The 57,671-nt window shown below is 38.5% G+C and carries 43 protein-coding genes, 2 tRNA genes and 2 riboswitches (1 of these 47 cut by a window edge); of the genes, 32 read left to right on the top strand and 13 right to left on the bottom strand.

The genetic code is table 11. The features are described from left to right. The first annotated feature begins 9 nt into the window (after positions 1-9). The 3 genes from HXT25_RS06015 (at position 10) to HXT25_RS06025 (ending at position 5,386) form a co-directional block, all read left to right on the top strand. Positions 10-837 carry an ABC transporter ATP-binding protein gene (locus HXT25_RS06015; RefSeq protein ID WP_004111879.1) on the top strand — a complete coding sequence of 276 codons (828 nt, stop codon included), beginning with the start codon at positions 10-12 and terminating at the stop codon, positions 835-837. Between the two features lie 17 nt (positions 838-854). Next, positions 855-3,548 (top strand): ABC transporter permease, encoded by a 2,694-nt coding sequence (locus HXT25_RS06020; RefSeq protein ID WP_422118806.1) that lies wholly within the window; start codon positions 855-857, stop codon positions 3,546-3,548. A 371-nt stretch (positions 3,549-3,919) separates the two neighbouring features. Next, positions 3,920-5,386: a conjugal transfer protein gene (locus tag HXT25_RS06025; RefSeq protein WP_422118807.1), complete on the top strand. Its 1,467-nt coding sequence runs from the start codon at positions 3,920-3,922 to the stop codon at positions 5,384-5,386. A gap of 157 nt (positions 5,387-5,543) precedes the next feature. Here the strand turns inward: HXT25_RS06025 and HXT25_RS06030 are convergent, their stop codons facing one another. After that, the gene (locus HXT25_RS06030) at positions 5,544-6,263 is read right to left on the bottom strand and encodes a response regulator (RefSeq protein ID WP_422118808.1); all 720 of its coding nucleotides are present in this window, start codon (positions 6,261-6,263) and stop codon (positions 5,544-5,546) included. Positions 6,264-6,272: 9 nt separating this feature from the next. Further along, positions 6,273-8,807 (bottom strand): DUF7134 domain-containing protein, encoded by a 2,535-nt coding sequence (locus HXT25_RS06035; protein WP_422118809.1) that lies wholly within the window; start codon positions 8,805-8,807, stop codon positions 6,273-6,275. 129 nt (positions 8,808-8,936) lie between these two features. On the opposite strand from HXT25_RS06035, the gene HXT25_RS06040 reads away from it, so the two are divergent. From HXT25_RS06040 to HXT25_RS06055, 4 genes are all read left to right on the top strand, one after another. Continuing rightward, positions 8,937-10,316 (top strand): alpha/beta fold hydrolase, encoded by a 1,380-nt coding sequence (locus HXT25_RS06040; RefSeq protein WP_004111864.1) that lies wholly within the window; start codon positions 8,937-8,939, stop codon positions 10,314-10,316. Between the two features lie 135 nt (positions 10,317-10,451). Then, positions 10,452-11,255: a pyrroline-5-carboxylate reductase gene (gene proC / locus HXT25_RS06045; RefSeq protein WP_004115289.1), complete on the top strand. Its 804-nt coding sequence runs from the start codon at positions 10,452-10,454 to the stop codon at positions 11,253-11,255. 57 nt (positions 11,256-11,312) lie between these two features. After that, positions 11,313-12,401: a redox-regulated ATPase YchF gene (gene ychF, locus HXT25_RS06050; protein WP_004111854.1), complete on the top strand. Its 1,089-nt coding sequence runs from the start codon at positions 11,313-11,315 to the stop codon at positions 12,399-12,401. 115 nt (positions 12,402-12,516) lie between these two features. Continuing rightward, a complete protein-coding gene (locus HXT25_RS06055) occupies positions 12,517-13,260 on the top strand; it encodes a L,D-transpeptidase (RefSeq protein WP_415681170.1) in 744 nt (247 codons plus the stop codon). 79 nt (positions 13,261-13,339) lie between these two features. On the opposite strand, the gene HXT25_RS06060 is transcribed toward HXT25_RS06055, so the two are convergent. Further along, positions 13,340-14,401 (bottom strand): YeiH family protein, encoded by a 1,062-nt coding sequence (locus HXT25_RS06060; protein ID WP_422118810.1) that lies wholly within the window; start codon positions 14,399-14,401, stop codon positions 13,340-13,342. A gap of 240 nt (positions 14,402-14,641) precedes the next feature. Here HXT25_RS06060 and HXT25_RS06065 point away from each other — a divergent pair, with 240 nt between their 5' ends. From HXT25_RS06065 to HXT25_RS06075, 3 genes are all read left to right on the top strand, one after another. After that, positions 14,642-15,010: a DUF488 domain-containing protein gene (locus tag HXT25_RS06065; protein WP_004138317.1), complete on the top strand. Its 369-nt coding sequence runs from the start codon at positions 14,642-14,644 to the stop codon at positions 15,008-15,010. Positions 15,011-15,355: 345 nt separating this feature from the next. Beyond that, positions 15,356-16,645, top strand: coding sequence for a uracil-xanthine permease family protein (locus HXT25_RS06070; RefSeq protein WP_116692138.1), 1,290 nt, complete (start codon positions 15,356-15,358; stop codon positions 16,643-16,645). 139 nt (positions 16,646-16,784) lie between these two features. Beyond that, on the top strand, positions 16,785-20,360 hold the full coding sequence (locus HXT25_RS06075; RefSeq protein ID WP_415698089.1) for a UPF0182 family protein: 3,576 nt from the start codon (positions 16,785-16,787) through the stop codon (positions 20,358-20,360). Between the two features lie 86 nt (positions 20,361-20,446). On the opposite strand, the gene HXT25_RS06080 is transcribed toward HXT25_RS06075, so the two are convergent. Then, a complete protein-coding gene (locus HXT25_RS06080) occupies positions 20,447-21,238 on the bottom strand; it encodes an ABC transporter permease (protein WP_116772896.1) in 792 nt (263 codons plus the stop codon). Positions 21,239-21,552: 314 nt separating this feature from the next. On the opposite strand from HXT25_RS06080, the gene HXT25_RS06085 reads away from it, so the two are divergent. The 3 genes from HXT25_RS06085 (at position 21,553) to mfd (ending at position 26,961) form a co-directional block, all read left to right on the top strand. After that, positions 21,553-22,605: an ABC transporter substrate-binding protein gene (locus HXT25_RS06085; protein ID WP_004111836.1), complete on the top strand. Its 1,053-nt coding sequence runs from the start codon at positions 21,553-21,555 to the stop codon at positions 22,603-22,605. Positions 22,606-22,769: 164 nt separating this feature from the next. Next, complete coding sequence (gene pth / locus HXT25_RS06090; RefSeq protein ID WP_004111835.1) at positions 22,770-23,369, top strand: aminoacyl-tRNA hydrolase; 600 nt, start codon at positions 22,770-22,772, stop codon at positions 23,367-23,369. Then, entirely contained in the window at positions 23,359-26,961 is a 3,603-nt protein-coding gene (gene mfd / locus HXT25_RS06095) for a transcription-repair coupling factor (protein ID WP_004117972.1), read from the top strand. The genes pth and mfd overlap by 11 nt, the downstream gene beginning before the upstream one ends. Positions 26,962-26,994: 33 nt before the next feature. Here the strand turns inward: mfd and HXT25_RS06100 are convergent, their stop codons facing one another. From HXT25_RS06100 to HXT25_RS06110, 3 genes are all read right to left on the bottom strand, one after another. Continuing rightward, positions 26,995-27,735, bottom strand: a complete 741-nt coding sequence (locus tag HXT25_RS06100) for an ABC transporter ATP-binding protein (RefSeq protein WP_004111829.1) — start codon at positions 27,733-27,735, stop codon at positions 26,995-26,997. A 58-nt stretch (positions 27,736-27,793) separates the two neighbouring features. Then, on the bottom strand, positions 27,794-28,798 hold the full coding sequence (locus tag HXT25_RS06105) for an ABC transporter substrate-binding protein (protein WP_004111826.1): 1,005 nt from the start codon (positions 28,796-28,798) through the stop codon (positions 27,794-27,796). Between the two features lie 187 nt (positions 28,799-28,985). Then, complete coding sequence (locus HXT25_RS06110) at positions 28,986-29,783, bottom strand: ABC transporter permease (RefSeq protein WP_004111824.1); 798 nt, start codon at positions 29,781-29,783, stop codon at positions 28,986-28,988. Next, positions 29,774-29,876: riboswitch (TPP riboswitch) on the bottom strand. Its footprint overlaps the gene before it by 10 nt. 148 nt (positions 29,877-30,024) lie before the next feature. Here HXT25_RS06110 and eno point away from each other — a divergent pair. The 8 genes from eno (at position 30,025) to HXT25_RS06150 (ending at position 39,155) form a co-directional block, all read left to right on the top strand. Further along, complete coding sequence (gene eno / locus HXT25_RS06115) at positions 30,025-31,320, top strand: phosphopyruvate hydratase (RefSeq protein ID WP_004111823.1); 1,296 nt, start codon at positions 30,025-30,027, stop codon at positions 31,318-31,320. Positions 31,321-31,541: 221 nt separating this feature from the next. After that, the gene (locus HXT25_RS06120; protein WP_065189591.1) at positions 31,542-32,456 is read left to right on the top strand and encodes an L-lactate dehydrogenase; all 915 of its coding nucleotides are present in this window, start codon (positions 31,542-31,544) and stop codon (positions 32,454-32,456) included. Between the two features lie 183 nt (positions 32,457-32,639). Then, complete coding sequence (locus tag HXT25_RS06125) at positions 32,640-33,260, top strand: FtsB family cell division protein (RefSeq protein WP_065189781.1); 621 nt, start codon at positions 32,640-32,642, stop codon at positions 33,258-33,260. A 60-nt stretch (positions 33,261-33,320) separates the two neighbouring features. Then, positions 33,321-34,949, top strand: coding sequence for a DUF501 domain-containing protein (locus HXT25_RS06130; protein ID WP_410314038.1), 1,629 nt, complete (start codon positions 33,321-33,323; stop codon positions 34,947-34,949). A 41-nt stretch (positions 34,950-34,990) separates the two neighbouring features. Beyond that, positions 34,991-35,074: transfer RNA gene (locus HXT25_RS06135), tRNA-Leu, on the top strand. Between the two features lie 211 nt (positions 35,075-35,285). Further along, positions 35,286-36,455 (top strand): branched-chain amino acid aminotransferase, encoded by a 1,170-nt coding sequence (locus HXT25_RS06140; RefSeq protein WP_004111815.1) that lies wholly within the window; start codon positions 35,286-35,288, stop codon positions 36,453-36,455. A gap of 181 nt (positions 36,456-36,636) precedes the next feature. Next, positions 36,637-37,392 carry a trimeric intracellular cation channel family protein gene (locus HXT25_RS06145; RefSeq protein WP_004111813.1) on the top strand — a complete coding sequence of 252 codons (756 nt, stop codon included), beginning with the start codon at positions 36,637-36,639 and terminating at the stop codon, positions 37,390-37,392. Positions 37,393-37,463: 71 nt separating this feature from the next. Continuing rightward, positions 37,464-37,655, top strand: a riboswitch (Lysine riboswitch). A 51-nt stretch (positions 37,656-37,706) separates the two neighbouring features. Beyond that, positions 37,707-39,155 carry an amino acid permease gene (locus HXT25_RS06150; protein ID WP_004117983.1) on the top strand — a complete coding sequence of 483 codons (1,449 nt, stop codon included), beginning with the start codon at positions 37,707-37,709 and terminating at the stop codon, positions 39,153-39,155. Positions 39,156-39,221: 66 nt separating this feature from the next. Here the strand turns inward: HXT25_RS06150 and HXT25_RS06155 are convergent, their stop codons facing one another. Both HXT25_RS06155 and HXT25_RS06160 read right to left on the bottom strand, forming a co-directional pair. Continuing rightward, positions 39,222-40,145 carry a hypothetical protein gene (locus HXT25_RS06155; RefSeq protein ID WP_009994097.1) on the bottom strand — a complete coding sequence of 308 codons (924 nt, stop codon included), beginning with the start codon at positions 40,143-40,145 and terminating at the stop codon, positions 39,222-39,224. Between the two features lie 209 nt (positions 40,146-40,354). Further along, positions 40,355-40,430, bottom strand: a tRNA-Asn gene (locus HXT25_RS06160). A 276-nt stretch (positions 40,431-40,706) separates the two neighbouring features. Here HXT25_RS06160 and HXT25_RS06165 point away from each other — a divergent pair. Together HXT25_RS06165 and HXT25_RS06170 are read left to right on the top strand one after the other, a co-directional pair. Beyond that, positions 40,707-41,468: a M23 family metallopeptidase gene (locus tag HXT25_RS06165; protein ID WP_004115249.1), complete on the top strand. Its 762-nt coding sequence runs from the start codon at positions 40,707-40,709 to the stop codon at positions 41,466-41,468. 94 nt (positions 41,469-41,562) lie between these two features. Further along, complete coding sequence (locus HXT25_RS06170) at positions 41,563-43,377, top strand: AMP-dependent synthetase/ligase (RefSeq protein ID WP_004111801.1); 1,815 nt, start codon at positions 41,563-41,565, stop codon at positions 43,375-43,377. Positions 43,378-43,383: 6 nt separating this feature from the next. Here HXT25_RS06170 and HXT25_RS06175 read toward each other — a convergent pair whose 3' ends face one another. The 4 genes from HXT25_RS06175 to HXT25_RS06190 form a co-directional block, all read right to left on the bottom strand. Beyond that, positions 43,384-45,102 (bottom strand): hypothetical protein, encoded by a 1,719-nt coding sequence (locus HXT25_RS06175; RefSeq protein WP_004115246.1) that lies wholly within the window; start codon positions 45,100-45,102, stop codon positions 43,384-43,386. 77 nt (positions 45,103-45,179) lie between these two features. Then, the gene (locus HXT25_RS06180; protein WP_014554619.1) at positions 45,180-45,986 is read right to left on the bottom strand and encodes a fructosamine kinase family protein; all 807 of its coding nucleotides are present in this window, start codon (positions 45,984-45,986) and stop codon (positions 45,180-45,182) included. A gap of 89 nt (positions 45,987-46,075) precedes the next feature. Next, positions 46,076-46,519, bottom strand: coding sequence for a DUF2871 domain-containing protein (locus tag HXT25_RS06185; protein ID WP_004111798.1), 444 nt, complete (start codon positions 46,517-46,519; stop codon positions 46,076-46,078). 74 nt (positions 46,520-46,593) lie between these two features. Then, positions 46,594-47,034: a hypothetical protein gene (locus HXT25_RS06190; protein WP_004111796.1), complete on the bottom strand. Its 441-nt coding sequence runs from the start codon at positions 47,032-47,034 to the stop codon at positions 46,594-46,596. A 205-nt stretch (positions 47,035-47,239) separates the two neighbouring features. Between HXT25_RS06190 and leuS the strand changes: the two genes are divergently transcribed. The 9 genes from leuS to HXT25_RS06235 all read left to right on the top strand — a co-directional run. Then, positions 47,240-50,224, top strand: coding sequence for a leucine--tRNA ligase (leuS, locus tag HXT25_RS06195; RefSeq protein ID WP_101891917.1), 2,985 nt, complete (start codon positions 47,240-47,242; stop codon positions 50,222-50,224). Positions 50,225-50,374: 150 nt separating this feature from the next. Continuing rightward, a complete protein-coding gene (locus HXT25_RS06200; protein ID WP_192382241.1) occupies positions 50,375-51,166 on the top strand; it encodes a ComEA family DNA-binding protein in 792 nt (263 codons plus the stop codon). A gap of 26 nt (positions 51,167-51,192) precedes the next feature. After that, positions 51,193-53,016, top strand: a complete 1,824-nt coding sequence (locus HXT25_RS06205; protein WP_246979131.1) for a ComEC/Rec2 family competence protein — start codon at positions 51,193-51,195, stop codon at positions 53,014-53,016. A 126-nt stretch (positions 53,017-53,142) separates the two neighbouring features. Further along, complete coding sequence (gene holA, locus HXT25_RS06210; protein ID WP_004111788.1) at positions 53,143-54,114, top strand: DNA polymerase III subunit delta; 972 nt, start codon at positions 53,143-53,145, stop codon at positions 54,112-54,114. Positions 54,115-54,178: 64 nt separating this feature from the next. Continuing rightward, on the top strand, positions 54,179-54,748 hold the full coding sequence (gene tsaE, locus HXT25_RS06215) for a tRNA (adenosine(37)-N6)-threonylcarbamoyltransferase complex ATPase subunit type 1 TsaE (protein WP_004111786.1): 570 nt from the start codon (positions 54,179-54,181) through the stop codon (positions 54,746-54,748). Between the two features lie 38 nt (positions 54,749-54,786). After that, on the top strand, positions 54,787-55,581 hold the full coding sequence (tsaB, locus tag HXT25_RS06220) for a tRNA (adenosine(37)-N6)-threonylcarbamoyltransferase complex dimerization subunit type 1 TsaB (protein ID WP_422118811.1): 795 nt from the start codon (positions 54,787-54,789) through the stop codon (positions 55,579-55,581). Positions 55,582-55,601: 20 nt separating this feature from the next. Next, entirely contained in the window at positions 55,602-56,222 is a 621-nt protein-coding gene (rimI, locus tag HXT25_RS06225) for a ribosomal protein S18-alanine N-acetyltransferase (protein WP_422118812.1), read from the top strand. Continuing rightward, positions 56,203-57,267 (top strand): tRNA (adenosine(37)-N6)-threonylcarbamoyltransferase complex transferase subunit TsaD, encoded by a 1,065-nt coding sequence (gene tsaD / locus HXT25_RS06230; protein ID WP_004111783.1) that lies wholly within the window; start codon positions 56,203-56,205, stop codon positions 57,265-57,267. The genes rimI and tsaD overlap by 20 nt, the downstream gene beginning before the upstream one ends. Positions 57,268-57,303: 36 nt before the next feature. Next, positions 57,304-57,671, top strand: partial view of a tRNA (adenine-N1)-methyltransferase gene (locus tag HXT25_RS06235; protein WP_048730251.1) — the 5' portion only. Its footprint extends 733 nt past the window's final position; the window shows 368 of its 1,101 coding nt (coding positions 1-368); the start codon lies at positions 57,304-57,306; the stop codon falls past the right edge of the window.

Here is a 57,671-nt window from a genome sequence, read left to right on the forward strand (position 1 = left end):
AGGTGCAAAATGAGTGTTGAAAATAGTCAAGATACGCGTTTTACGCAAATGAATTATTCCGCTCAAGAAGGTTTGATTGGCGAGACTGCGGTTGCAGCTTTGCATGTTGTTAAAGATTTTGGCAAGGGTGCAGGCATTGTTCACGCTTTGCGAGATGTAAGCGTTAGTTTCGAGCGCGGCAAGTTTACTGCGATTATGGGTCCTTCGGGTTCTGGAAAGTCAACTTTAATGCATTCTTTGGCTGGTCTTGACAGCGTTAATTCTGGAAAAGTTTTGGTTGACGGCCTAGATATTACAGGCATGAGTGATAAGCAACTTACGCTTATGCGCCGCGAGATGGTTGGTTTTATTTTCCAAAGTTTTAATCTTCTTCCAATGTTTAGCGCTGAGCAAAATATTCTTATGCCTCTTACTTTGGCAGGCAAAAAGCCAGATAAGCAATGGTTTAATACTTTGGTTAATACTCTTGGCTTGCAAGATCGTTTAAAGCATAGGCCTGCTGAGCTTTCTGGTGGTCAGCGTCAACGCGTTGCAATTGCTCGAGCTTTAATCTCTAAGCCTTCCGTAGTTTTTGCAGACGAGCCTACTGGCAATCTCGACTCTGCTTCCAGCTTGGAAGTTTTGCATTTCTTGAAGAAGTCTGTAACGGAGCTTGGTCAAACTGTGATTATGGTTACTCACGACGCTGTTGCAGCGTCTTACGCGGATCGAGCAATCGTGTTTGCAGATGGTCAAATCGTTGAAGACGTGCAAAATCCTACTGCAGAAGGAATGAGCAAGATGCTTATGGAGCGTAGCGAGGCTGGCGTTAATAATCAGCCTGCTCAATTGCAATAAAAGGTGGTGAACTTAGAATGTGGAAAATCGCACTAAAACTTATGCGTAAAAGCGTGCGCATGCTAATCGCCTCTGGAATTGCAATTCTTATAGGCAGCATGTTTATGAGCGCTACTTTGCTTTTTGCAAACAGCGTTGATGACTTGATGGTTCGAAACGCAACAAATGAATTCGGTAGCGCAAATTATGCAATCTCATTTAGGAATCCTAACAGTTCTCCGAGTAGTGAAATTCATTATAAAGATCTTCATTTAGACGAAATATCGAAGATGCCTGGTGTTAACGGTATTCGTAGTGACGATGCTACTGCGCTTGTAAGAGTAGAAAAAGGTGATAAATCAGTTACGAGTATTGCTTGGTCTAATGGTTTGTATGGAAATCTTCCTGTGTATAAATCAACAGAAGGTAGAGATCCGCAAGAAATAGGCGAAATCACGCTTATTAAAAGTATTGCTAAATCAATACATGCAAATATTGGCGATACTATAACTTTGGTTAAAGTAGATGACACTGGCGGAGATAAAGAAAAATCGTACGATGTTCGTGTGGTTGGTCTTGTTGACGATGGAGAACATTCTCAAATACCATTTTCAAATCGCGGCACGTATCTTGGTGGCATAACGAACGATTTTTGTGCAAAACTCGAAAATATTGAGAATTTTGACAATCAAGTTGTGCAAAGCAAAGTGTACATGAGTATTGATGAATCTAAAATAAACGATTTATCTCCTAAGATTAACGCTTTGCTTCCTTCGAGATTCTCTCTTATGTCTAGGCACGAAGTTGGTGTGAGATCTGTTCGAAATGTGTCTAACGGCACTAATTTTGTGACTATGTTTTTGCTATCTTTTGGTATTCTAGCGTTGCTTATTTCTTCGCTTGTTATAGCAAACACATTCCAAGTGCTGGTTGCTCAACGCAGACGAACTCTTGCGCTTTTGCGCGTAATTGGCGCACAATCTCACCAGCTTTATGCTGCAGTTTTGCTTGAAGCTGCAATACTTGGAGTTATTTCCGCGGCTGTTGGTGTGCTTTGCGCAATCGGATTTATGGGCGCAATTAGTAACGTGAATATTAATTCTGGACCGTTATCTAAGATTCCTTTGATTGTTTCACTTCCGGCAATTGTGTGGCCAATAGCAATTGGCACGATTGTAACAGTTCTTGCGTCTATGAGTGCTGCGCGATCTGCTACAAAAGTAACGCCTATGGAAGCGCTACGACCAATGGATTTGATTAAAGATAAGCGTGCAAGCATTATTCGCGCTGTTTTTGGCGTTCTGTTTATTGTTGTAGGTATTTTAGCTACTGCTTTAAGTGCTACTTCTTTAGCGAGTATGATTGCTGGGAAGTCACCTAATGCTGGTTCTGACTCTTGGATGACTTTGCTTGGAGCAATGTTTGGTTGTGCGCTTGTTTTTATTGGCATTATTATGACAGCCATATTCTGGATGCCGTTTGCTATGAAAGCAACTGGAGCAATCATGGCACTTTGTGGGCCTGCATCTAAAGTTGCTAATGCAAACGTGCAAAGAAATCCTAGAAGAGTTGCAGCAACTGGAACAGCTTTGCTTATTGGCGTAACGCTTGTTTCTACAGTAGTAACGGGCGCAATATGTGGTAAAGCAACTCTTAAAGGTGTTGTTGATGACCGTTACAGTGTTGACATTATTATTCAAGGCAAGAATGTTGATGAATCTCTAGCTGCTGATATTTCAAAGATTAGTGGAATAAAGCATACTGAGTTGCTTCCTGCAGTTCCTATGACTTTTAAGAATGCTAAGGGCAAAACTGAGTATGCTATGGCAGCTGGAGTTGATAATATAGATCAACTTAAAAATGTAATGCACACAAATCTTGATGGCGTTAATATAAACAAAGATTCTGTGCTTTTGCCTAAGTTTAATGAAGAAGGTGGAGAACCTTTTGAGCTTAAAAAAGGAAACCTTAATCTGCAAGCTTACGTAGAAAAGTACAGTTCTGGTGAAACAGACAGTGATAATATTACGCCATTTACCGGAATGAATACAGACCCTACTAATAACGATAAGAGCATTACTGTAAAGCAAGTTCAGTTTAAGAAGTATAGGAATGTTAATATATATTCAAGGAATACTGCTTTTGTTAGCAAATCTTACTTCAATAACTACCTTAAGCCTACAACGCATATTTTGCTTATTTCGGTAGACTCTAGCAAAGCTAATCTTGTAGATATTGTTAAAAATATTCGAAATATTACATCTAGCTATGCGGAGGTTATGGCTGCTGGAAGCGTGTTCCAGCGAGCGCAGTGGGAGAGTGCTATCGACGTAATGATGATGTTGCTTGTTGGCTTAATAGCAGTAGCTGTTGTGATTGCTTTAATAGGCGTCGCAAACACATTAAGCTTGTCTGTTATTGAGCGCACTAAAGAATCTGCAACTTTGCGCGCAATAGGCATGACAAGAGGACAGGTTAGAAGATCTCTTGCGTTGGAAGCAACGTTGATTTCCCTAACAAGCACTGTTTCTGGCTTGATTGTTGGAACAGCGTTTGGATGGATTGGATCCTACATGGTGTTTAGCGCAATTGGCAAAGTTCCGTTTGTAATTGATTGGACTATTTACGCGGTTCTTGCTCTAATCGCTTTACTTGCAGCTCTTCTTTCTAGCGTGCTTCCAGCTCGTAGAGCAGTGAAGTCATCGCCAGTAGTTGCGCTCGCAGAAGAATAAACTATATGTTGTTATAACATATATTAAATTAATTATAAAAACAGAAATAATGCTGGTGTAGTTGTGCATCAGCATTATTTTTTTCTACATAACGTGCGACACGCAGAAAAAATAATGTGATGTACATCAAAAAAATAAATAAATTTTATGCATAAAATACAATTGTTTAGATATTATTAACACGGATTTATATTTTTATCGGGAAAATCGAAAAAATTAAGTATTAAATATTTGTTATAACAAGTTAATCGAAAAATTTTTCGATTATTTGACGTTGGAATCTTATTTATTTCTCTGTTATGCTCTTTGGTTGACTGCTGACATAAGCATAAATTAAATATGAGGCCGCTACGAGCAAGGAGTAGAAGAATATGGTAACGGTCAATAAAAAATCTGCCGCAGTGATTGCAGGAATCGTGTTGTTATTAATGCAAAGCCCAATGCCAGCGTGGGCTAGTGATGCTGTAAATAGTGATGTAACACAAGCATCTGATTCTGATTTCAAGTCACTTGGACAATTAGATTTGGGTGGTTCCAATCAACCTCCTGCTACGAAGGAAGATTTACTTGCTAGTCGTAAGCAGTATAAAGAAAATCTTAAAAAGTATAATAAAGATTTAAAGAAAGCAGAATCTGAGTATAACAATTTATTCAACTCAAATAATGCTATTTTGGAAGAATATAATAAAGTTGAAGATAAAATTATAAAGTTAGAAGATGATTTAGACAAAGCTAGTGATGAAGATTTTGAGACTATAAATAAGGAGTTGAATGGTTTAAGAGATAAACGTAGAAAGTATTTAGATACTTTTAACAATAATCATGGACCTATAGAGTCAGCAAAAGAAAATGTAGAGAAATCAACTAGATTTATGCAAAATACTTTGCGACAAATCGCAGAAGTAGAACAAAAACTTATAAATGAATTCAATGTAAATATTAATGATCTTAATGAGCAAGAAGCTCAGCAAGAAGCTCAGCAAGAAGTCCAAGATAAGAAGGAACAGTCTAAAGAGGTTGAGCAAACTGAGCAATCTCAATCGAATACCCACAATGCGATTGTAGATTCAAATGCGCCTGTTAAGCCAGAATCTTCTGTTACTGAAGAAAAAGCTGTACAAGAAAAAGATTCTGTGCAGACTAAACCGAAGGATTCTAAAGTTGATTCGCGGTCTTCAGATAATAAATTTGCATCTTCTGAATATAGATCTTCGCAAGTAGAATCATTAGAATCTAAGAAATCTAAAGCGAAGAGTGTTGAAGCTGAATCGACTCCTTCTTCATCTGTAGCAGCACGCCCAGCAGAATACTCTGTAACACCATTTGCTCCAGTTTCTGAACCAAAAGTTGTTCCACAGAATGCTACATCCAAGGAAACTCCTGCGGCTTCTGTTGAAAACTCACAAAATGCATCTACTGTTTCTACTGCGTCAGATGTTACTGCTGCTTCCACAAATGTGAGCACTCCTGCAGCTTCTGTTGCACCTGCTACACATGCTGCATCGCCTGCACCAGTTGCAGCGCAGCCAGCATCGCCGGTATCTCATCCAGCAGAATCAGAAGCAAATAACGCTTCTAGTAGCGAAAAGATCGATGCTAAAAATAATGAAGAAAATAAAAAAGACGAAAATACAGAAAATGAAGATGTAAAAGAAGATTCCAAAGCTGTTGAAGAATCCGATAAGTTATCTGAAGCTAAAAGCGATAACTCAAAAGCACCATCGAACAACAATAATCTTGTAGTTGCTGGCGCTGTTGTAGGCACAATGGCAATCGGTGGTTCTGCAGCTGCAGGTATTTATATGAGTCGCGGTGGCAAAATTCGCTTTTCTAAATAAAACTTAGGATTGCGGATAATCAAATACAGATAGCTAAAATAGCTTAATGCGAACATAAATAGCACAAATAATATAAATAAAATTAAAATGCGGTTGCAATTCGATCGTTCAATGAAGAATAGATTGATTTTGCAGCCGCATTATTTTATAAGAATAATTAAACAAGACTGTTCTCGTAAGCAAACACAACAGCCTGCACGCGGTCTCTTGCTTTGATTTTTCCCAAAATATGGGCAACATGCGTTTTAACTGTTGGCAAGCTAATAAACAATTTATTAGCAATCTCTTGATTAGATAGTCCGTGAGCAATCTCTACAAGAACTTCGCGCTCGCGATCTGTTAAATCATTTAAGCAAGAATTGTAAGCGTTTGCGCTTTGCTCGTTTTTAGTAGCAATCTCTTCTTTTGATTTTTCTTCATCGTTAGGCTTAGAGATCATTGACTCAATTAAGCGCTTTGTAGCAGTTGGAGCAATAATTGCGTTTCCTTGATACACAGTTCGTATTGAATTAAGCAATGTTTCTGGCTCTGTATCTTTAAGCAAAAATCCCGATGCTCCCGTATGAATCGCAGCCATAACATATTCGTCTAAATCAAAAGTAGTTAAAATAATAATGCGCGTATTGCTATTAGCATCTTCTTGCAATATTTTGCGCGTAGCTTCCAAACCGTCCATGTTAGGCATGCGCACGTCCATCAAAATAACGTCTGGATTTTCCTTTAACGCAACATCCACAATTTCATTGCCATTCGCTGCTTGCGCAACAACTTGCATATCTTTTTGCGAGTTGATTACCATAGCAAATCCTGCGCGCACAAGCTCCTGATCGTCTGCTATTGCGACTCGAATTACTCCATTGTTTTCCATATTTTCCATAGTATCAACTTACTGTTGCTTATTTAATGTGTTGTGTTGAATTTGTTCATCTAGTGGGGCAGCAGGGCGAATTGCAATTTCAGTTGTATTCGCACTACTATTTGCCAAATTAACGCTTGAGCCTGTTTCTCGCAAAATTCCAAGTAGTTTTCGCATGTACCTAAGTGCTGAGCGACCTTCATCTCCAATGTTTTTAAAAGCTGTACTAATCGCTTCAATTTGTTCTTGCTTTGTCTCTTGCTCTAGTTTTGTTGACTTTAGCTTTTCTGCATTGCTATTTGATTTTTCGTATTCATTTAGCATATCAATTCCACTATTTGCAGCATAAATTACTTTATGCAATGTAACAGCAACTTTTTGCTGAATATTTGAGCTAATACGCTGCCTTTCGGCATTTGCTGCAAGTACTTCTAGCTGTTTTTGTTCTTGTTCTAATTCTGTTCTGCGCGCTTTTAGAATCAGCAAATTATTATCATCGTTTCTGCGGTAATAAGCAAATGCAATAGCAGTAAAACAAATTAACGCAACTATAAAACCAAAAACTAATCCTACGGACGCCGTTTGCATAATGTCATAAAAATTAGTTGTGTACGCATTAGATGCAAAAAATCGTATTGGAGTTTCATTTTGTGGAATATTTTTTGATGCAACACCAATTTTTACAGCAAAAATAGCAGATTCGGCGAGCACTACTGCGCTAACCCATTGCCATGCGTGCTTTTTGCCATAGAGCACAGCCGCATAAACAATGGTTGGTATAAAGAAATTAGCAAATAAAATATTAGGCAAGCATATAAGCTGTATTGCAGAAAATACTGCTGCAACAATTGCGCATGTAGTTGGAGCTTTTCTACGAAACATGAATGGCACCATGGTTGTAAGAGTAAATACTCTATAAAGTATTTGTAATGAAAGCGAGCTTGAATATTGCGAAGTCATTCCAGTTCCAACAGTAAAATCGTAAGTTGGTATAAAAAGCATTAGAACAGTCCAAGGCGATGCATAAATAACATCGCCAATAAGCCAATGTTGTTCAAACCATTGTGATACTTTCTCAATCCTATTTTGTGAATTATTTGCTGCTGGCAAAACTTCTGATGAGGTTTTATTGCTTGTATTTGCTGGTTTTTCTTTCGTTGATAACGGATTATTAACTTTTATGTTCTTATAAGTAGCGTTAGTAATACTATTTAATGCAAAAGCAGTAGTGTTTGATTGATCTGTACTGTAAGAGTATGGAATAAAAGCAGAAATACTAAATGTTCCATCGTTTTGTATTCCATAATCAAGTGTTCCATGAAGATTTTCAATGCGCTCTTTCATGCCAATTAATCCATAACCATTTTTATGTGGCACACCACTATTTTGCTCTTGATTAGCTTCAAGCTTGTGTACTTCGTTTGTGATTTTTAGTGTTAATCCTTGTTCGTTCCACTGTTCGTGAATGTTTATTTTAATGCCATTTCCTGCGTGCTTCCGAATATTAGTAAGAGATTCTTGAATAATGCGGTATGCAACGGTTTGTGCGTCCGTGTTAAGTCTATTTTGAGAATTTATGCCATCAACAGTGTGCCAAAAAATGTTATTAGGAGATGCAATTTTTGCTTGCTCAATAAGCGAAGGTATGTGATTAAAATCCAATTGAGCGGATGGAGCGTCTGTTAAAGCCTCTAGCAGTCGACGCATGTCGTGAACGGCGCGCTCTGCTTCGTTTTTAATAATATGCATTGTTTTTTTAGCAAGCGAAATATCTTTGGTTGCTGCATAACGACCACCATCTGCTTGAACAATAATAATAGAAAGCGTGTGAGCAACAATATCGTGCATATCTCTTGCGATTCTAGCGCGCTCTGCAGTAACAGCAATATTTTGAGCTTTCTTTCGGTACGCGCGAATAGCATTATTGTTCTCTTGTAAAAGTTGAATAGTATGCACGTGAGTGCGCTGCCAGTAGCCAATAATAACCGTAATTGTAGTAATAATAATCGCAAAAATTATGGAAGGAATTGCAAAATCAAGTACATTTGAAAAGCAGTTTCTTATGTTGCTGCTATTTATATTTTGTACACTACAAGAATAACTAGCTTTTAAATGATTGATGCCATATATTGGCCCCATTACAATATTCCACGATATTGCTGCGCAAGATAATACTGTTGTTACGTAAGCTGCAATAACAAAAGCTTTTGAATGTTCTGGATTTCCGCGAGCAATAGCATTAACAAGCAGCACAAAACCAAAGAAATCAGCAAAAAGTTGAGTAGGGCCAAATATTACTTGCAAAATGCATGCAACAATAAAAATAACAGCTGTGTGTTCGGGCCATATTCTTCGTACTGAAAGTAATGATGCAACAACAATATTTATAAGATAGGTTGTAATTAGTGAACTTTGCGTCAAGAATCCGTCAACATTGTTTATAGGATACCGATTGCTTGAAAGTGTAAAAAGAATAAGTGGAATAATGCCCCACAATATATCGTTTAGCGTAAGCTCAGTGCGTAAGCGTTGTATAGCTCTGTTAAACGTGTGAGATATTTTCATAATTACTAGGCTAGTACACAGCACTTTATAGAACAATCGAACTTTAGTATTATTTATATAAGAGTGTGTATTTTTGTATGTGATTTGTTATTGCAACGTTGCATGCGAGTGCAGAAAGGAATGTTTACAATGGCACTGCTAGCAAAGTATTACGTACCAGGATTGTATGTAGAAGAGCGCGCAATCGATGTTCCTTTAGACTGGGAGCAAAACACTCCAGGCGATTCTATTAAAGGGGAGACGATTCGCCTATTTTGCAGAGTTATTTGTGCTCCAGAACATGTGCATGACGATTTGCCTTTGCTAGTGTTTTTGCAAGGAGGCCCAGGGGGTCAGTGCCCTCGTCCGCTTTCGCCGTCTAGCGATGGTTGGATTCAAGAGGCAATTAAGCATTTTCGTGTTGTTCTTCCAGACCAGCGTGGCGTTGGGCGCTCTTCTAGAGTAGATGCTTCTACGATTAAGCGCATGGCAGACGACGGCGTGAGTGTAGAGAGGCAAGCATGGTATTTAAAGCGATTCTTAGCTGATTCTATTATTCGCGATTTTGAGCATTTGCGCTTAACTGAGTTTAATGCAAAGCCGTGGGTTTCTTTGGGTCAAAGTTATGGTGGATTCTTAACGCTTACGTATTTGTCTCTTTTCCCACAGGGCTTACTTGCAAGCTTTACAACGGGCGGTATTCCTCACATTCCAGCTAATGCTCTAGAAGTTTACGAGCACACGTTCCCGCGTATGGCTAGAAAAACTGAGCAATTCTACGAGCGTTATCCGCAGGATGTTGCGCGCGCTGCAGCTATTGCAGATAGGATTTCTCAAGGAGATGTTTTCTTGCCTAATGGCGAAAAGCTTACGGTTGAGCGCTTTCAGACTCTTGGTTCATCTTTTGGCATGAAGCCAAGTTTTGAAAGAGTTCATTGGCTTATTGACTCTGCATTTTCGGATGGAGATGGCTCTCTTAAGGCGTTTAAACATGGTGGTGGAACAGCAGATGGCTATTTAAGCGATGAGTTTCTTTATGGCGTTATGGATGCAACATCTTCTAGTCCGCTATATTGGCCACTACAAGAGTTCATTTATGCGGATGGCGAATTAGATCATCCAATTCGTTGGGCAGCTCAGCAAGTTCGAGAAACAATGCCAGAGTTTGCTGGCAGTGCGCGTCCGCTTTTGTTTACTGGCGAAGCTGTGTTTCCGTGGATGTTTGATCAGCAAAAAGCTTTGCAACCGTTCTTGCCAGCTGTTGATTGCATGATGAACGATATGCAATTTGGCAAGATTTACGACTTAGATCAACTCGCAAATAATGAAGTTCCTTTGCAAGCAGCGGTTTATTTCGATGACTTGTATGTTGATTCTGGTCTTCAGCTAGACACTTTGTCTCATATTTCTAACTCTCATTATTGGACTACTAACGAGTTTGAGCACGATGGTGTTCATGGCGACTTTGTGTTCCGTCATTTGCTAGAAGAGGCAAAGAATCGTGGAGATTTAGAGACTATATATAAGTGATATAAGTCGTATAAGTAACTTTTGATTAAAGTACCTAACAAATGATTAGATATACAAGTTGTATGTACAAATGATTAGATGCTTAATAAAAAGTTAGTGTTTAGTTTATTGTTTACTTATTAGGGAGATTTGTTAATGAGTTCTAACTCAATTGGAACCGTTGGATTTATTGGCTTTGGAAACATGGCTCAAGCGATTGCGCAAGGCTTGATTCGCGCTAATGTTTTGCAAGGAAAAGATATGGTTGCATGCGCAGCCCACTTTGAAAAACTTGTTAATACTACGAGCAAATTTGGAGTAAAAGCGTTAAAAAGCGCGTGTGAAGTTTGTGATGCTAGTGATATTTTAATTCTGGCTGTAAAACCAAATCAGATTGAAGAAGTTCTGCATCCTATTGCAAAAACTATTGTGGACAGAAAAATAGCAATCATATCCGTTGCAGCAGGCTGGAGTCTTAAGCATTACCAGAATCTACTTGGCAAAGATGCTAACGTGCAATGCATTATTCCAAACACGCCAATCGCAGTTTGCCAAGGAGTTACTTTAGCAGAAGACGAAAATACGCTAACCGATAGTCAGCTAGAAGCTTTTAATGCGATTTTTAATCCGATTTCTTTAGTCGAGCGAGTAGATAGCGAGCACATAAATATTGCAATGTGTGTTTCTAGTTGTGCTCCGGCTTTTACTGCTATGTACATGGAAGCTTTAGCGGATGCTGGCGTAAAGTATGGTCTAAAGCGAGATTGCGCATATCGTTTGGCTGCAAAGATGATTGAGGGAGTCGGTGCTCTGTATATGGATACTCGCATTCATCCAGGCGTTATGAAAGACGCTGTATGTTCTCCTGGCGGCACTACGATTCGAGGTGTTTCAAAGCTAGAATCGTGTGGTTTTAGGGGAGATGTTATTAGCGCGGTTGATGCAATTCAACAAAAATAAAACAATACGAGTATAGTAGAGTCGTCAATTCCTCTAGCTGGTCTAAAGTAGGTAATTATGTCTTTAACAATTGGAATCGTAGGTTTACCTAACGTTGGTAAATCGACTATGTTTAATGCTCTAACAAGAAATAACGTTTTAGCAGAAAATTATCCGTTTGCAACAATCGAACCAAATACTGGTATTGTGCCTTTGCCAGACAAACGTTTGCCTGTTTTAGCGAAGCTTGTTAAAACCGAGAAAATAGTTCCAGCAACCGTTACATTTGTTGATATTGCAGGAATCGTTAAGGGTGCAAGCGAAGGCGAAGGCTTGGGCAACAAGTTTCTTGCTAATATTCGTGAAGCAGATGCCATTTGCGAAGTTGTTCGTGCATTTAACGATGATGACATTGTGCATGTTAATGGCAAGGTAGATCCAGCAGACGATATTGACACAATCAACACGGAGCTTATTCTTGCTGATTTGCAAACAATCGAGAATGCTTTGCCAAAGTTAGAAAAAGATTTACGTGGTAAAAAAGTTACTCAAGAATACGTGAATGCTGTAAATAAAGCTAAGGAAATTCTTGAATCTGGCAAGACAATTGATCAGGCTCATAATGAGAAGTTGATTAATAAAGACGACGTTTATGATTTGCACTTGCTTACTGCTAAGCCTTTTATTTACGTGTTTAACGTTGACGATTCGGAGCTTTCGGATGACTCTTTAAAGTCTAAGCTAGCTGCATCTGTAGCTCCTGCAAAGGCGATTTTCCTTAACGCACAATTTGAGTCGGAGCTTACTGAGCTTGATGAAGAAGATGCTCGAGAAATGTTAGCTGATGCGGGCTTGCAAGAATCTGGATTGGATCAGCTTGCTCGAGTCGGATTTGATATTCTAGGGCTTCAAACCTATTTGACGGCTGGCGTTAAAGAAGTTCACGCATGGCAAATTCATAAGGGTTGGACAGCTCCGCAAGCTGCAGGCGTTATCCACACTGATTTTGAGCGTGGATTTATTAAAGCAGAAGTTGTTTCATACGATGATTTTGTTGAAGCTCAAGGCTCAATGGCTAAAATTAAGGAAGAAGGAAAGCTTCGTCTTGAAGGCCGCGATTATGTTATGCAAGACGGAGATATTGTTGAATTTAAGTTTAATGTGTGATTAGTTAAACAATTTGTCTAAACAATAATCATATTAATGTGTGACGGCGCTGCTTAGGTACTGTAGTATAGTATCAAAGTAGCGCCTTTTTATTTTGTTTATTTATGGAGATTTTATGAATATATTTTATTCTTTAAAAAGCGTTCTAAGGTCACTTATTGCGCGATTAGTGAAATATATTATTAGCTTAAAATCTCCAGAAAACCGCAAAATTTTCTATAAGCGCGTTTCTACTATTCTAGTTATTTTAATCTTTTTCAGCTTTGTTGGTTTTCAAGTATCTCATGTTATTGAAGAAGTAAATAGTCGAATCTCTAATAACACAAAATCTTATTATTCAAAACGCAAAAACAATAAGAGTAATAAAAGTAATAAAAAATCTAAAATAAAGATAGATTACTTAAATAATCCTATAATTAAATCTTCTGATTTATGGAAAATTCCTACAGGAGGTCAGTATCCGAATCTTTCTGGTGTCGATGCAAATCATTTACATGTAAATGTAGACCTTAAAAAACAACGTGTTTATATTTATGCGAATAATAATCTTGTTTATACGATGATCGTTAGCGCTGGAATGGATGAATCAACTCCTAAAGGTGATTATAAAATTGGTGCACGAGGTGACCATTTTTATAATGATAGAGAAAAGATGGGTGGCGACTATTGGGTTGGTTTTATAGGTTCTGAATATTTATTCCACTCTGTGCCAACCAGGTTTAATTTTGGTGATTATATTGTTCCAGAGGCTCAAAAGCTGGGTGTTCCTGCGTCTCATGGATGTGTTCGGTTAAGTGTGCCTGACTCTAAGTGGTTCTATTCGTATATTCCAGATGGAACTTCTGTACATATTGGATAACTGAAATATTTATTGATTATATATGCAAAGAGGATTCCCCTAAGGGAATCCTCTTGTTTCTTTTATAATGTCTGTTCTTTTAGAAGAACAAAATACTTGCAACGCAAGCTAACACAACTAGCACTATAGAAGCCAAGAAGCTTGCCAAGAACGCTGCTTTTCCTTGCTTAAATATAACTCTAAAGTTTACGTTGATTCCAAGAGCAGCCATTGCCATTCCTAGGAATACGTATCCTGCGTCAACAAGTAGGGATGCGTAAGACGAAACAAAAGGCACATATGTACCAATAACGGATGCTGCAATAAAACCGAGCATAAACCATGGGAAGTTAATCTTGCGTTTTCCGTTATCTTCTACTTGGCTGTGACGAGCATTCCACCAAATTGCAATAAAGATTGATGTAGGAACAAGCATAAGAACTCGTGTAAGCTTCATGATTGTTGCAACGTCAATACTCCCAAAAGCTCCGCCTGCTGCAACAGCGTGTGCAATTTCGTGAAGAGATGCGCCAGATGCGATTCCAAGCTGCTGCTTAGTCATTCCGAAATGAGGGAGAATGAAAATTTCAGCCAAAGCGTAGATTGTGCCCATAATTGCGACTGTTGCAACAGCCATAACTTCGTTTTGTTCTTTTTCATCCTCTTCTTGTGGAGGTACAGGCATGGAGCCAGAAAGGCCCATAACAGCTGCCGCTCCGCAAATGCTTGTTCCACCTGCTGTTAGCATTGCAAGCTGAGGACTTACTTTAAGAAGTTTTGCAATGTTATAAGTAACGCAAACCATAACAGCAACGAGTATAGCTGCGATTGGTAGGCACTTTAAACCTTGAGTAAATAGAACGTGCAAATTTAGCTTAAAGCCTAGCAAAATAATACCTAGTCGAAGTAGTTTATTTGCAATTAGACCAGCAGAAGATTTAACTCCAGCTCTTCTAGAATCATTATTCAATTTGTATACGTGCAAAGGCAGCTGCAGGGCCATGCCAATAAGCAACGCAATGATAAGCGCTCCCAAAAGGCTTAAGCCTGGGAACTGCTTGAGCCAGCTACCAATTAAGGAAGCTAGAAGAGTCAACACTGCTATAAGAGCCATGTTGATGGTGCAGATTTTCTTTTTCCATGTATCAAAGAAATTAACCATTTAGCTAAGTATTCTCTCATAATCGGACAAAAATGAACAAAAATTCAAAAATATTTACACATTTATTTGCATTTTGGCTTGATTACAAGCAACACGCTAAAAATAAAAATCACATAATAAAACATATTCGATAAAAATCTATCGTAGTCTTGTATTAGTTTCATTCGGATTGTGATTAATTAAATCTTGTTGAAAAAAATCATAATTGTGTAATCATTATATGTAGTTAAAGAGGTAATTATGTGCAATATTAATATTCAAGTTAAACGCATTTATGAATCATCTGATGAACATGATGGCTTACGAGTATTAGTAGATAGATTGTGGCCTAGAGGAATAAGTAAAGAAAAGGCAAATCTTGATTTGTGGTGTAAAGATATTGCTCCATCAAGTGATTTGCGAAAATGGTTTGGGCATAAGTCTGAGCGTTTCGAAGAATTTGCTAATCGTTATATTGAAGAGCTAGACGAGAATCAAGATTGTGTAAACCAAATCGTAGATATATGTAGAAAAAATAAAAAAGTAACGTTTTTATATGGCGCGAAAGATCTGCGTATAAATCATGCAATTGTGTTAAAAGATTACATTCAAAATGTTTTGCAAAATTAAGATTGTAATAATCAGATTTAATACGTAAGCAAAAGTTTATAAGTATAAACTTTTATTAGTATTAATTAGTTGTGTTTTATCTGTTTTCGACACACCGATTTTCCTTGATATTTCAATGAAAATCACATGTAAATTTGTTATTTTTAAAATTGCCTCGACACTTTATGATTAGTACATTAGAATGACCATTTGGCTAAGGGGCGGCGGTTGATGGCGACCTCTGCGGAAGCTGCCAAACCTGCGCTCGAGTAGTGCTTGTTTTTTTTTTTTTAAGCTGGCGCTTGTTTTTTGTAGTTGTTCGACTACAAACATATATACGAACTCGTTTTACACAAGGAGAAAACGATGAAATCGTTGTTTACATGGCAGCTTCATGGTGACGGAAAAACTTTGAAGCCAGGAGAAGTAGTAGAGCCAGATGAGCGTCTAACTTGGACTCGTACTGCTGGTATTGGCGCTCAGCATGTTATTGCTATGTTTGGCGCAACATTCTTAGTGCCAATTCTTACAGGCTTTGATCCGTCTACTACTTTAATGTTCACGGCTCTTTCCACAGCACTGTTCTTGTTGATTAACGCAAATAAGCTTCCTAGTTATTTAGGAAGCTCTTTTGGTCTTATAGCACCTGTTATGGCTGTAACTGCTGCGCATAAAGGTATTGCTGTAGCAAGCTTTGGCATTATGTGCACAGGTATTCTTCTTGCTTTAATCGGTGTGCTTGTGCATTTTGCAGGAGCAAAGTGGATTGACATTATTATGCCTCCTGTTGTTAACGGTGCAATCGTTGCAATCATTGGCTTTAACTTGGGTCCAGCTGTTTGGGGCAATTTCCAAAAGGCGCCAGATACTGCTTTAGTAACTTTGGTTGCAGTTATGCTTATTGCAGTAATTTTCCGCGGTCTTCTTGGACGTTTAAACATTTTGCTTGGCGTTCTTGTTGGCTACGCTTACGCATGCTTCCAGGGTCAAGTTGACTTTAGTAAGATTGAGCAAGCTTCTTGGATTGGCTTCCCTAAGTTCCACACTCCGCAAGTCGACTTCTCTGTTTTGCTTATGTTCTTGCCAGTTGTGCTCGTTCTTATTGCAGAAAACGTTGGTCATGTTAAGTCTGTAGCTCAGATGACTGGTCGTGACTACGATTCCAAGATTGGTACCGCTTTGTTTGCAGACGGCTTAGGTACTGCAATTGCTGGGTGCTTTGGCGGCTGCGGTACTACAACATATGGCGAAAACATTGGCGTTATGGCTGCAACAAAAGTGTATTCTACTGCCGCTTATTGGTGCGCTGCATTCTTCGCATTCGTATTAAGCCTCTGCCCAAAGTTTGGTGCAATTGTAAACTCCATTCCAGCAGGCGTTTTGGGCGGCGTAACCACCTTGCTTTACGGCATGATTGGCATGATCGGCGTGCGCATTTGGGTAGAGAACAAAGTGAACTTCGATAAGCCAGTTAACATTATGATTGCTGCAATCGTTATGATTATTGGCATTGCTAACTTCCAATTTGCTGTTTCTGGAATTCAGTTTAACGGTATTGCAATCGGCACTGTTGTTGTGTTGGTTGTTTACCACGTAATGAAAGCAATTGGTAAGCTCACTGGAACAATCGCTAAAGACGATCCAGATGTTGCTTAGCTTAAATGCTTACATGATTTAATTTAATAAAATTAGGCGCGTTCGCTACTTTGTGAGCGCGCTTTTTTGTAATTATTTTTGATTACACAACAAACACAACACGTAGATTAGGAGTAATTAGTATAGTACTATTATCCTTATGTTGAAAGTCATCATAGAAATAATCATTGGCATTGCATGGGTTGCTTTTGGCGCGTATATGGCTAAAAAACCTAAAAACACTAAAGTGAATAAGCGTTCCGATTATTCAAGCGATGGAAAGAAAAAGAGCAATCAAAATAATGATTTTGCCGATACTTCTTCCGATGCTTCTGCGGATGATTCCAGCGATCAAGATGTAGTTATAGAAAGCATTGATGAAGATAATAGCAATACAAATATTGTTGCTAAAGATGCTTCTAAAAATGAGTCTAATAGTGAAAACAAAGATAAGACTTTTTCAAAGTTTGCAAAAAAAATAGGAGATTGGGCAGATAGTGACGATGGTGACATCGGTGACCTCTTTAGTGATCTATTAGAAGCTAAGAAAAAACTAGAAAACGAAGGCGATTTGCCAAAAAATAGCGATATTAGCGAAGATAGCGAAAGCAATACTAGCAATATTAGCGATAATAGTAAAAGCAATAAAAGCGATAATAAAAGCTCAAACAGTAAGGAGAATAATCGCTATATGAGAATAGATTTTGATGTAAATAAGTTTGTTGGAAAATCAAGAAAATGGCGTTGGGCTATTGTTGCAATAGTAGTAGCAATAGCGTTTATATGCTCAATTATTTTTGGTTTTTCTACTTTTATTACAGATTGCATGTGGTATGCACAACTTGGATTCGAGAGCGTAATCTGGATTCAACTAGCCGCTAAAATCGGCGTTTGGGCTTTGTACGCTCTGCTTATGGCTGCATTTGGGTATTTGTCTGCATATATTGCGATTAAAAAACGTCCTGGAAGCGAAGATGGCGTATATGTTAAAGAAAAAGGCAATATTTTAGACACTAAAAAGGGAATAAGCTCTAAGCTTGCAATGCATGTTGCAGGAGTTGTGTCTTTGATTGTAGGCGCTGTGTTTGGAATGCAATTCTACAATCATTGGGTGCAAATTCTGCTTATGTTTAACTACCAATCATTTGGTATTAAAGATCCGCAATTTGGATTTGATAACGGATTCTATGTGTTTGTTTTGCCAGGATTGCGTCTTTTTACAAGAGCGTTTATTGTTCTTCTTGCTGTTTCTTTGCTATTTAGCGTTATAACAAACGCTTTGATGGGAGCTGTAAGAATTACGCTTCCTGTTGGCGGCAAGGGCATTTTTAGCATAACTAAAAGCGCAAGGCGTCAAATTTCTGCGTGGTTTATGCTCGTTATTATTTTCTGGTCCGTTTTGCAAATCTTAGATGTGTTTGCGATTGTAAATTTGGATGGTTCTAAGATTACTGGCGGATCTTACACAGATATGAATGCTGGTGTTCCTTCCAGCATTGCAATGGCTGTAATAACACTAATTGTTGGAATTGTTATAACAGCGTGGTTGCTAAAATCTCATGCTCTTAATGGAAATGTAAAAATTGGCACGCGATTTGTTGTAGCTGTTAAAGCTTGGCGCACACCTGCTGTAGCTGTTGCGTCTCTTGTTGCATGCGCTATGGTGTTGTCTTTTGCTTGGCCTGCTCTTTTGCAACGTTTTAAAGTAGCACCGAATGCTCAAGAATTAGAAGCCACTTATATTCAGCGAAATATTGATGCAACTAAGTTTGCGTATGGCTTAAATAATGTTAAAAAAGAATCGTATAACGCTACTTCGGAAGGAAAGTCTGGAGCGCTTGCAAAAGAAGCGGAGTCTACTGCACAAATCAGGCTTTTAGACCCTCAAGTTACTTCTCCAACATTCCGCCAATTGCAGCAATCTAAGCAATACTATACTTTTGCAGATACTCTTTCTGTAGATAAGTATGACATTGATGGCGTGAGTCAAGACACGGTTATTGCTGCAAGAGAGCTTGATTTAGCTGGAAACGATAATCGAAATTGGGTTAATGACCATACTGTTTACACGCACGGATATGGCGTGGTTGCAGCATACGGAAATAAGGTTACTGCAGATGGTCAGCCGCAATTTATGGAATATGGAATTCCAACTCAAGGAAAGCTTACAAAGTTGAAGAAGTATGAGCCGCGTATTTACTTCTCGCCAAACGCTCCAAAGTATTCTATTGTTGGTTCTCCAAAAGGCACTGCTCCTTGGGAATTTGATTATCCAACTGGTTCAAATGGCGCTTTAACAACGTTTAAGGGAAATGGTGGACCAAGAGTAGGAAACTTCTTCTCTAGGTTGTTGCACGCTATTCGTTTTGAGTCAGATCAGATTCTGTTCTCTGATAGAGTTACTTCTGATTCGCAGATTTTGTATGATCGTGATCCTAAGACTCGCGTTTCTAAAGTTGCTCCATACTTGACTTTAGATGGACGCGTTTACCCAGCGGTTGTTGACGGACGAGTTAAGTGGATTGTTGACGGATACACAACGTCCGATTCTTACCCATATTCGCAAATGACTGATTTTGGTCAGGTGACTCAGGATTCTACAACCACAACATCTCGTTCTATTAAAGGCTTAACGAATCAGCGAGCAAACTATATTCGCAATTCAGTTAAAGCTACTGTTGATGCTTACGACGGTTCGGTTGATTTGTATGTTTGGGATAAAAAGGACCCTGTGATTAAGGCTTGGAGATCAATATTCCCAGGTCATTATCACGATATTTCTAAGATTTCTGGCGATTTGATGAGTCATATTCGATACCCAGAAAGCTTGTTTAAAGTGCAAAGGCATTTGCTTGCAAAGTATCATGTTGATAGCGCAAGCCAGTTCTTCTCGGGAGAGGACTTCTGGCAGACTCCAGTAGATCCTACAGAATCTCAAAGTCTTCAGCGAGAAGATATTTTGCAGCCTCCATACTATTTGACTTTGCAAACCAGAGGGGCCAACAAGCCAGTATTTTCGCTTGTTTCCACATATATTCCTGCTGGAAAAATCACTCGAGAAATCCTAACTGGATTCTTGTCTGTAGATTCGGATGCTGGAAATGTTGCTGGAAAAGTAAGCGAAAATTATGGCAAACTAAGACTTCAAGAGTTGCCTAAAGTTTCCAATGTTCCAGGTCCTGGTCAAGCTCAAAACAACTTTAACGCTAATGCAAATGTTTCTAAAGAGTTGAATTTGCTTGAATCTGGCTCAACCAAAGTTAAGCGTGGAAACTTGCTTACATTGCCTCTTGGTGGAGGATTGGTTTACGTAGAGCCTGTTTACGTACAATCTAGCGGTTCTACGAGCTACCCATTGCTTAAGAAAGTATTGGTTGCTTTTGGAGATCAAGTTGGATTTGCTGACACTTTGGATGAAGCATTAAACCAAGTGTTTGGAGGAAACTCTGGCGCAAACGCTGGCGATGCTTCCAATAATTCTGGCTCAAATGAAAATGTCTCCAATAAAAACAATGCAAATAATTCCAATAAGAGCGATGCTAAAAATAGTGCAAATGCACCTGCAAAATCTAATTCTATTAGTGAAAAAGCTAGGATTGCACTTAAACGAGCAGCTCAAGCATTGAAGGATTCTGATTCTGCAATGAGATCAGGGAATTGGCAAGCATATGGAAAGGCTCAAAAAGAGCTTAGCGATGCTATTAATGATGCAATGAGTGAAGAAGCTGTTAAGTAGAATTAGAAGACAGTTTTGGAACAATAAAAATTAATGCCGAACATAATCGATTACATTATGCTCGGCATTAATTTTATATATCAGTTTTACAGTTGATTATCTGGATCTTCATCGTCTTCCACAGGACCTAGAAGAAGTTTTTCAGCTGTATTTATAACAAGCATTAGAAAAGCTGTAAGAATTATTATTGCTATAGTTGCTGAAAAAATAAGTGGAGTTCTAAAAGAGTTATATGCGGATTGAAGCCAAATACCCAAGCCGTTTCTAGCTCCTAAATATTCTGCTGTAGCAGCTGTTCCCAAAACATATGCTGCGCTAATTTTAATTCCTCCGAAAATTTGCCTAGCCGCTACGCGCAACTTAACATGCCACAAAGTCCAAGTAGCATTAGCTCCACAAGTTAATGCAACATCGGTATAAAAACTAGGAACTGCGTCTAATCCTCGAACAGTTTGAACAGCAATAGGAAACATACTAAAAATCATTACTATTACTATTTTCCCAGACATTTCAAATCCAAACCAAATCAAGAAAATTGGTGCAATAGAAATTAAAGGCATAGTTTGAGCCGCGCACAGTAATGGGAATAAAGCAGACTTAACTAGCTTAGAAACGTGGAAAAATACGCCCAGAAGAATTCCGCATATTATTGCTAGTGCAAAGCCAATAACTGTTTCTTGAGTTGTTATTAGTGCAGCAGGCAATAAAGTAGGGAATGATTCAATTGTGTCTTGAGCAATAGAAGTTGGTGTAGGAATAAGATTTGGCGATATATTATAGTGTTGGCAAGCAAATTGCCATAGAACCAGCACAATTGCTATTGATATTACAGTTGGCAGACACTTTGCAAGCGTAGTCTTTAAACGCGATTGCGTCATTTATTTTCAATCCTTTTCTTGAATATTAAACTAGTGACATAAAAATAGCGACTGCTGCCCCAATCGCATAAATTCAGAAATAAGAATAGCACGTGTATTCTATCAGAATCTTATGTTTGTAACATGATTATTAATTTGTCGATTGAATCGTGCATAATCAAAATGTTTCGTGAGTCAATGTGTGGCAAACCTAGTCAAACTCTTAGCTTGATAGGGGGCATTGAACGGCGCGGGCTAGGCCCTTGATACCGTTTTCTGCCAAGTCTGTGCTGCATTTCCCAGAAAATGGTAAGTAAAAACAAAGTAGGGAACTCATGAATATGCGTGTTTTAAAGCGTGGTCTTGCGTTTATTCTTTCTGCATTTTGTGTATTATCTCTTTCTGCATGTGGATTTGAGGATAATAATCAAAATTCGAATCTTCGTAAAGTATCTTTTATGCTTTTTTGGGCACCAGATACGAATCATATTGGTATCTATGTTGCAAAGCATAAAGGTTGGTTTAAGGATGCAGGATTAGATGTAGATTTGCTTGCTGTTGCTCCAACTGGTTCTGAACATGCTGTAGACAGTGGTGCAGCTGATTTTGCTCTTACTACATTAACTAATGTTGCTGATTCTTCTACAAAGGGAGCTAATCTTGAGCAGGTTATGCAAGTGCAGCAAAAACCAAGTGCAATCTGGTGTGCTCTTGCTAAAAACAATAAGATTCATTCTCCTAAAGATTTTGATGGAAAAACTTACGCGTCTTTTGGTGCTGCAGAAAGTGATGTTGTAATTAACAGAATGATTCAGCATGATGGCGGCAAGGGTAAATTCGATAAAGTTACTGTTGGAACCTCAACTTTCCGTACTCTTGAATCTGGAAAAGCAGATTTTGGTGGGTTTTATGCGACTTGGGAAGGTGTCCAAGCAGATATGTTCGGTCCTAAGCTTCGTTGTTTTAGGTCTAGAGATTATGGAGTTCCTGGTCAGCCAGATACGATTGGTATTATTACTAATAAGCGAACAATTAAACGTGATCCTAAGCTTGTTCGCGCATTCGTTAAAGCTGCAAAGCGTGGGTATGAATACGCGTATTCACACCCAGATGAAGCATCTGACATTTTGGTTAAAGAAGCTAAAGATGCAAATCTTAATCCAAAATTTGTTAAACGCAGCATGAAACTGATCGTCGATGGTCAGTATTGGGGAAACCACGCAGATATTAAAAGTGGAAAGTTTGTGTTTGGTACAAGTGATGTTAAAGGTGCTCAAGACTACTTTAACTTCTTAAGCCAAGGAGGAGCTTACACTGATGCAAAAGGTAAGGTAACTCATAAAACTCCTCAAGCTAAAGAATTATCCACCGACGAATTCTTAAAATAGTTTTTGCGAAAGTTTTAAACAATAACCGCATTATTTAAACAATGACCGTCTTATTGGTAGAATAGTGCACAGTATATGAGGGCGTATCGAGAGCCTACGTATTTAAGTAGTATTCAATCGGTACGCCCATTTCGTTGTTGAGTTTATGAGTTGGAGTGTGCGCTATGGCATCGGATTTTTGGCTGATTGTAGGACTTGGAAATCCTGGATCGAAGTATGAAGGTACACGTCATAATATGGGTTTTATGGTTGCAGACGTGTTAAGTGAGCGTTGGTCAATATCTTTTTCCGACCATAAGGGTTTGTCAAAATTAGGCAAGGGAGTAATGAATTTAGACGGTAAATCGGCGAAGTTTTTCCTCGCTAAGCCACTCACATTTATGAACGATTCTGGTGCTGCTGTTTCGTCAATAAGCTCGTATTATCAGATTGAAACTGACCATATTGTGATTATCCATGACGATATGGATTTGGATTTTGGTCGGATTAAAGTAAAATCTGGCGGTTCTGCTGGAGGTCATAATGGTATTCGTTCTATTGATCGCAGTCTTGGAACTCCGCAATATGCTCGTGTGAGAATGGGTGTGGGGCACGCTCAACGCGGAGCGCACGCGCATGATAATACTGTTAATTGGGTTTTGGGTGGTTTTGCCGGTGCGCAAAAATCTGAACTTCCTAATTTTTTGGCAGATGGTGCTGATGCAGTAGAAAGTGTGATCTTCCGCGGGCTTAGCGCCACTCAGGAGCATTTCAATGGCAAATAAATCTGATTTTTTTGCTAACAATATGTCAGATTCTAAAGATTTTATAAATTCTAACGTTTCTTTTGAAAATATACTTAAAGATATTTTAGATAAAAATGAAGCGTTTAAATCTTTAGTTTCTAACGTGCTAGATTTTCCGAATCCGCTTACTGTAGCATCTCCTTTAGGTTCTAGACCTGCTATAGCAGCTGCAATATCAAAGAGTAGTCCTGTTGTACTAATTACTCCATCTGGTAGAGATGCTAGTGACGCTGTTTCTTCAATACGCGATTGGTATGATGGAGATCCTCAGGATATTGCCGAACTCGAGGCTTGGGAGACTCTTCCTCATGAGCGTCTTTCTCCTAGAGCAGACACTGTGGCAAGTAGAATGTCGGTTTTTAGAAGATTAAAACATCCTCAAAGTGGCAAAAATAGAATGTTTAGCCCAATTCGTGTGCTTGTTATGCCAGTTCGTTCTATTATTCAGCCAGTTGTTGAAAATATTTCAGACGTGGAGCCTCTTGTTTTTGAATGTGGTAAAGAAGTTCCTATAGATTCTGCTGTAAAACGTCTTGTTGAAAACTCATATAATCGCGTTGAGTTGGTTATGAATCGTGGAGAATTTGCAGTTAGAGGTGGAATAATAGATGTTTTTTCTCCAACGATGAATCATCCTGTTAGAATCGAATTTTTTGGAGACGAAATCGACACGATTAAGCAGTTTCATGCATCTGATCAACGCACATACGGTGAGAATATTAATAGTATTTGGGCTACTGCTTGTAGAGAATTACAGCTTACAAAAGATATTCAAAATCGTGCAAAATCTTTGATTGGTAAAATTCAAAATGCTGACGACATGTTGGAATCCATATCGAATGCAATACCAGTAGAGGGTATGGAGTCGTTGCTTCCAGCATTAGTTGACAAAATGGAACCAGTAGAAAATCTGCTTCCAAAAAATTCTATAATATTGATTTCTGACCCAGAAAAATGTAGGCGCGCAGCTCAAGATTTAAGTAGAACTGCTAATGAATTTTTGGCAGCAAGCTGGCATGTAGCTGCATCTGGTAGAGGAGCAGGTGCTCCAATAACATTCGATCAGGCGAGTTTTCTTGATTTTGATGAAACTTTAGCAAGCTTAGAAAATAAGAATCATCAGGTAATAAATTTAACGAGTTTTGGATCTGATAAGTCGCCAGCAACCGTAGATATTAAAGAATCTAGCGAAAATAAAATTGTAAAAAATAGCCGTCTAGAATTGAGCATTAAATCTCCTCAAGAATTTAGAGGAGACAATGAAAAGATTTCTAGTGGAATATCTGGTCTTATAGCAAACGGATTTAAAGTTTACATAATTGCATCCGCATATGGAACCTTATCTAGACTAAGTCGCGCAATACAATCAACTGGAATTTTTGATTTTATACCGATTCAGTCGCAAATAGTGGACGGATTCATAGATGAACAAAGTAAGATCGCTATTCTTACAGAAAGAGATTTGACTGGAAAAACATCTTCTGCAAGCGCGCTTAAAACTCCTAGGAGAAGACGAAAATCAATAGACCTTCTAGATCTTAAACCAGGCGATTTTGTTGTTCACGATCAGCATGGAATCGGAAAATTTATAGGCATGAGGCAGCGAAATATAAAAACCTCAAGTGGAGAAGCTACTCGTGAATACTTGGAAATTGAATACGCGCCAAGTAAACGTAATGCGCCTGCCGACAAGCTTTTTATTCCAACCGATCAACTCGACTTGGTTAGCAAATATATTGGGGCTGAAATCCCAAAGTTAAACAAACTTGGAGGATCAGATTGGGCTGCTACAAAGGCAAAAGCTAAAAAGCATGTTCAAGAAGTTGCAGAGGATTTAATCAAGTTATATTCAGCCAGAGCATCTACTAAAGGTTTTGCCTTCAGCTCTGACACTCCGTGGCAAAAAGAGCTGGAAGATGCATTTCCGTATCAAGAAACGCCAGATCAGCTTACTACTATTGACGAAGTTAAACAAGATATGCAGAAGCCAATTCCAATGGATAGGTTGATTTGCGGAGATGTTGGGTTTGGTAAAACGGAAATTGCTGTTCGAGCTGCATTTAAAGCTGTTCAAGACGGTAAACAAGTAGTTGTTCTAGCGCCAACCACTCTTTTGGTTCAGCAGCATTACGAGACTTTTACTAACCGTTTTTCTGGCTTCCCTGTAACAGTTGCCGCAATGAGCAGATTCCAGAGTGCAAAAGAAATAGACGCTACAATGCAAGGAATAGAATCCGGGCAAGTAGATGTTGTTGTTGGAACTCATAAACTTTTAAATCCAAATATAAAATTTAAAGATTTAGGATTAGTGATTATAGACGAAGAACAACGTTTTGGTGTTGAACATAAAGAAACTTTAAAAGCTCTACGAACAAATGTAGATGTGCTTAGCCTTTCTGCAACACCTATTCCTAGAACGCTTGAAATGGCTGTTACGGGTATTCGTGAAATGTCTACGCTTGCTACGCCTCCAGAAGATCGTCTACCAGTCTTGACTTATGTTGGAGCATATGAAGATGCACAAGTTGCAGCCTGTGTTAAACGTGAATTATTGCGTGGAGGACAAGTATTTTACGTTCATAATCGCGTAGAAGATATTAGTAAAATTGCCTCTAATATTCAAAAACTTGTGCCAGATGCTCGAGTGGCGATTGCGCACGGAAAAATGGGTGAGAAGCAACTTGACACTATTATTCGTGATTTTTGGCATAGGGATATTGATGTTCTTGTTTGCACTACGATTATTGAAACAGGATTAGATATTTCTAATGCAAATACGCTTATTGTAGATCACGCTGACAGATTCGGTTTAAGTCAGCTTCATCAATTACGAGGGCGAGTTGGAAGAGGTCGTGAGCGCGCATACGCATACTTTTTGTACGATCCTACTAAGCCTATGACTCAGCAGGCTCACGACAGGCTTGCAACAATCGCTCAATATACTGCTCTTGGCTCTGGTTTTGATGTTGCTATGAAGGATTTGGAATTGCGCGGAACTGGCAATTTGCTTGGAGATGCTCAGAGTGGGCATATTGAAGGAGTCGGATTCGATTTATATGTTCGGATGGTCTCTGAAGCTGTTGAAAAATATAAGGAACCAGATCATAAAGAGTCCATATCTGTTTCTATTGATTTGCCAATAGAAGCCTCAATTCCAGTATCTTATATTGATTCAGATAAATTACGTTTGGAAGCTTATAGGAAGCTTGCTGAGGCTCAGAATGATGAAGACTTAAAAGAGATTTTCAATGAGTTAAGCGATAGATATGGAAATCCTCCTAAATCCTTACAAACATTATTTGATGTTGCAAGATTACGTTTTAAAGCTAAACAAATGGGTATTAATCAAATAAGCATGCAAGGTAAAACTGTGCGCGTTATTGGCGTAGATCCAGCTCAATCTGTTTGGATGCGTTTGAGTAGGATCTACAGGGGAGCACAGTTTAAGCCTGTAACCCACACAATGATTTTTCCATCTCCTTTTGCGTCTGTTTTAGGGGATTCATCGTCTATGAGTGAAAAAGAGATAGTCGAATGGGCTAAGCAACTTTTAGAAGACATTGATTGGTAAAAATTAATAGGTGAATTTTAAATAGTGGACATGTCACTTTAAGGCAAGTCTTAAATCATCTTCAATAGAAACATGATTTGTAGGTCTTCCTTGCGAATCAACACTGCTCCTATCGATATTCCATTGCCTTGATATTACGCCATTTTGAAGCATTAGAATACGATCTGATAATCTTACAGCTTCCGCAATATCGTGAGTAACCATGATTGTGCTCCAGCCGTTTTGTGTTCTTAGCTTAGCTAGAAGATCTTGCATGTCTAGTCTTGTTAAAGCATCTAATGCGCCGAAAGGTTCGTCTAAAAGCAATAGCTCTGGGTTTCTTACTAATGCTCTAGCTAAAGAGACGCGTTGAGCTTGACCGCCAGAAAGTTGAGAAGGCCATTTATTGGCGTATTCTTCTAATTGCATTTTGCTAAGAGCATTATTTGCAAGTTTTTTAAGATTGTTTTTACTGTCTGAAAGACCAAAAACAACGTTTTCACCAATTTTTAGCCATGGGATTAATCTTGCATCTTGGAATCCTATAGCCTGCATGTCTGTAACGTTTATACTGCCGCTTGTAGGTTTTAGTAAACCAGATATTACTTTAAGAAGCGTTGTTTTTCCACAACCTGATCTGCCAATAAGTGAGACAAACTCGCCTTGCTTAATGTTTAAATTAATATCTTTCAAAACCTTATAAGTGTCGTCAAATGCTACTTCAATATGCGTTAAAGAAACACAGTAGGAATTGTTGACATTATTAGCATTATTTTCATTGTTTTGAATGTTCATATTAACTCCTACTGTGTTTTGATTTTGAAAATTATTTAGCGTATTTTAAAGGTTTAGGTTACTTGCTGCAATCCATTACGGAATCATCCAAGTTTGTTGGAGCTTGCTTAATTAAACCATATTTTACGTATTCTTTTGCCTGAACCTTCATCATTTCTAAGCCTTTCTTATCGATTGGCTTAATTGTTGGATTATCGAATTTTTCAATCTGCTTAATGATTGTATCGCTTGCTCCAAGTTGCTTATAAGCATTCCCGATAACATTCTTTTCTTTATGTGACTTATTAGCTTCGCGAACAAGAGCGTTATACATTTTTTTAACGAGCTCAGGATGCTTCTTAGCAAATTTTCTAGAAACAATGTGAATGGTAACATTCATGTTGCCATACTTTTTAGCGTTAACAAGTAATTTTGACCCAGGGGTTGTCATCGCTGCAGCAAGATTCTGATCGAATGAGGAAATTGCATCAATCTGTCCAGATGTAAATGCTGCTTGGAAGTTCTTAGGGCTCATCTCTACTTTATGCACTTTAGAAACGTCTAATCCGCTTTTATCGAATGCGCGGTGAAGCATGTAATCGCCAGTATCACCGTTGTGAATAATAGCAACTTTCTTTCCATATAAGTCTTTTAGTGTTTTTGCGCCGCTTTTTGCGGATGCAACGATTCCTTGAGAATCACCATTGTAATATTCGAGCGCAAATGCAACCCAAGGTTGACCTTCTGCAATCAAATCAATAAATCGTCCAGTTCCAGTAGTTGTTGCATCAGCGCTTCCGCTCATAACTGCGGTAAGACCATCAACTGGAGTGTATGGTCCAGTATAGGTGACTTTTGCTTTTCCAAATTCTTCCTGAAGGAATTTTTCATTTTTTAACGTTGTTAAATAGTTTGCTGTAGAAAGATAAGCAACCCTCATTATTCCCGTATCTTTGCTAGAAGATTGGGAGTTATTTGCAGGTTTTTGAGCTCCGCCGCAAGATGCAAGAGCGATAGTTGCGCAAAAAGCGCATATTGCTGCAATAGAGCGTTTGCTAGCAATTTGTATTTTGAAATTAGCCATGATTTGGCTCCTTTACCTTTATTTTGTGTTTTTCTTATTTGGTTTATTTGGTTGTTGATTAAATTTTGTTGATTAAATTTTTATAAAAATTGACTTATTTTTAAAAGTATCGTTAAAAGTATCTCTAAAATTCACAGAGGATTTTAGAGATACTTTATTTACGTGAATTTCTAAAATCAACTCTTTGTTAAGATTCTCTATTTACTCTGCGTTCTGGCATAAGCCAATATTCGAATATGTTTGCAGTAACTTCTGATCCAAGTCCTGCAATCGCATATAAAATAATGCATGCCATCATTTGATCTGGTCTAAAGAATTGTTGAGCTCTAGAAAGAATATATCCGATTCCTATTGAAGAATTAACTGTTTCACAAGTAACTAAAGCAACCCATGCTACGGAAATTGAAAATCGCAATCCTGTCATAAAATTAGCTAGTGTTCCTCGCATAAAAATTGTTGTAAAAACAGTCGATTTTTTAACGTTATAAGCCTTTGCAAGTTCTATTAGTTTAGGGTCAATGTTCCTTACTCCATCTCGAATATTGACATACATTGGTCCAAAAACACCAAGCGCTATAAGCATTATTTTCATCATTTCGTCCACACCGAGAAAAATGATCAATAAAGGTGCTAATGCTGGGAATGGGATGGATCTGAGCATATGACTTGGTTTATTTATTACTGATTCTCCTATTTTGCTTCCGCCAGAAATGATTCCAGATGGCAAAGCAAAAGCAATTCCTAAAAGAAGACCAGCTACAACTCTAAATATGCTTATTGCAAGAGACGGTAGTAATATTCCTTCGTTGTTTAAGTCAACAAATGCTTTTATTACCTCGCTTGGAGATGGCAAAGCGCGATTTTCGGCAGGAGTTAAGGTTATTAAAAACCATAAAAAAAGAATCGCTATAGTAGAAAGCCAAGCTTTTAAAGAAATAAAAGCTTTATGATGCAGTTTTGCAATCGCGCTAAAAAGGTTATTCATAACGACATTCCCTTCGATAGTTTTAGCTATATCAGGTTCGACGGGTATAATCTCAGCAATTACAATTAAATAATTGCACCCCGTGTCAGTTTGTTATTATCGTATAAAGGCATGGACAAATCGCGAAACGCTTAGATTATATAGGCTTGTATCTTTAACGACTTACGCTACGAAATAACGTCCATAAAACGCATTAATCTTGAATATGTTACACAACCAACAAAATGAATAAGGAGTAGTTGTGGCAGCTATTGAAAGCGTATATGCACGCGAAATTTTGGATTCTCGTGGAAATCCTACCGTTCAGGTTTATTTGGAGACCGAAGATGGCGCTCAGGGTATTGGCTTAGTGCCTTCTGGTGCTTCGACTGGTGAGGCTGAGGCTTGGGAGCGTCGTGATGGCGACAAGTCCCGTTATCAGGGCAAGGGTACTTTGGAAGCAGTTAAGGCTGTTAATGAAGTAATTGCTCCAAAGGTTATTGGCATGGATGCCTCTGACCAGCGTGCTCTTGATGAAACCATGATTGAGCTTGATGGCACTCCAAACAAGGGTAAGCTTGGCGCAAATGCTATTCTTGGCGTTTCTCTTGCTGCTCTTTATGCAGCTGCTGAATCTGCAGAGCTTCCATTGTATCGTTACATCGGCGGAACTAACGGACATATTCTTCCAGTTCCAAACATGAACATCATGAACGGTGGCGCTCACGCTGATTTTGCAACTGATATTCAGGAATACATGATTTCTCCATACGGTTTCGCAACTTACAGCGATGCTTTGCGCGCTGGTGTTGAGGTTTATCACACCTTAAAGAACGTTTTGAAGAAGGAAGGCTTGGCTACTGGTCTTGGTGACGAAGGTGGCTTCGCTCCAAAGATGAAGTCCAACGAAGATTCCTTGAAGTACATCATGGATGCAATCGAAGCTGCAGGTTACGAGCCAGGAAAGCAGATTGGTATTTCCCTCGATGTTGCTTCTTCTGAGTTCTACAACAAGGAAACTGGCAAGTATCGTTTCGACGGCGAAGAGCGCGAATCTGCTTACATGCTTGATTATTACGAGAAGCTCATCAACGAGTATCCAATCGTTTCCATCGAAGATCCATTCCAGGAAGAAGGCTGGGATGATTGGGCAGCAATCACCAAGCGTCTTGGTGATCGTTTGCAGTTCGTTGGCGATGACTTGCTCGTCACCAATCCAAAGCGTTTGGCTAAGGGTATTGAGCTTGGAGCAGCTAATTCCTTGCTCGTAAAGTTGAACCAGATTGGTTCCGTTACCGAAACCCTCGACGCTATTGAGCTTGCAACCAAGAATGGCTTTACTTCTATGGTTTCCCACCGCTCTGGTGAAACCCCAGATACAACCATTTCTGATCTTGCTGTTGCTAAGAACACTGGTCAGATTAAGACTGGTGCTCCTGCTCGTGGTGAGCGTATCGCTAAGTACAACCGCTTGCTTGAGATTGAGGAAGAGCTTGGCTCTACCGCTCAGTATGCTGGTTACAGCGCATTCAAGGCTTGCAAGAAGTATATGAAGTAATATACTAGGGCTTTTATAAGTTCTTCATAAGACTTGTTTAAGCTTTTTAAGCTTTGATCTGAAGTTTATTTTCGGTCAGTCGCAATAAAATGTGGCTGACCGTTTTTGTATATTTTCAATGATTTCTTAAAATTTTAAAAAAATTTTTCTAAAATTACTTTCATTATCTCCAAAATAGTGCTATTTTTATGAAAAACTAAAAACAGAAGGAGATGTTTCATATGAGAAAAGTCGCTGTTATAGGCATGGGTAATGTTGGTGCTGCAGTAGCCCATCAGCTCATTATTGGTGGTCACGTTGACGATTTGTATCTTTATGATTCAAATGAAGCAAAAGTTAAGGCTGATGCTCTTGATTTTGAAGATTCAATGGATAATGTGCCTTTTAACGTTAATATTACAGTAAATGATTATGAAGCATTAAAAGACGTAGAAGTAATCGTAAGCGCATTGGGTCATATAAAACTTTTGGATGTTCCTCATCCAGATCGTTTTGCGGAGCTTAAGTATAACCGTAAAGAGGTTGCAGAAGTTGGTGCAAAAATTAAAGCTTCTGGATTCCATGGCGTTTTGATAGATATCACTAATCCTTGTGATGCTATTTGCCAGCTCTACAAGGAAGCTACTGGACTTCCATACGAAAGAGTTATTGGTACTGGCACTCTTCTTGATTCTGCCCGTTTGCATCGTGCTGTAGGAAAGTTCTTCGGAGTTCATCCTAAGGCAGTTAAGGGTTATAGTTTAGGTGAGCACGGCGATTCACAGTTCGTTGCATGGTCTACGGTAAAAGTGTTAGAGCAGCCAATTACTGATCTTGCTGAGGAAAAGAACATTGACTTGGATGCTGTTGATGATGAAACTCGCGAAGGCGGTTTCACTGTGTTCTATGGAAAGAAATATACCAACTACGGTATTTCTGCAGCAGCTGTTCGTTTAGTGAATGCTGTAATGACGGATTCTAGAGAACAGATGCCTGTATCCAATTATCGTGAAGAATATCATTCTTATCTTTCTTATCCAGCGATTGTTGGTCGAGATGGCATTATTGAGCAGTGCAAGCTTGATTTGACTGAAGAAGAGTTGCAAAAGTTGCAGCATTCTGCAGATACGATTTTGAGCAAGGCTCAAATGGAATAGTTGGGAATCTAAGTTTTAAAAGAATTTTGAGTATGATTTTGTGACCAGCTCCTATGTGGATAGCTGGTCACAATTTTTGTATTTTAGCGTGTATGTTATTCATATTGTGTAATAATGATTTTTTAGACTAAAAGTAAATATAAGGTGTATTTACACGTCGAATATTTAAAGTAACTTAGAAGTATGGTTTTGAGAAATCGCCGCACGGCAACAAGTATAGTTGATGAATCAAATCAGCCAAAGAAAAAAAGGCTGTTTTCTGGTTCGTTCGTATTTGTTTTTATGATAGTAGTGGCGTTTCTTTGTTCTATAGAATTTGTTTCAACAATTCGAAATTATGCGTTAAGCTTGGCTGAATTACACGCTTTGCAAAGAGATGAGGCTGCTCTAAAAGACAAAAAACAGGAGTTGGATAATAATATTGATCGCTGGAAAGATAAAGCGTATGTTACTGCACAAGCTAGGGATAGGCTAGGATTCATATTCCCTGGAGAGCAGGCTGTTAGAGTTGAACACCCAGAAGCTGTTACAGGAGTTGTGCCAGAATCATTTAATAAAGATGAATCACAGTATGAGGAAAGAAAAGCTCTTCCTTGGTATAGTGATTTGTTCTATTCACTTCATAAAGCAGATAAGCCAGATGATATGAGTATGAAATCTCAAGACGATGACGTTAACGATTCTAATAAGGATAAGACTTCTAAGCATAATAAAATGGATAAAAGTCGCCAGCAAAATAAGCACCAGAAAAATAAATCGTCAAAATCTACAGATAAGAAACAGAGTAATACAAGTAGACAGTAGTAAGAAAATATTAAAGTACTTTATTTTAAAATCATGCAAATGCATAGGGGAGTTAAAAACATGGATTTGAATATACAATCCTTAGTGGATAGTTTGTTGGAAAACCCTGCAAGTGATGCAGATAAAGACATTGTTAAACGTCAATTGGGAAGATTCCCAAGGGGAATGGTTGCAGTTGGAGCTAGATGCGCTTGTGGACGTCCTCTTGCTGTTATTACAAGGCCATGCTTAGAAGATGGAACTCCTTTTCCAACTACATGCTACTTAACAAGTCCAGAAGCGGTTAAAGCGGCTTCGCATCTTGAAGCACAAGGTTTTATGAAGGAATGCAACAATTTATTGAATAATGACAATGATATTGTTAAAAAATATGAGCAGGCACATAAATACTATTTAGAGTTTCGTCACGAATTAGCTATTCGATTAGAAGATAGTGAAGAACATATTAAAGATATGAGTGCTGGTGGTATGCCTGTTCGTGTTAAGTGTTTGCATGCCTTGCTTGCGCAAAGTCTTGTAATGGGCAAAGGTGTGAATCCTATTGGCGATATGGTGTTAAGCAAGGTAAAAAATGAATTTGATCCTAATGTTTGTAAGTGCACTACTCCTTGGAGTGATGATGCTGATGAAATTGAGACTGAGAAATTATTAAATACAAAATCTTTTAGCACCAATACAATCATTGGAACTAATAAATCGGTTTGCGTAGCTGCAATTGACTGTGGCACGAATTCGATTAGATTAAAAATTGCAAAAGTTAATGCTAATGGTATGCGCGATGTTGTTCCTAGAATGCTTAGAGTTGTAAGGCTTGGTCAGGGAATCGACGAAACGCATATGTTTGCTGAAGATGCTTTGCAGAGAGTTAAATCTGCTGCCAAAGAATTTGCAAAAGTGCTTAGCGAACACAAAATAGATGCTATTCGTTTTGTAGCAACATCTGCAACTAGGGATGCGCTAAATAGAGACATTTTTGAACAGATGATGTTTGATGAGCTTGGCGTACGCCCTGAAGTTATTAGCGGAACAGAAGAAGCTGCTTTGAGCTTTTTGGGAGCAACAAGTGTTGTTTCTAGAAAAGATTTGCAAGCCCCTTATGTTGTTGTAGATTTAGGTGGTGGGTCTACTGAGATTGTTCTTGGTGGAGACGGCGTGAATATTGCGGAAGATAAAGTGGATTCCGCGTATTCAATGAATATTGGTTCCGTTAGAATGACTGAGAGACACTTGCATACAGACCCTCCAACAGAAGAAGAAATTTCTTGTGCTATAAAAGATATTGACAAGAATATAGATGAAGCTTTTAAGCATGTTAACGCTGGTAAAGCTCGCACGATTATTGGTGTTTCTGGCACTGTTACAACTATGGCAGCCCTTGCTATTGGATTAAAGCATTATGACCATAAGGCTGTTGATGGAGTAAAAATCGCGTTGGATCAGGCATATACAGTTAATGACAGGTTCTTGCATATGACAAGAGAACGTAGGCGTACTTATACCACTATTCATCCTGGAAGGATTGATGTTGTTGGTGGAGGTGCAGTTGTGTTGAGTCGTGTGCTTGAACGACTTGCAAAAGCTGCATATGAAGACCATGGTGGAGTTCTAGATACTTTTGTTGCTAGTGAGCATGGCTTACTAGATGGAATCACGTTAGATTTGGGTCGTAGAATTCTCGCCACACGCTGAGTTGTTTTTAATTGTATTATATGGCATAATAATTGTCTGTTGCCTCCGTGGCGGAATTGGCATACGCATCAGACTTAAAATCTGACGCCCTTACGGGCTTGTGGGTTCGAGTCCCACCAGAGGCACAAATGTTACGCTGCGAGTTTATTTTTTACGTATTTAATGTTAATTTTTTGTTGCAATTCGTAAGAATTTTGGTTTAATTAGTCTTTTTTCTATAAAAATATCTGTTTACAGTCTTGCGTTAATCGAGAATCGTACTAATCTATACCATTAATTGCAATAAAAGCAATAATAAAAATACAAGTAATATCGCAAATTAGGAAAAGAGACATAATGGCTGATTTAGAGGTTGCTCCAGACTTTAAAAATGCCTATGATTCTTACGATCATAGTGATTCTGATCTGTTGAACAAACTGGCTGGCAATTTTACTGTTTTGCCTAACGATAATCCTGTTTCGGATGCAAAGCGAGCAGAGCTGATTGATAAGCCTGCTTTTGGTCAGATTTTCTCCGACAATATGGTCCATATGTCTTGGACCAAGGGAGAAGGCTGGTCGGATAGACGTGTTGAGCCTTATGGGCCATTAAAAATGGATCCAGGTGCTTCTGTGTTGCATTATGCCCAAGAATGCTTTGAAGGTTTAAAAGCATACAAGCGAACTGATGGATCCATCTGGCTTTTCCGTCCAGATATTAATGCGGCACGATTCCAGAATTCTGCGAAGCGTTTGTATTTGCCAGATCTTTCTATCGACGATTTTATTGGATCTGTTGCAGCCTTAGTTAAGCGAGATAAAGAGTGGGTTCCAAGCCGACGCGAATATACTCTTTATATGCGTCCGTTCATGTTTGCTTCCGAGCCGTTCTTAGGTGTGCGAGAAGCTCATGAGGTTGAATATTGTGTTATTGCTTCTCCGTCAGGACCATATTTTAAAGGTGGCTTGAAGCCAGTTAGTATTTGGGTTGAAGATCAGTGGTTCCGCACTGGCCCTGGTGGTACTGGTTTTGCTAAGTGTGGTGGAAATTATGCGGCTTCCTTGCTCGGTGAATACAAGGGTATTGAACACGGTTGCGAACAGGTTTGCTTCGTTGATGCAGCAACTAAGACCTATTTGGAAGAGCTTGGTGGAATGAACGTGTTTGTTTTGCACAAGGATGGTCATTTGGAAACTCCATCTCTTACTGGTAGCATTCTTCCAGGTGTTACACGTCGTTCTATTATTCAGCTTGCAGAAGAAGCGGGTCACAAGGTTGTTGAAACTATGATTCCACTTCAGGGATTGCTTGACGATATTCGCTCTGGTGAGGTCACTGAAGTCTTTGCCTGCGGAACTGCTGCGATTATTACGCCTATTGGTCGCTTTAAGTCAGATGACTTCGATCTTAAGGTTGCTGATGGTGGAGTTGGTGAGTTGACTCAGGCTTTGCGTGATGAATTGCTTGGTATTCAGCTTGGAGATGTTGAAGATACTCACAACTGGATGTGGAAGGTGTGCGACTAGTTAAAAGCTGTTTAAGAGCTATTTAAAAGTCGTTTTAAATCCGTTAGAGTTTTTAGTATTTGGCGCGTCATTTTTTATATCTTATAAAAGGTGGCGCGCTAATTGTATGCTTAATTGGTTATAGGCTTATTAGGCGGATTTTGTTTTTTAAGTGTTTAACTAACCTTGGAAAGGAAATATTGTGGAAGGGGCTTTAGGAGATAACATTTTCTTCCTTGTTGTTGAATACATTGCTATGGGTTGCTGCGGAATGGTTGGCGGAATGTGGGCTATTCGCAAGAATTATGATATCTTTGCAATAATCACAACGTCATGGCTTACAGCATTGGGTGGCGGAATTGTTAGAGACGTTCTGCTTGGAGCTTTGCCGCCAGTTGGAATTGCAGATAGGGGATTTGTTTTTACTGGTCTTGCTTCGGGTGTTATTGTTGCTTTCGCTCATCTAGAAATTGATGAGTGGAAATGGCTTATGTTAACTCTTGACGCTTTAGCATTGGGGCTTTTTGCTGTAAATGGTACCGCTAAAGGCTTGGATTTTCACATGTCTGGAATGGCGTCTGTGTTTTTAGGCATGGCTACAGCTCTTGGTGGTGGATTAATTCGAGATATGGTTTTGAATCAAGTTCCTGTAATTGTTCGAGATAAGCATTGGTATGCGCTTCCTGCTGCAGTTGGGTGTGTTTTGACGGTATTTGTTGTAAAAGCACAACGTGCAGGATGTTTTGACGTTATTACAGAGATGATTTTAGATACTCTTATTGTTGTGCTAGTAGTTGCGATGCGATTAATGTCTGTAAAGTTTGATTTAACGCTTTTTGGTGCAATGAACCGCAAATCGCCAATAAAAATAAGTAAATATCGCAGACATAATGCATATAGTCGTAAAATTTCCGATAAAGCCATAAAAAATACAGAAAAAAATAATCAAAATAAATAGAAAATATAGTCTAATCTGAATAAATATCGGTTAGTGTCTAGAGTTTGTCTTTGCCTATCTCAATAATGAAACACATCGACCAGAGGTCGCGCTCAACAAGAGTAGCAATCATTAGCCAGAAAGAGGCGTTAAGTGATTTGCAAAAGGGGAGAGCGCCGAAGTTTGTAGGTTATTCTTTCTAGCTTACAAGCTGGGACTTGGCTTAATAAGCCAAGGACTGTCGCAGCAATTTTGGCAATTTGCTGCGGAGTGCTATCGACATGCATACTGTTGCCTGTTTGCCTCTGTTTGAATATTGTCAAAAGGAGGAAACAATGAATAACGACAGTTCATCAACTACTGAATCTCAAACTGTGCATCGCAGTTTAAAAACACGCCACATTTCCATGATTGCTTTGGGTGGAAGCATTGGAACAGGCTTATTTGTAGCTAGTGGCGCAACAATCCACATGGCAGGACCTGGTGGCGCGCTTTTGGCATACGCTGCAATCGGTATCATGGTTTATTTTCTTATGACATCTCTAGGAGAGATGGCAACATATATGCCAATTAGCGGGTCTTTTGCATCATATTCTGGAAAGTTTATTGATCCTGCTTTAGGATTTGCAATGGGTTGGAATTATTGGTTTAACTGGGCAATCACGGTTGCTGTAGATATAAGTACGGCAGCAATTGTTTTGCAATATTGGCTTCCTAATGTTCCAATATGGGTATTTTCGCTAACAGTTCTTGTTGTTATTCTTTTGATTAACATTCTTACGGTTAAGTGCTTTGGAGAAACAGAGTACTGGCTTTCGATTATTAAAGTTGTAACCGTTATTATATTCCTTGCTATTGGTTTGCTTACGATTGTTGGAATTTTAGGCGGAAAAGCGCCATTTCTAAGCAACTTTACACATAAAAATGCTCCATTTGCTGGCGGAATCCCAGCTGTTTTAGGTGCGTTTGCAATTGCAGGATTCTCGTTCCAAGGAACAGAGCTTATTGGCATTACAGCAGGTGAATCTGCAACACCAGATAAGAGTATTCCAAAGGCTGTAAAGCAAGTGTTTTGGCGTATTGTTTTGTTCTACATTCTTGCAATCTTTGTAATCGCATGCATTATTCCATACACAAGCCCAAGTTTGCTTGGATCGGAAGCTAGCGATATTTCTATAAGCCCATTCACTCTTGTGTTCCAGCGTGCAGGATTGGCGATTGCAGCAACAATCATGAATGCCGTTGTGCTTACATCTGTTATCTCGGCAGCAAACTCTGGAATGTATGCTTCTACTAGAATGCTTTACGCTCTTGCAAAAGATAATCACGCTCCAAAGATGTTTGGAAACGTAGATAGAAGAGGTGTTCCAATGCAATCTTTGGTTGCAACGTTTGTTGTAGCTCTTTTAACATTCTTGATGAGTATTTTTGGAACTCAAATTTACATGTTCTTAGTTGCTGCAAGTGGTTTGACTGGATTTATTGCATGGGCAGGAATCGCAGCTGCGCACTACAGGTTCCGCAAAGCGTATATTGCTCAAGGAAAGTCTTTGGACGATCTTGTTTATAAAGCTAAGTGGTATCCATTCGGTCCTATCGTGGCTCTTGTATTGTGCATTTTGGTTATTGTTGGCCAAGATCTTGAATCATTCCACACGCTTAATTGGCAAGCAATTGGCATAACTTATATGTCTGTGCCGCTGTTCATTGTGCTTTATGTTGGATACAAGATTAAGTACCACACTAAGGTTATTCCTTTAGATCAAGTTGATTTAACAAAGTGATTAGAATATAAAAAATGCGCTCAGTGATTTTGCTGAGCGCATTTTTATATTGATTAACAGAGGTTATTATTTGTCTCCGTCGTTAGAAATTTTAGGATCTGGCTGTTCCTTCTTTTTCTCTTCCTCTTCCGTCTGCTTTCTTTCTTCTTCCTTCTTTTTCTCTTCCTCTTCAGCTTGCTTCCTAGCTTGTTCTTCAGCTTGCTTCTTAGCTTGTTCTTCTAGCTGCTTCTGTAGATTTTCGGCAGCATCCCTAATTCGCTTTCTTCTTTCTAATTCTAAACGTCTCTTTTCTGCATCAGCCTTTGCATTTGCTTTAGCTTTAGCAGCTTGCTCGTCAGCTTGACGCTTTGCTTCTTCAATCTTTTTCTGCATGGCGTTATCTGCTTGAACTTTTTCTTCTTGAGTAGGAGGAATATTTTGAATAATAATATTCGGCTTACGCTTTACCTTAGGAGCTATACGAATAACAGGAGCGGTGATCTTCTGCAGTTCCTTCTGACTTTCTTCAGCCTTCTGCTTTTCCTGCGCATTAGCTGTAGTATCTGTAGATGCTGCAGAAAGCTTATCAATCATTGCAGAAGTCACTCCACGAATACGCTGAGCATTGTCAGAATACCATTGAGTTGCAGCTATAGCTTGAGCTCCCTGAGAGCCTAACTCTTCTGGAGAATTAGCATTGCATACAACCGTTTCTGGCAAACGCTGCTTCAAAAGCTTAGCAAGTAATTTGCCATTTTCTGAGTTATCTTGAGCAAAAGAGATAAGAAGAGAATTTTTAGTAAGTTTTTTCCATGACTGGCTTGCTTTGCTAACTTGTGCAACCTTAATTTCGCACTGTTTTCTAGCTTCTTTCATACGAGATGAGTGCTGAATGCTCCAGCAAATACCACCAACGCCTAATACTAAAGCTAATACAATGACGCCAGCAATGAGAATTATCATCTTCTTTTTATGACCATTATTCGTGGCTTCGGAGATGTTTTCTAACATGTATCATCCTCTGTTTTTATCAATCTTCGCCAAGAATTGCTTTTTGCAAAACAACACTTATAGTTTACGCCAAACTAAGTACGTGACCCTTGTAGTTTGTAGCATTTTTGATGATTTGCAAGACAAGCGATATCATTTGCGATTCATTAGAATACAATATTCAAATAAATTCAAAACAAAAAAACCACCAGACTTGCTGGTGGTTTTCTTGGCTCCTGCGGCTGGGCTTGAACCAGCGACCATTCGATTAACAGTCGAACGCTCTGCCAACTGAGCTACGCAGGAATATCCTTTGCGCTTGGCTGTGTGCCGTACACAAGACATTTATATTACACGGAATTTTATGATATGCAAATATAGCGTGTTTGGGCGTGTCGAAAACTCATAATCGTTGGAATACCAATGATTTGTACGCTTTAACCACATTGATAAAAAAGTGTTACTAAAAAAAGAATTTTGTGAAAAACTTTCAAATATAAGCGAAAACCTTTAAAGAATGCAGATTTTTGCTGTTGAAGCATAAAACAAATTTGATTTATGAAAGGAGAAAAATAAAATATCATGAGAAAAATATTTGATTTAAAAATGATTAAGCCCAGAATCTTAAAAGTCAAAAAATTTATATTAAAACAAAAATCACAATTTGTTAGAATACTGATTTTTATTATTCTGATTGTAATCATGTTGATTATTCATAGTTGCATAAATCCTACAATAAACAAAAGTATTGAGTATGAATATTTGCAATCGAATCAAACTGATTATAGTGTATCTTCATTTGACGCTGGTTGCATAGAAAAATCTTTTGTAGGTAAAAAGCAAAAAATAGTCGCGAATACAGTTAGTCAAGTTTCAACAGCTTCAACACTAAAAGAAACTACAAATTGTAAATCAAGGATGGTATGGCCAGTAAAAAATGTAAACATTATTAAAGATTTTGATGCTCCAGCAAAACCATGGCTCGCAGGTCATAGAGGAGTTGATTTGCGAGCAGAGGAAGGAACTGAGCTATATGCTCCATCAGATGGAATAATAAATTTTGCTGGACTTGTGGCTGGAAAATCTGTTGTAACAATCAAACATGGAGTTTTGTCTTCCACATTTGAGCCAGCATATACGGATTTACCAGTTGGAACAGTTGTTAGAAAAGGTCAATTTTTTGGTTACGTAACAGTTGGATCAGATCATTGTGACAATTTGTGTATTCAATGGGGTTTAAAACGAAGAGACAGGACTTATGCAAATCCAAGGAAAATGGTAGCGAAAAAACGAATAATTTTAAAGCCCAAAGAAGAGACAAAAGAAGAAAAAAATAGTCTGTAAAATGCGTGTCGTATAGTGTAATAAGAGTCTTGGGCTTAAGACATTGACCTAAGATTATTACATAAGATTTTCTTAAACATATTAGGGAGCGAATATGCAAAAGTATTCTCGTAATCTCGATGAGAAAATTGATTACAATGCAAACATTTTTTCGCTTCTTGAAAGTCGCGTAGAACGTAAGCCGAACGATTCATTGGTTGAGTATGTAGGACGCGACGGGGAATGGAATTCCTACAGTGCTAAAGACTTTAAAGATTTGGTTATATCGGTAGCAAAAGGATTCATAGCACACGGTGTGATGCCGGGAGACACTATATCGATAATAGCGCATACTTCATGGCAGTGGACTGTGCTTGATATGGCAATAATGTCTATAGGCGCGTTAACAGTGCCAATTTATGAAACAAGTTCTGCAGTGCAAATAGAAAATATTATTAACGATTCTAGAGTAAGCATGATTTTTGTTGAAGATGAAAATATGCGTGAAACTGTGGAAATATCAAAGAAGTCATGTCCAAGCCTTAACGATGTCTATGTATTAAGCAGAGACGCAATAGATGCGCTAATTGAGTATGGAAAAACAGTTACAGACTCAGAGTTTTATGAAAGAGAAAAAGCTGTTAAAGGCGATGATCTAGCTACAATCGTTTACACATCTGGATCTACAGGAGACCCGAAAGGTATAGAACTTTCGCACGGAAATTTTGTGTTTATAGCGAAATCTGGAATGCTTTCCATGCCAGATATAGCATTAAAAGGCAAACCAAGACTTCTTTTATTCCTTCCTTTAGCACATGTATTTGCAAGATTTATGCAGTTCTTCTGTTTTGCTGGAAATGTAACACTTGGATTGTCAAGCAACCTTAAAACAATACTAAGTGATTTTAAAAGTTTTAAACCAACTTTCATACTTGGTGTACCTAGAATATTTGAAAAAATCTACAATGCTGCCTCTCAAAAAGCTGGTAGAGGAGTAAAAGGATTTATATTTGCTCAAAGCGTAAAAGTGGCAAAAGAATGGTCAAAAGCTCAACAATCGGGGAGAATGATTTCGCCAATGCTGGCTATAAGCCACTCCTTATGTAAAAAGCTCGTTTACAACTCAATTTTGCAAGTTTTTGGAGGAGACGTTGAATATGGTGTTTCAGGAGGAGCACCATTAGACAAATCGATTTCGCATTTCTTCAATGGCATGGGATTGCCAATTCTCGAAGGGTACGGAATGACAGAAACATGTGCTCCGTCAATGGTAAATCCAACGAAAGGCTATAAAATCGGAACAGTTGGTTTGCCAGTACAGGGAGTGTCTGTAGCAATAGATGATGAGGGAGAGCTTTGTATTAAAAGTCCCGCTGTTTGCAAAGGATATCATAATCATCCAGAGATAACTGAAAAACAAATAGTAAATGGATGGTTGCATACAGGAGACTTCGGATCTTTAGATTCCGACGGTTTTGTAAAAATTACTGGTCGCAAAAAAGATCTGATAATAACAGCTGGCGGGAAAAACGTTTCACCTAGCATACTCGAAGCATCAGTTATGACTTCTTCAATTATTTCTCAATGCGTTGTTATTGGAGACAGAAAACCTTTTATCTCTGCGATTATTGCGTTAGATCTTGCAGAAGTGAATTCTTGGCTGAAATCTCGAGGAGCAAGCCCAGTGCGCTCGCTGGAAGAGGCAAGAAAAAATTCAATCGTCATAAGTTCCGTAGAACAAAGCATAGTTAAAGCAAATTCTAATGTTTCTAGAGCAGAATCAATCAGAAAATTTGAGATTGTTCCAGATGCTTTTACTCAAGAAAATGGTTTAGTTACACCAAGCCTTAAAGCAAAGCGCAATGCGGTTATAGAACGTTATAACGATCTTATCGAAAATAAGATTTACGCTCCAAGACCAAGAAAATAACGTACTTTACAGTCCTGCATCTGCAAGAGTTACGTATCCAGGGTCAATCAAAAGAGCTTTAAGATTAGTTGCGCTTACAGCGAGAATTGGTTCTGTTATTACAGGTATATCTTTTTCTGATCCACTGTTATTTACAAAAATAGAAATATCTTCGAGTTGAGATAATTTTCCATTAACATTTAGAGAACTACATTCTTGAGCAACATCAGTAGAGATTTTCTGAATGTTTTCGATAGAAGTCATCCATTGCTTTCCATTTACAAGATTTGGTAAAGCATCTTTGTAAGCGCCGTAGCCAGTAATAACAGGCCATTTTGAGTCGTTTAACAATTCATTCGCTGAATCTTTAAGCTCAGAATCTTCAGTATTTTTATTCTCTTTATTGGATTCAGATGAATTCAAATCATTATTTTTTGTGCTAGATTTTTGTGATTCATTATTTTTCGCAGTAGAAGCAGGCGTTGGAACCTTTTTCTTAGTCAAATTTCGTTTTCCTATAAAGCTTCCGATTATATCTGGAAGAGTAAAGGAAGGGTTGATATCCGCAGAGCTTCCCTTATACCCAAGGTCTTCAAGAGCTTTTTCCACTTGCATAACAACTTGATCATCTAAAGCAATAATGCCATCTACGTGTTTTGTGGAAGTTGTTCCGTTATCATTCTTTATTACTAATCTCGAATTAAGTTCTGCCTTAACAGAGTCAGAATTATCTGCGTCGAAAGCAGCATTTTCCCAGTCATTCTCTGTTGAATCCTTACTAAGTTTTCCAGAAGGTGAAATCATTAATCCAGATGCGAAATAAGGTTTTAGAATTTTCCAGATTCCAGCAAAAGCAAGTCGCGCGAATTCATCATCAAATTCTTGAATTTTGGAACTTGAATTATCAGAATCTGAATTACCATGAGTATTTACTCCAAAATGCATATGAACATCTTGTTTTTGATTGTGGCAAGGCAAAAGTACTTCTACGCTTTTTGGATTATCTTTAGAAGCCTGATTTAATGCTAATTTTTGCACAAGAGTATACGCTTGAATTTCTCCAATGCTCTGAGCAGAAGAAAGTTTGAAGAATGCATCTGGCTTAAAATCTCTAGTAAGCCTAGATAACATAACGACATGCATGCCAGCTTTTTTAGCCAAATCTAATGACGATGTAAGTCTATTTTCTGCTTCCTCTTGTGATTTTAGATCTTCTTCTTTTAGTTGCTCTTTAGGTGTTGTGGGTTGAGTTACGTAATCACCATAATTATTATTACCGTTTTTATTACTCCAAGGAGCAACAACAATAGTCGTATTAGAAAGTTGCTTTTTTACGATGCTATGGATATCTCTGATACTTGTTTTCTTGTTTTTATTTTTAGAAGAATTTTTTGTTTTTAAAGATGTAATCATGCTTACAACGTAATCTTGAATATCTTGACTTTGATCGTATAAGCTGCTGGACGATTTAGTAGTAATAGAATTTTCTGAAAATCCTTGCTTTTTTAACGATTTTACTATTTCTGGAACAAGATTATCCCATGTACTTAATGGAGTTTTTCTACTTAAATTTAGACCATCAGAAGGCGTAAAAACTATAACGTTGCCGTGATTCACTTGAGGCTTTGCGCTAGGCGATGCGTTTTTTGCATTGCTCGATCCGCATGCGCAAATCGCAAGAAGCATTGTGCTAGATACTACAAGAGCAATAGTTTTGCGCAAAATATGCTTATGCGTGCGAATCATAGTAGTTAAGGCCTTTCGTAAATTTTAGTTTTGTGCTTACTTTTATATTAGTTTCTATTAAATTATCTAATGCAAATTTAGCGATTAAGCAAATCCAAGCACATATCTCGGTATTCGCTAACGTAGCCTCCACCAAAGAAGACACAATGTCCAGCAATAGGGTAGAGCTGCCAAATTGTCATGCGATTTTCAAAACCAGATTTTAATGGATGAACAGATTGATAGCCATCTAAAATCTGCTTAAAATAGCTAATCCCAAACAGTTGCAGCATTGCTAAGTCTTCCTCACGATGGCCGCCGTGAGCTGCAGGATCAATTAAAACAGCTTCTGTGTGTTCGCCATCTTCGCTTTTAGTCCAAAGCACATTTCCACTCCACAAGTCTCCATGGACTCGCGCTGGTTTATCTTCAGATGCTTTTCCCAGCAAATCTGGCATAGCATCAATAACTTTATTTGTAAGATCTAAATCGTTTTTTGTAAGGCTTCCTCTAGAAATACCAAGATTTACCATTGGTAAAAGTCTGCCTTCTGCCAAATAGTCAATAACATTACTCCAAGTGCCACAATCCATTTTTACAGGGTCGCTTAATGGTCCAAAATAGCATGTGCCATCATAATCTGCAGGTGGCTCCCCAAAATATTTCGCACCGAAATCGTGCATATGCGCCAAAGATGCTCCAAATTCAAACGATGCTAAAGGAGTAGGGCTTGTAGTTTCAATGCGTTCAATGTTTAAGTAGTCTTTTCCCCAATCAAAAACTTTAGCTACTTTAGGCCCGCCATAGTCGTAAGCTTCTCGAAGCCAATTAAGGCCACGACCTTCGCATTCAAAGAATCGTTCTGGTGCGTATGATCTACTCTTTTTATACACGTTATTACTCATAGCAACCTTCTTAATGTAGTAGCATATGCGGCTTATAGTTACACACTTAATAAATATTTTATGAATAAACTAAATTATTCCTATCATCACTATTCTAATGAAGTATTAGCACAATGAGCGATGCTGCGTTTAATTTGCAATAAGATTAGTACAATACTTACGCCAAGTAGGATGTGTCCGATACCTGCTAAACCAGTTATGGAAAAATCTATAGATGGACTGAGATGTAGACGCATTACTTGTGCAATTCCACGAGTAATCATCATTACTGCTGTTAGGTTGAGTCCAATATGATAAGTTATTAAGATTCTCGTAGTTTTTTCGTTACTAAAACTGAAGTTTTTCTCAAATAGTATGAGTAACAGAAAAACAACCATTCCAAGCATAAAGTAGTGTGTGTGAACTATAGCAAGCACAGTCTTTTCATGGAAAGCATTAAATTTTGTAAATTCGCGATAAAAGACGCCGCCAATCATGGCGAAGACAGCATACAACAAAGACGTATTAATATAACGTTTCATAACATGGTTCATAGTAACTTCCTTACGTAGAGTGATAGTCAAATATTTCTTAGTAATGTTGATGTTGTTACAAGTGTTTGTAAGCGCTATTGCATAGTATGAGTGTTTTTGTAACGCGGACATGCAGTTTTAGCAAAATGATACCCAAAAAGCAATCCTGCTAGAGTAAGAGCAGAACCTAATCCCGTATAAAATACGGCTATAAATTGTTCTGGAGCTATATTTGTTGCACGAAGAACAATTCCAAAAGTCATCATAAAAGCCATGATTATAAAAGATTTAACGTCAAAGAATTTAAGGAAAAATTGCTTGTTTTCTTTGTATGCGTTAATCCTAGCAGTATGTTTTTTAACAAGTTTTCCGAAAATAAACACTTGGAATATTGCAAAAACAGCTAAAGATAAAGCGAAATTAATAGGAGATAAAAAGTTTGAGTAAGCAATAATACCAATCCTAAGAATGTTGAATCCGGCAAAACACCATACAATGCATGCGATTAATAAAAGTGTGTTCTTTGATACCTTCATAACTAACCTCGTTAAATCACATTATTCTTAATAAAATCTTATGTTGAACGTTTAAAACAATTGTAGTAATGATTTTCATGAAAAACGCTAAATAAGAGTATTTTGTGAATTGTGCATTAAAACTTTCAAAAAACACAATAAAATATGGATAAAAGTTGTAAAAAGTGTTGCAAATTGACGATATGAGTCGCTATAGTGCTTGTTTATGGAAGACAACGATCAACAGTATTCAACAGCTGACAATAAAGCTACTATTGCTGAGCCAGCTTTTCGTTACAATGCGCAGCTCGCACAAGATATTGAGCAGCGCTGGCAAAAGACTTGGGACGAGCAAGGCACGTTCTGGGCTGCTAATGTTAAGGGCGATTTGAAGGATGGCGAAGGCAGATTGGCTTGTGGCCGTCCTTCTTTCTTTGCAATGGACATGTTCCCTTATCCTTCTGGAAAGGGCTTACATGTTGGACATCCTCTTGGATATTTGGCAACGGATGTTGTGAGCCGATATCACCGTATGAAGGGTGAGAATGTTCTTCACGCGATGGGCTACGACGCTTTTGGACTTCCTGCAGAACAATATGCTGTTCAAACAGGTCAGCATCCTCGCATTACTACTGAGGCAAATATTGCAAATATGCGCAGGCAGTTGCATCGCATGGGATTGAGCTTTGACGATCGTAGATCTTTTGCAACTATTGATACAAACTACGTTCGTTGGACTCAATGGATTTTCTCGAAGCTTTATGACGCTTGGTATGACCCTGATTTTGTACGCAAAGATGGCGGTAAAGGTTCTGCTCGACCAATTGCTGAGTTAGTTGATGAGTTTAAGAGCGCAAAGCGCGAAATTCCTGGTTTTGCTGACAAAAAGTGGGAAGAGCTCAATAAAGTAGAGCAAGCGGATGTGTTGAATGACTTCCGCATTGCTTACATTTCTAAGTCTCCTGTAAATTGGTGTCCAGGATTGGGAACTGTGCTTGCAAACGAGGAAGTTACTGCAGAAGGTAAATCTGAGCGCGGAAACTTCCCAGTATTCCAGCGCAATCTTCGTCAGTGGTCCATGCGAATTACAGCTTATGCTCATCGCTTGGTTGAAGATTTGGATACTATTGATTGGCCAGAAAAAGTTAAGCTTATGCAGCGAAACTGGATTGGCGAATCTCACGGTGCTTCCGTGCATTTTGAAGTTGAATGTGCAGATGGTGAAATGCGCGATTTGGAAGTATACACTACTCGTCCAGATACGCTTTTTGGTACAACTTTTGCTGTTGTTTCTGTAGATCACCCGATTCTTGAGCACGTTCCAGAAGCGTGGGAAGCTAGCGTTCCAGAAAGCTGGAAGGGTGGCTACGCAAGCCTTAAGGAAGGATTGGCAGAGTATCAGGCTCAAGCTCGCGCTAAAACCGCTAAAGATCGTACGGAAGACGCTGGTGCAAAAACTGGTTTGTTTACTGGTCTTTACGCAATTAATCCTGTAACTGGAGCAAAACTTCCGCTGTTTGTTGCAGATTATGTGCTTATGGGTTATGGAACGGGCGCAATTATGGCAGTTCCTGGCGGTGACCAGCGCGATTATGATTTTGCTAAAGCTTTCGGCTTGTCTGTAATTTACACTGTTAAGCCTTTGCCTGATTCTGTCGAAAAGCTAGAAGATTATGATGGCAAAGCTCCGTTTGTTTCTCACGATGGAATTGTTATTAACTCTTCTGTGGAGCATACTTATAAGCTCGGTGACGCTTTGTCTATTAACGGTTTGCGCGTAGATGAAGCTATTAAAAAAGTGACGACTTGGCTTGAAGCAGCAGGCGTAGGCGTTGGTAAGGTTTCTTACAGACTTCGCGATTGGCTGTTCTCTAGGCAGCGCTACTGGGGTGAGCCATTCCCAATCGTTTATGATGAGGATGGTGTTGCTCACCTTGTGCCGGATAGTGAGCTTCCAATTGCATTGCCAGACGTTCCAGATTATCAGCCAAAAACTTACGCTCCAGACGACGCAAATTCTGAGCCTGAAGCACCTTTGAGCCGAAACGAGGATTGGGTTAAAGTTCAGCTTGATCTTGGTGACGGTGTAAAAACCTACTATCGCGACACCAACACTATGCCAAACTGGGCTGGTTCATGCTGGTATTACATGCGTTACTTGGATCCAAACGACGCTGAGCATATGGTTGACAGCGACGAATACGACTATTGGATGGGTACGAATCGACCAGGCAAGGAACATGTTTCTGGAGGCGTTGACCTTTATGTTGGAGGCGTAGAGCATGCAGTTTTGCACTTGCTTTACTCGCGCTTCTGGCATAAGGCGCTTTACGACTTGGGTTACGTTGATTCTGCTGAGCCTTTCCATCGCTTGTTTAACCAGGGTATGATTCAGGCTTACGCTTACACGGATGAGCGCGGGCAGTACGTGCCAGCTGATGAGGTTGAGGAAGGCGCTAATAACGGCGCTGGTGAGCCAACATTTACTTGGCACGGCGAAACCGTGAATCGCGAGTTTGGAAAGATGGGTAAGAGCCTAAAGAATATTGTGACTCCAGACTACATGTACGAAAACTACGGTGCAGACACGTTCCGTTTGTATGAAATGAGCATGGGTCCACTTTCTGAGTCTCGCCCATGGAATACGCGTAACGTTGTTGGAGGCATGCGATTCTTGCAACGCTTGTGGCGTAACGTTGTAAACGAAGAAACTGGCGCTTGCGTAGTAACAGAAGATGCTTTGGACGAAAAGACGCTAAAGCTTCTTAACAACACGATTGCAGAAGTAACTGTAGAAATGGAAGCAATGCGTCCAAACACTGCGATTGCTAAGCTGATTGTGTTGAATAATCACTTAACGTCTCTGCCTCACGTGCCTCGCGCAGCAGTTGAGCCGCTTGTTCTTATGCTTTCTCCAATTGCACCGCATATTTGTGAAGAAATGTGGAGCAAGCTTGGACATACTAAGTCGATTGCTCACGCAGATTGGCCAGTTGAAGATTCCCGCTACGTTGGTGCGGATACTGTTACAGCTGTTGTGCAAATCAAGGGCAAGGTTCGCGCAAAGCTTGAAGTTGACCCGAATATTGATGCTAGTGAGCTTGAAAAGCTTGCTTTAGAGGCCGTAGCTGATCGCTTGGGTGGAAAGAAGCCGCGCAAGGTAATCGTGAAAGCACCAAAGATTGTGTCTATTGTGCCAGATGAAAGCTGAAACTCAATGTTTTCTAGGCAAAATAGCCTTTAACCACATTGGTTAATTTTACTTGAAAGATGCTTATCTTCATTTAATAGTGGAGGTAAGCATCTTTTTTTTTATTTAACAATCAAAAATAAATAGTCTGAAACGAAGGAGGTGGTTAAAATGAACAAAAACAATAGTAACGTTCTAGAAAGATTGGCAGCTATTGATGCTTTAAATAATAATTATGAAAATTCAAATTATTTGCAAAATACTTTGAATGATGATTCTAAAAATCGCATATTGGCACAAGAGAAAAACAATTCTATAGATTATCAGCTTGCTGATTTTTGCATAAGCTCAAAAGATTCTGCTTCAAATATTGATAATCTTAATAAACGAAATAATTTTGAAACAAGAAATCTCGTTAGATTACGAATAAAACCAGTACATGCTTTGTCTATTATGCTAATTCTCGTAGTATTCTTAGCATCAAGTTTAACCATGCTCATATGTCAATCTAGAACTTATAACAAGATTTATTCTTATCAAGCAAAGAGAGAATCTAAAGTTAAATCTTTAAGTAAAAAATTTGAATCAAATAATAAAGATGATGATGAATATAGCAATGATTCTAAAGAGGATTCTAAAAAAGACTTACATACAAATGAGACTAAAGATTTAACTGTTAAAAATAAAAATGAAGATTTTAGTGATAGCACGCACAAAATTAATGAAAATGATATAAGCAAAAATAATAGTGTCAACAAAGATAAAAGCGGTTGCATAAATATAAACACAGCAGGGTTGGAAGAATTACAAACTCTAAAAAGTATAGGGCCAAAAATGGCTCAAAGAATATTAGATATGCGTAAAAAGTTGCGTGTTTTTAAGCGGGTTGAAGATCTTATGCAAGTTAAAGGAATTGGGCAAAAGACTTTTTTAAAACTTAAATCAGCAATCTGCATTAAGTAAATTTATGTGATTTTTAAGGTTGGAAAATGAAAGAATTATATTGGGATCTTGAAAATGGAAACAAAGATTTTAGGCTTGTTCCTATTGCGTTTAGCGTATGGTTTGGTTGCTTATTCGCTCGATTTATAGTTGATTCACAACAAGATTTTTTCTGTATGATAATCGCAATATTATCATTTGCTCTTTTGTGCTTTTATACTATTTTTTCAATGGGAAATTGCATTTTTACGTGCCGCTTAAAGAATACAACTGATTACAAAAGTCGCATAAAATCAAAGTTTTATGAGTTAATTAAAAAATTAAAAATAATAGGATACAAGCATGCTTTTTTAACAAGTTTTTGTACGTTTCTAGCAGCTTTTATAATGTGTTCAATTATTCTAAACATAGAACATATGGACCCTGTTTTTAATGCTATTAAAGATCTAAAGCAAAGTGATACAGAATATAAATTTAATAGAAAAAACGATGTTCAATCCATCAGATTGCTTATGGATATAACGTCTCCTCCAAGAGTATCGCAATCCTTTAAGGGGGATTGCGTATTAAACGTGAATGTAAAACAGATTGAAATTATGGATAAAGAAAAAGTTATTAGTAGGAGTAAAAGCTTTGTGTCTGCCAAACTTTACGCTTTTAATCCAGATTGCAAAATAATGAACTACGGATACAAGATAAGTAGTTTTGGAAAAATTTCGATTTCAAAATTTGACTCTCATGCGATAGAAATTCAAGTTCCTAAAGCAAACAAAACAGATAAAACGAAATTATATAAAGTAGAAGTTATTGAAAAAGCTAATCTTTTTAAGAGATTACTAAATACATTGTGGAAAGAATTTTACAATGTGACTAGTTCTTTAGATGAACAGGGTCAAATGCTTGTTCCTGGTCTTACTGTAGGACTTTTGGGACAAGAGCATTTAAGTGATGTAGAAGATTTACGAAAAGTTAGTATCGATAGCACTTATGCGAATACTATGAAACAAAGATTCAAAATAGCTGGAATAATGCACCTTATGGCGGTTTCTGGAGGACATTTTTTGCTTTTATCTTGCGTTATTCGTAAGACATGTGCTTTTTTGCTTTTGCCAAGAGTAGTGAGCGCAATATTTGAAGCTTGTGGTCATATTCTTTTATCGTGTATTGTGTATCCGTCGGCATCTGTTCTTAGAGCGCTTATAATGGGTTTAATTTCTGCCGGGGCATTAATGTTTTCTAGACAATACCAGTCTGCTAGTGCTTTAAGTATAACTGTTATAAGTGTTCTTTTTATTTGTCCAAAATATGCATGGGATTATTCGTTTGCTCTTTCTGTTTGCGCAACTTTTGGAATAATTGTTTGTGGAATGTCTTTAAGAAGAATCTTTTTAAGATATATGCCGTCTAGTCTTGCAAGCGCATTAAGCATAACGTTGTGTGCACAGTGTTTTACGCTTCCTGTACAAATATTAATGCAACCGCAAGTATCTTTTATATCTGTTATAGCGAATTTAATTGTTGCACCTTTTGTTGATTTTGCAACAATATTTGGTCTGCTTTCGCTTATATGCGCTAATTGGAGTTATTCTATTTCTCTGATTTTTGCCACAATTTCATCTTTTGGAACAAACATTATGGCAAATTGCGCATGGTATTTGGGAGATTTACAAATTGGAACAATACCTTGGGTTAATGGATCTTTAGGTGCGTGGCTAATCGCGTGCGCTGAATTCGCTATCTTTTTATTAGTACTTATCATAAATAAATATTTTAGAAAAAGTGAATCATATAATAGTTTAAGGATATTTTTACAAGTTAAGTCAAATCGTTTTAAGCAGCTTATAAATGATTCAACAAAACTTTTTGAATGATTAAGTGTTTTAAGTTTTATATAGTTTGTACAATTAATAGGCGTGCAAAATTAAGCGGATTAAATAAAAACAAGGATATTCGCGTTAGTTAAATCGTGAGAATATAAATATTCTTAAGGAGTACGTATGCAAGCGTTAAAAAAATTTGCGCCATTTACAGTTGTAGTTGGCGGTGATGCGTATTTAAATGATCTAAACGCGCGCGACTTAAAAACTCGCATATTAGGCTCCTACCCAGATGCAGATGTTATAAATTTAGACGCATTAAATGCCGATAAATATGCTTTTATAACTGCTACAGGACCATCACTTTTTTCTAGCGGAACAATTGTTGTTATTAATAATCTTGAACAAGCTAATGAAGATTTAGTTGAAGCGATAATAGAGTTTTGTACTAGAGAATCTAAATCTAATAACAATGATTGCTGGGTTATTGCGCGCCACGAAGGAGGTGTTAAAGGAAAGTCAATTGTTACAAAACTTGAAAAAGCTGGAGCAAGTAAAATAACTGTACCAGATCTTAAAAAAGATGATGCAAGATTGAATTTTGTGCTAAGTCTTTTTGAAAGGCAAAATCGTAGTATAGAGCCTGCAGCAGCTGGACGCATAACAGAAGTCTTAGGCGGGAAAACCGACCAGTTGGCGGCTCTTTGTTCTCAATTGTGCTTTGATTTTGAAGATAACCCAATCACACTAAAAATAGTTGACCAATATTTAATATCGGATCCGCAAGTAACTGGATTTTTTGTAGCAGATAAAGCTGCAGAAGGTAACTATGCTCAAGCTATTCTTGCATCAAGAAGAGCGATTTTACAAGGCGTTGATGCTATAGCATTGATTGGGGCTTTGGCTGCAAAAATGCGAATAATTACAAAGGCTATAGCTGTTAAAAACGGGGAAATTTCTAATGCTCAAGCAAAAGTTAACCCTTGGGCGTTAAAAATGGCTATGAGAGATTTAGGTGGATGGAATGATGATGGGATTCGTAAGTGTTTTAAATGTTTAGCGTGGGCAGATGAGCAATGCAAAGGCGGAACAAGTGATGCTGATTACGCTTTAGAAAAATGCATTAGCATGATTGCTTGTCGTGGGCGTTAATGTGAAAATTTTGAAAGCATAAAGTGTTAAAACATAGAGCGTTAAAAGTCTAATATGAAAGTGTGTGATTTTGGAAAATCATAATATCAAAAAGCTAGTAATTCCAACTGATTCGTGTATGCGAGATCTTGGAAAAACTATTGCAAAAATAGTGCATGAGACAGATGTTATTTTGCTTTCTGGTCCACTTGGTGCTGGAAAAACAACGTTCGCGCAAGGTTTTGGACAGGGCTTGGGAATAAAAGATCCGATAGTTTCCCCGACTTTTACTATTGCTAGAGAGCTAAAAGGCACATTTTCTGATGGAAAAGTTGCGAATCTTATTCATGTAGATGCTTATAGGCTTGGTGGAAAAGATTATGCTCCAGGGCAAGACACTGTTTCTAGGCTTTTAGATGAGCTTGAATCTTTAGGTTTAGATGAAGCATTGGAAGAACCAGGAGAGGGAACTGTTGTGCTTATGGAGTGGGGAGAACAGATGGCTGGTGTTCTTGCTGATGTTCGTCTTGAAATTCATATTGATAGACCGATTGATAAAGAAAAGTCAAATGAGTTTACAAGTGAAGGCAAGCGCGTTGTAACGCTTGTTCCAGTCGGAGGAGACTGGTGCGATCGCTTAAAAATTCTTGATTAAGAGTAAGCTAAATTGGTTGGTTAATTTAAGGAACAAAAATGAGCAATACGCTGATTATAGATACGTCATATGGTTCAACAGTTGGAGTTGTAGGTTATAAGCCAATAATGGAAACGGATTCGCGTACACATGTTGAACAGTTGCAAGTAAACATTGATTTTGCGGTAAAAAATGCTGATCTAGAGCTTAATCAAATAGACGAGATTGTAGTTGGAGTAGGCCCTGCTCCTTTTACAGGTTTAAGAGCTGGGTTGGTTGCATCTAAGGCGATTGCTTTTGCGAATAACGCAAAGATTCTAGGATGCAACAGTTTGCTTCCACAAAGTTTAATGATTCGTTCTGGCGCTTTTGAAGAATCGCTTAAAGATGGCGTTATCTCTAATAGTGAAATAGTCGAAAATAATGGATCTTGCGTAGCTAAACACACGTATGTTCTTTCGTTAAATGACGCTAGAAGACGCCAAGTTTATATGAGTTTATATGACGATAGTGGTTGTGCAGTAATAGAAATGGACATTGATTATCCTGCAAATATTGTTGAAAGAGTAAATCAATATTTTGAATCAAATAATATTTGCGATTATTGCGTTTGCGTTGCAGGCCATGGTGCTAAAAAATACGCTGAAGATTGGAAGAAAATCGGGAATATATGCTTAATTACAGAGGCGAGTGCTCTTGATTTAGGCGTAAAAGGATTAGAGATATTTAAGCTGTGCGCAAGTCAAAAAGACGTTATTGAACCGCTTTATTTAAGAAGACCAGACGTATCTGTTCCAAACCCGTTGAAGCACGTTTTGGGATCTGGCGCTGCTACAAAAGTGGCGGAAAAATAGGATTCAAGCGAAGTACACATATGATTGTATACATAACTCGCTCAAAATATCCAGCTTGTGCATCAAATAGTCAAAGCTGCGCAATAGAGAAAATTGATTATGCAAAATATGAAGCAATAGTTTCTCAAATTGCAAAAATCGAAGCAGACTTGTTTGGACCAGGATGCTGGAACAAGAACATGATTTTGCAAGAGTTACAAGCACCAATGCGCGCGTATTATGCAGATGTTGATCTAAACACAAATACGGTAGCTGGGTATGCGGGATTTTGGTTTGATGGCGACGACGCTCAAATAATGACAATAGGTGTTGCAAAAGAATATCAAAAGCGAGGAATTGCAAGCAATCTTCTAAAAACTATGATTGAAAATGCAAAATCAATAGGCGCAAAACGAATGCTTTTAGAAGTTAGGGTAAATAACAATCCAGCGCTAAAACTGTATGAAAAATTCGGTTTTACAAAAATGGGATTAAGAAAAAAATACTATATGCCAGAAGGAATAGACGCATATACAATGTGCGCACAAATAGACGACTTAGAAGACTTAGAAAATTTAAAAAGCTCAAAAAGCTTAGAAGAATCTAGCGAAGCTTATAACAGCGCTAAAAGTGAGGATAATAATGAGCGAAACAATGAATAAAACAAGCGAGCCAATAGTTTTAGGCATTGAATCAACTTGCGATGAAACAGCAGCCGCAATCGTTAAAGGAAGAACATTAGTTTCTAACGTTGTAGCATCCTCAATGCAAGAACACGCACGCTACGGTGGTGTTATACCAGAAATCGCATCACGCGCGCATGCAGAAGCATTCGTGCCAGTTGTTTCAAAAGCATTAGCAGATGCAAATATGGATTTAAGCGATATTGACGCTATAGCAGTAAGTGCAGGTCCGGGATTAGCAGGATGCTTAGCTGTTGGAGTTTCGGGAGCTAAAGCACTAGCAAGTGCAGCAAAAAAGCCGATTTATGGAATAAACCACGTTATTGGACACATTGCAGTAACACAATTGCAATTTGGCGATGTACCTAAAGACGTTCTAGCGCTTATAGTTTCGGGAGGTCACACTTCTCTTTTGCATGTTAATAACATTGCGCGCAGTATAGATGTTGTTGGAACAACATTAGACGATGCAGCTGGCGAATGCTTTGATAAAGTAGCTAGATTGCTAGGATTCCCTTATCCAGGAGGTCCGCATATTGACAGGCACGGGCGCCTTGGGGATCCAAATACGTTGAAGGTTCCGCAAGGACTTACGCAAGGTCGTTCTGGCAAAGAGCATCCTTACGACTTTAGTTTTTCGGGTGTCAAAACAGCTGTTGCGCGTTGGGTGGAAGCTCGCCAAGCACAAGGCTTAGAAATACCAGTGGACGATGTTTGCGCATCTTTGGCAAACTCTGTTGCGGATGTTCTTTCTCGCAAAGCTATGATGGGCTGCGAGCAATACGGTTCAAAAACTTTGTTGATTGGTGGCGGATTCTCTGCAAACTCGCAACTTAGAGAACATCTTTTAGAACAAGGCAAAGAGCATGGAATCGAAGTTCGTTTGCCAGAGCTTAAGCTTTGCACTGATAACGGAGCAATGGTGGCAATGCTTGGTGTGAATTTGGTGGAAGCAGGCGTTCGTCCGTCCGCTCCAGATTTTGCAATCGATTCAGCAATGCCACTTACAACCGTTAGCTTATAATAGTAAAAGTCGTTCTGAAGATAAGTGAGGTGTTTTGTGTACGAAAGCTATGCACGTAGAGGAGTTTTGCAAGTTGGTGAAAAAATCCAATTCACCGATAGAAAAGGCAAGCGAATCACAGCACAGCTTACTAAAGGCGGAGTTACACAAACCGAACACGGCATTATTTTGCACGACGATGTTATTGGCAAAACTCAAGGTGTTGTAGTAACAACAGTTAGCACAAAACGTGATTTTGAGCGTAGCAATAAGCAGCTTGACGCATCTAAAGAATCAAACAAGCCATGGATGGCAGCCCGCGCAATAGGCGGATGGGATTATGTAGTTATGCGTCCGCGATTGGCGGATTACGTTTTATCTATGCCAAGAGGCGCTCAAATCATGTATCCAAAAGATATTGCACA

This window comes from Gardnerella sp. DNF00476 (assembly GCF_049262735.1).
Classification (GTDB): domain Bacteria; phylum Actinomycetota; class Actinomycetes; order Actinomycetales; family Bifidobacteriaceae; genus Bifidobacterium; species Bifidobacterium vaginale.

Excerpts from the sequence above, each read along its gene's own strand:
- HXT25_RS06015 (WP_004111879.1), top strand. The coding sequence starts at position 10 with ATGAGTGTTGAAAATAGTCAAGATACGCGTTTTACGCAAATGAATTAT.
- HXT25_RS06020 (WP_422118806.1), top strand. The coding sequence starts at position 855 with ATGTGGAAAATCGCACTAAAACTTATGCGTAAAAGCGTGCGCATGCTA.
- HXT25_RS06025 (WP_422118807.1), top strand. The coding sequence starts at position 3,920 with ATGGTAACGGTCAATAAAAAATCTGCCGCAGTGATTGCAGGAATCGTG.
- HXT25_RS06030 (WP_422118808.1), bottom strand. The coding sequence starts at position 6,263 with ATGGAAAATATGGAAAACAATGGAGTAATTCGAGTCGCAATAGCAGAC.
- HXT25_RS06035 (WP_422118809.1), bottom strand. The coding sequence starts at position 8,807 with ATGAAAATATCTCACACGTTTAACAGAGCTATACAACGCTTACGCACT.
- HXT25_RS06040 (WP_004111864.1), top strand. The coding sequence starts at position 8,937 with ATGGCACTGCTAGCAAAGTATTACGTACCAGGATTGTATGTAGAAGAG.
- proC (WP_004115289.1), top strand. The coding sequence starts at position 10,452 with ATGAGTTCTAACTCAATTGGAACCGTTGGATTTATTGGCTTTGGAAAC.
- ychF (WP_004111854.1), top strand. The coding sequence starts at position 11,313 with ATGTCTTTAACAATTGGAATCGTAGGTTTACCTAACGTTGGTAAATCG.
- HXT25_RS06055 (WP_415681170.1), top strand. The coding sequence starts at position 12,517 with ATGAATATATTTTATTCTTTAAAAAGCGTTCTAAGGTCACTTATTGCG.
- HXT25_RS06060 (WP_422118810.1), bottom strand. The coding sequence starts at position 14,401 with ATGGTTAATTTCTTTGATACATGGAAAAAGAAAATCTGCACCATCAAC.
- HXT25_RS06065 (WP_004138317.1), top strand. The coding sequence starts at position 14,642 with ATGTGCAATATTAATATTCAAGTTAAACGCATTTATGAATCATCTGAT.
- HXT25_RS06070 (WP_116692138.1), top strand. The coding sequence starts at position 15,356 with ATGAAATCGTTGTTTACATGGCAGCTTCATGGTGACGGAAAAACTTTG.
- HXT25_RS06075 (WP_415698089.1), top strand. The coding sequence starts at position 16,785 with ATGTTGAAAGTCATCATAGAAATAATCATTGGCATTGCATGGGTTGCT.
- HXT25_RS06080 (WP_116772896.1), bottom strand. The coding sequence starts at position 21,238 with ATGACGCAATCGCGTTTAAAGACTACGCTTGCAAAGTGTCTGCCAACT.
- HXT25_RS06085 (WP_004111836.1), top strand. The coding sequence starts at position 21,553 with ATGAATATGCGTGTTTTAAAGCGTGGTCTTGCGTTTATTCTTTCTGCA.
- pth (WP_004111835.1), top strand. The coding sequence starts at position 22,770 with ATGGCATCGGATTTTTGGCTGATTGTAGGACTTGGAAATCCTGGATCG.
- mfd (WP_004117972.1), top strand. The coding sequence starts at position 23,359 with ATGGCAAATAAATCTGATTTTTTTGCTAACAATATGTCAGATTCTAAA.
- HXT25_RS06100 (WP_004111829.1), bottom strand. The coding sequence starts at position 27,735 with ATGAACATTCAAAACAATGAAAATAATGCTAATAATGTCAACAATTCC.
- HXT25_RS06105 (WP_004111826.1), bottom strand. The coding sequence starts at position 28,798 with ATGGCTAATTTCAAAATACAAATTGCTAGCAAACGCTCTATTGCAGCA.
- HXT25_RS06110 (WP_004111824.1), bottom strand. The coding sequence starts at position 29,783 with ATGAATAACCTTTTTAGCGCGATTGCAAAACTGCATCATAAAGCTTTT.
- HXT25_RS06120 (WP_065189591.1), top strand. The coding sequence starts at position 31,542 with ATGAGAAAAGTCGCTGTTATAGGCATGGGTAATGTTGGTGCTGCAGTA.
- HXT25_RS06125 (WP_065189781.1), top strand. The coding sequence starts at position 32,640 with ATGGTTTTGAGAAATCGCCGCACGGCAACAAGTATAGTTGATGAATCA.
- HXT25_RS06130 (WP_410314038.1), top strand. The coding sequence starts at position 33,321 with ATGGATTTGAATATACAATCCTTAGTGGATAGTTTGTTGGAAAACCCT.
- HXT25_RS06140 (WP_004111815.1), top strand. The coding sequence starts at position 35,286 with ATGGCTGATTTAGAGGTTGCTCCAGACTTTAAAAATGCCTATGATTCT.
- HXT25_RS06150 (WP_004117983.1), top strand. The coding sequence starts at position 37,707 with ATGAATAACGACAGTTCATCAACTACTGAATCTCAAACTGTGCATCGC.
- HXT25_RS06155 (WP_009994097.1), bottom strand. The coding sequence starts at position 40,145 with ATGTTAGAAAACATCTCCGAAGCCACGAATAATGGTCATAAAAAGAAG.
- HXT25_RS06165 (WP_004115249.1), top strand. The coding sequence starts at position 40,707 with ATGAGAAAAATATTTGATTTAAAAATGATTAAGCCCAGAATCTTAAAA.
- HXT25_RS06170 (WP_004111801.1), top strand. The coding sequence starts at position 41,563 with ATGCAAAAGTATTCTCGTAATCTCGATGAGAAAATTGATTACAATGCA.
- HXT25_RS06175 (WP_004115246.1), bottom strand. The coding sequence starts at position 45,102 with ATGATTCGCACGCATAAGCATATTTTGCGCAAAACTATTGCTCTTGTA.
- HXT25_RS06180 (WP_014554619.1), bottom strand. The coding sequence starts at position 45,986 with ATGAGTAATAACGTGTATAAAAAGAGTAGATCATACGCACCAGAACGA.
- HXT25_RS06185 (WP_004111798.1), bottom strand. The coding sequence starts at position 46,519 with ATGAACCATGTTATGAAACGTTATATTAATACGTCTTTGTTGTATGCT.
- HXT25_RS06190 (WP_004111796.1), bottom strand. The coding sequence starts at position 47,034 with ATGAAGGTATCAAAGAACACACTTTTATTAATCGCATGCATTGTATGG.
- leuS (WP_101891917.1), top strand. The coding sequence starts at position 47,240 with ATGGAAGACAACGATCAACAGTATTCAACAGCTGACAATAAAGCTACT.
- HXT25_RS06200 (WP_192382241.1), top strand. The coding sequence starts at position 50,375 with ATGAACAAAAACAATAGTAACGTTCTAGAAAGATTGGCAGCTATTGAT.
- HXT25_RS06205 (WP_246979131.1), top strand. The coding sequence starts at position 51,193 with ATGAAAGAATTATATTGGGATCTTGAAAATGGAAACAAAGATTTTAGG.
- holA (WP_004111788.1), top strand. The coding sequence starts at position 53,143 with ATGCAAGCGTTAAAAAAATTTGCGCCATTTACAGTTGTAGTTGGCGGT.
- tsaB (WP_422118811.1), top strand. The coding sequence starts at position 54,787 with ATGAGCAATACGCTGATTATAGATACGTCATATGGTTCAACAGTTGGA.
- rimI (WP_422118812.1), top strand. The coding sequence starts at position 55,602 with ATGATTGTATACATAACTCGCTCAAAATATCCAGCTTGTGCATCAAAT.
- tsaD (WP_004111783.1), top strand. The coding sequence starts at position 56,203 with ATGAGCGAAACAATGAATAAAACAAGCGAGCCAATAGTTTTAGGCATT.